This is a genomic window from Desulforhopalus glucosivorans (assembly GCF_054397165.1).
The window spans coordinates 1773700-1831370 of the sequence record NZ_AP044854.1; the positions used below are offsets into that span (position 1 = coordinate 1773700).

Annotated in this window: 49 protein-coding genes (1 of these 49 running past the window's edge); 19 read left to right on the top strand and 30 right to left on the bottom strand. The window is 41.5% G+C overall.

From position 1 onward, the window contains the following. The 7 genes from nadD to ACX6CI_RS07570 all read right to left on the bottom strand — a co-directional run. Window positions 1-458 carry the 5' portion of a nicotinate (nicotinamide) nucleotide adenylyltransferase gene (nadD, locus tag ACX6CI_RS07540; protein WP_458777552.1) on the bottom strand. Its footprint begins 184 nt before the window's first position, so 458 of the gene's 642 nt are visible here — the first part of the coding sequence; it begins with the start codon at window positions 456-458; its stop codon lies beyond the left edge, outside the window. Continuing rightward, window positions 455-1711: a glutamate-5-semialdehyde dehydrogenase gene (locus ACX6CI_RS07545; protein WP_458777553.1), complete on the bottom strand. Its 1257-nt coding sequence runs from the start codon at window positions 1709-1711 to the stop codon at window positions 455-457. The genes nadD and ACX6CI_RS07545 overlap by 4 nt, the downstream gene beginning before the upstream one ends. Window positions 1712-1755: 44 nt before the next feature. Continuing rightward, entirely contained in the window at window positions 1756-2901 is a 1146-nt protein-coding gene (proB, locus tag ACX6CI_RS07550) for a glutamate 5-kinase (RefSeq protein WP_458777554.1), read from the bottom strand. A 118-nt stretch (window positions 2902-3019) separates the two neighbouring features. Then, complete coding sequence (gene obgE, locus ACX6CI_RS07555) at window positions 3020-4009, bottom strand: GTPase ObgE (protein ID WP_458778448.1); 990 nt, start codon at window positions 4007-4009, stop codon at window positions 3020-3022. 128 nt (window positions 4010-4137) lie between these two features. Then, window positions 4138-4395 carry a 50S ribosomal protein L27 gene (rpmA, locus tag ACX6CI_RS07560; RefSeq protein ID WP_458777555.1) on the bottom strand — a complete coding sequence of 86 codons (258 nt, stop codon included), beginning with the start codon at window positions 4393-4395 and terminating at the stop codon, window positions 4138-4140. Window positions 4396-4476: 81 nt separating this feature from the next. Further along, the gene (rplU, locus tag ACX6CI_RS07565; RefSeq protein ID WP_458777556.1) at window positions 4477-4788 is read right to left on the bottom strand and encodes a 50S ribosomal protein L21; all 312 of its coding nucleotides are present in this window, start codon (window positions 4786-4788) and stop codon (window positions 4477-4479) included. A gap of 205 nt (window positions 4789-4993) precedes the next feature. After that, on the bottom strand, window positions 4994-5440 hold the full coding sequence (locus ACX6CI_RS07570) for an AP2 domain-containing protein (RefSeq protein WP_458777557.1): 447 nt from the start codon (window positions 5438-5440) through the stop codon (window positions 4994-4996). A gap of 398 nt (window positions 5441-5838) precedes the next feature. Between ACX6CI_RS07570 and ACX6CI_RS07575 the strand changes: the two genes are divergently transcribed. From ACX6CI_RS07575 to dusB, 9 genes are all read left to right on the top strand, one after another. Continuing rightward, complete coding sequence (locus ACX6CI_RS07575; RefSeq protein ID WP_458777558.1) at window positions 5839-6144, top strand: MazG nucleotide pyrophosphohydrolase domain-containing protein; 306 nt, start codon at window positions 5839-5841, stop codon at window positions 6142-6144. Between the two features lie 207 nt (window positions 6145-6351). Next, the gene (gene rpsF / locus ACX6CI_RS07580) at window positions 6352-6780 is read left to right on the top strand and encodes a 30S ribosomal protein S6 (RefSeq protein WP_458777559.1); all 429 of its coding nucleotides are present in this window, start codon (window positions 6352-6354) and stop codon (window positions 6778-6780) included. A 44-nt stretch (window positions 6781-6824) separates the two neighbouring features. Beyond that, on the top strand, window positions 6825-7070 hold the full coding sequence (gene rpsR / locus ACX6CI_RS07585) for a 30S ribosomal protein S18 (RefSeq protein WP_458777560.1): 246 nt from the start codon (window positions 6825-6827) through the stop codon (window positions 7068-7070). A 21-nt stretch (window positions 7071-7091) separates the two neighbouring features. Further along, the gene (locus ACX6CI_RS07590; protein ID WP_458777561.1) at window positions 7092-8069 is read left to right on the top strand and encodes a DUF2232 domain-containing protein; all 978 of its coding nucleotides are present in this window, start codon (window positions 7092-7094) and stop codon (window positions 8067-8069) included. Between the two features lie 56 nt (window positions 8070-8125). Beyond that, window positions 8126-8578, top strand: a complete 453-nt coding sequence (gene rplI / locus ACX6CI_RS07595) for a 50S ribosomal protein L9 (RefSeq protein ID WP_458777562.1) — start codon at window positions 8126-8128, stop codon at window positions 8576-8578. 190 nt (window positions 8579-8768) lie between these two features. After that, the gene (gene dnaB, locus ACX6CI_RS07600; protein WP_458777563.1) at window positions 8769-10154 is read left to right on the top strand and encodes a replicative DNA helicase; all 1386 of its coding nucleotides are present in this window, start codon (window positions 8769-8771) and stop codon (window positions 10152-10154) included. Window positions 10155-10240: 86 nt separating this feature from the next. Further along, on the top strand, window positions 10241-12733 hold the full coding sequence (leuS, locus tag ACX6CI_RS07605; protein WP_458777564.1) for a leucine--tRNA ligase: 2493 nt from the start codon (window positions 10241-10243) through the stop codon (window positions 12731-12733). Between the two features lie 162 nt (window positions 12734-12895). Continuing rightward, the gene (gene lptE / locus ACX6CI_RS07610; RefSeq protein WP_458777565.1) at window positions 12896-13417 is read left to right on the top strand and encodes an LPS assembly lipoprotein LptE; all 522 of its coding nucleotides are present in this window, start codon (window positions 12896-12898) and stop codon (window positions 13415-13417) included. 67 nt (window positions 13418-13484) lie between these two features. After that, complete coding sequence (gene dusB, locus ACX6CI_RS07615; protein ID WP_458777566.1) at window positions 13485-14432, top strand: tRNA dihydrouridine synthase DusB; 948 nt, start codon at window positions 13485-13487, stop codon at window positions 14430-14432. A 145-nt stretch (window positions 14433-14577) separates the two neighbouring features. Here the strand turns inward: dusB and ACX6CI_RS07620 are convergent, their stop codons facing one another. The 4 genes from ACX6CI_RS07620 to ACX6CI_RS07635 are packed head-to-tail and all read right to left on the bottom strand — an operon-like array spanning window position 14578 to window position 19412. Next, complete coding sequence (locus tag ACX6CI_RS07620; RefSeq protein ID WP_458777567.1) at window positions 14578-15987, bottom strand: M48 family metalloprotease; 1410 nt, start codon at window positions 15985-15987, stop codon at window positions 14578-14580. Next, complete coding sequence (locus tag ACX6CI_RS07625; RefSeq protein WP_458777568.1) at window positions 15977-16999, bottom strand: NAD-dependent epimerase/dehydratase family protein; 1023 nt, start codon at window positions 16997-16999, stop codon at window positions 15977-15979. The genes ACX6CI_RS07620 and ACX6CI_RS07625 overlap by 11 nt, the downstream gene beginning before the upstream one ends. Beyond that, entirely contained in the window at window positions 16972-18600 is a 1629-nt protein-coding gene (locus tag ACX6CI_RS07630) for a fatty acid CoA ligase family protein (protein ID WP_458777569.1), read from the bottom strand. Before ACX6CI_RS07630 ends, ACX6CI_RS07625 begins: the two co-directional genes overlap by 28 nt. Window positions 18601-18611: 11 nt before the next feature. Beyond that, window positions 18612-19412 (bottom strand): alpha/beta fold hydrolase, encoded by an 801-nt coding sequence (locus tag ACX6CI_RS07635; RefSeq protein WP_458777570.1) that lies wholly within the window; start codon window positions 19410-19412, stop codon window positions 18612-18614. A 480-nt stretch (window positions 19413-19892) separates the two neighbouring features. Between ACX6CI_RS07635 and ACX6CI_RS07640 the strand changes: the two genes are divergently transcribed. Continuing rightward, window positions 19893-20093, top strand: coding sequence for a cold-shock protein (locus ACX6CI_RS07640; protein WP_458777571.1), 201 nt, complete (start codon window positions 19893-19895; stop codon window positions 20091-20093). A 61-nt stretch (window positions 20094-20154) separates the two neighbouring features. Here ACX6CI_RS07640 and maeA read toward each other — a convergent pair whose 3' ends face one another. Further along, window positions 20155-21891, bottom strand: coding sequence for an oxaloacetate-decarboxylating malate dehydrogenase (gene maeA / locus ACX6CI_RS07645; RefSeq protein ID WP_458777572.1), 1737 nt, complete (start codon window positions 21889-21891; stop codon window positions 20155-20157). Window positions 21892-21969: 78 nt separating this feature from the next. Between maeA and ACX6CI_RS07650 the strand changes: the two genes are divergently transcribed. Further along, window positions 21970-23010: a KamA family radical SAM protein gene (locus ACX6CI_RS07650; protein ID WP_458777573.1), complete on the top strand. Its 1041-nt coding sequence runs from the start codon at window positions 21970-21972 to the stop codon at window positions 23008-23010. Between the two features lie 148 nt (window positions 23011-23158). Further along, window positions 23159-24709: a sensor domain-containing diguanylate cyclase gene (locus ACX6CI_RS07655; RefSeq protein WP_458777574.1), complete on the top strand. Its 1551-nt coding sequence runs from the start codon at window positions 23159-23161 to the stop codon at window positions 24707-24709. Between the two features lie 47 nt (window positions 24710-24756). Here the strand turns inward: ACX6CI_RS07655 and priA are convergent, their stop codons facing one another. Both priA and galU read right to left on the bottom strand, forming a co-directional pair. Continuing rightward, the gene (gene priA / locus ACX6CI_RS07660; protein WP_458777575.1) at window positions 24757-27297 is read right to left on the bottom strand and encodes a replication restart helicase PriA; all 2541 of its coding nucleotides are present in this window, start codon (window positions 27295-27297) and stop codon (window positions 24757-24759) included. After that, window positions 27294-28166, bottom strand: a complete 873-nt coding sequence (gene galU, locus ACX6CI_RS07665) for a UTP--glucose-1-phosphate uridylyltransferase GalU (RefSeq protein WP_458777576.1) — start codon at window positions 28164-28166, stop codon at window positions 27294-27296. The genes priA and galU overlap by 4 nt, the downstream gene beginning before the upstream one ends. Window positions 28167-28410: 244 nt before the next feature. On the opposite strand from galU, the gene hrpA reads away from it, so the two are divergent. Both hrpA and ACX6CI_RS07675 read left to right on the top strand, forming a co-directional pair. Further along, a complete protein-coding gene (hrpA, locus tag ACX6CI_RS07670; protein WP_458777577.1) occupies window positions 28411-32166 on the top strand; it encodes an ATP-dependent RNA helicase HrpA in 3756 nt (1251 codons plus the stop codon). Window positions 32167-32174: 8 nt separating this feature from the next. Continuing rightward, the gene (locus tag ACX6CI_RS07675) at window positions 32175-32315 is read left to right on the top strand and encodes a hypothetical protein (RefSeq protein WP_458777578.1); all 141 of its coding nucleotides are present in this window, start codon (window positions 32175-32177) and stop codon (window positions 32313-32315) included. Window positions 32316-32366: 51 nt separating this feature from the next. On the opposite strand, the gene ACX6CI_RS07680 is transcribed toward ACX6CI_RS07675, so the two are convergent. The 4 genes from ACX6CI_RS07680 to kdsB form a co-directional block, all read right to left on the bottom strand. After that, the gene (locus ACX6CI_RS07680; protein ID WP_458777579.1) at window positions 32367-34358 is read right to left on the bottom strand and encodes an ATP-binding response regulator; all 1992 of its coding nucleotides are present in this window, start codon (window positions 34356-34358) and stop codon (window positions 32367-32369) included. Between the two features lie 26 nt (window positions 34359-34384). After that, window positions 34385-34753 carry a response regulator gene (locus tag ACX6CI_RS07685; RefSeq protein WP_458777580.1) on the bottom strand — a complete coding sequence of 123 codons (369 nt, stop codon included), beginning with the start codon at window positions 34751-34753 and terminating at the stop codon, window positions 34385-34387. A 21-nt stretch (window positions 34754-34774) separates the two neighbouring features. Beyond that, window positions 34775-37078 carry a gluconeogenesis factor YvcK family protein gene (locus tag ACX6CI_RS07690; protein ID WP_458777581.1) on the bottom strand — a complete coding sequence of 768 codons (2304 nt, stop codon included), beginning with the start codon at window positions 37076-37078 and terminating at the stop codon, window positions 34775-34777. A gap of 66 nt (window positions 37079-37144) precedes the next feature. Beyond that, a complete protein-coding gene (gene kdsB / locus ACX6CI_RS07695; RefSeq protein WP_458777582.1) occupies window positions 37145-37903 on the bottom strand; it encodes a 3-deoxy-manno-octulosonate cytidylyltransferase in 759 nt (252 codons plus the stop codon). A gap of 83 nt (window positions 37904-37986) precedes the next feature. On the opposite strand from kdsB, the gene ACX6CI_RS07700 reads away from it, so the two are divergent. Then, a complete protein-coding gene (locus tag ACX6CI_RS07700) occupies window positions 37987-38763 on the top strand; it encodes a class I SAM-dependent methyltransferase (RefSeq protein WP_458777583.1) in 777 nt (258 codons plus the stop codon). 134 nt (window positions 38764-38897) lie between these two features. On the opposite strand, the gene ACX6CI_RS07705 is transcribed toward ACX6CI_RS07700, so the two are convergent. The 3 genes from ACX6CI_RS07705 to ACX6CI_RS07715 form a co-directional block, all read right to left on the bottom strand. Next, window positions 38898-39362: a 23S rRNA (pseudouridine(1915)-N(3))-methyltransferase RlmH gene (locus tag ACX6CI_RS07705; RefSeq protein ID WP_458777584.1), complete on the bottom strand. Its 465-nt coding sequence runs from the start codon at window positions 39360-39362 to the stop codon at window positions 38898-38900. A gap of 19 nt (window positions 39363-39381) precedes the next feature. Beyond that, window positions 39382-39780 (bottom strand): YkgJ family cysteine cluster protein, encoded by a 399-nt coding sequence (locus ACX6CI_RS07710; protein WP_458777585.1) that lies wholly within the window; start codon window positions 39778-39780, stop codon window positions 39382-39384. Between the two features lie 264 nt (window positions 39781-40044). Beyond that, complete coding sequence (locus ACX6CI_RS07715; RefSeq protein ID WP_458777586.1) at window positions 40045-40617, bottom strand: YqgE/AlgH family protein; 573 nt, start codon at window positions 40615-40617, stop codon at window positions 40045-40047. Window positions 40618-40847: 230 nt separating this feature from the next. On the opposite strand from ACX6CI_RS07715, the gene glgB reads away from it, so the two are divergent. Then, entirely contained in the window at window positions 40848-43046 is a 2199-nt protein-coding gene (gene glgB / locus ACX6CI_RS07720; protein ID WP_458777587.1) for a 1,4-alpha-glucan branching protein GlgB, read from the top strand. A 13-nt stretch (window positions 43047-43059) separates the two neighbouring features. Further along, on the top strand, window positions 43060-43239 hold the full coding sequence (locus ACX6CI_RS07725; RefSeq protein ID WP_458777588.1) for a hypothetical protein: 180 nt from the start codon (window positions 43060-43062) through the stop codon (window positions 43237-43239). Window positions 43240-43478: 239 nt separating this feature from the next. Here the strand turns inward: ACX6CI_RS07725 and ACX6CI_RS07730 are convergent, their stop codons facing one another. The 7 genes from ACX6CI_RS07730 to ACX6CI_RS07760 form a co-directional block, all read right to left on the bottom strand. Then, the gene (locus ACX6CI_RS07730; RefSeq protein ID WP_458777589.1) at window positions 43479-45776 is read right to left on the bottom strand and encodes a glycosyltransferase family 4 protein; all 2298 of its coding nucleotides are present in this window, start codon (window positions 45774-45776) and stop codon (window positions 43479-43481) included. Next, a complete protein-coding gene (locus tag ACX6CI_RS07735) occupies window positions 45758-46723 on the bottom strand; it encodes a mitochondrial fission ELM1 family protein (RefSeq protein WP_458777590.1) in 966 nt (321 codons plus the stop codon). The genes ACX6CI_RS07730 and ACX6CI_RS07735 overlap by 19 nt, the downstream gene beginning before the upstream one ends. A gap of 26 nt (window positions 46724-46749) precedes the next feature. Continuing rightward, a complete protein-coding gene (gene pilB, locus ACX6CI_RS07740; RefSeq protein WP_458777591.1) occupies window positions 46750-48996 on the bottom strand; it encodes a type IV-A pilus assembly ATPase PilB in 2247 nt (748 codons plus the stop codon). A gap of 213 nt (window positions 48997-49209) precedes the next feature. Further along, entirely contained in the window at window positions 49210-50391 is a 1182-nt protein-coding gene (gene nifS, locus ACX6CI_RS07745; protein WP_458777592.1) for a cysteine desulfurase NifS, read from the bottom strand. Continuing rightward, complete coding sequence (gene nifU, locus ACX6CI_RS07750; RefSeq protein ID WP_458777593.1) at window positions 50391-51227, bottom strand: Fe-S cluster assembly protein NifU; 837 nt, start codon at window positions 51225-51227, stop codon at window positions 50391-50393. The genes nifS and nifU overlap by 1 nt, the downstream gene beginning before the upstream one ends. A gap of 226 nt (window positions 51228-51453) precedes the next feature. After that, window positions 51454-53190, bottom strand: coding sequence for a phosphohexomutase domain-containing protein (locus ACX6CI_RS07755; RefSeq protein WP_458777594.1), 1737 nt, complete (start codon window positions 53188-53190; stop codon window positions 51454-51456). 18 nt (window positions 53191-53208) lie between these two features. Beyond that, window positions 53209-53382: a Trm112 family protein gene (locus tag ACX6CI_RS07760; RefSeq protein WP_458777595.1), complete on the bottom strand. Its 174-nt coding sequence runs from the start codon at window positions 53380-53382 to the stop codon at window positions 53209-53211. Between the two features lie 147 nt (window positions 53383-53529). Here ACX6CI_RS07760 and proC point away from each other — a divergent pair, with 147 nt between their 5' ends. Then, window positions 53530-54345: a pyrroline-5-carboxylate reductase gene (proC, locus tag ACX6CI_RS07765; RefSeq protein ID WP_458777596.1), complete on the top strand. Its 816-nt coding sequence runs from the start codon at window positions 53530-53532 to the stop codon at window positions 54343-54345. Continuing rightward, the gene (locus tag ACX6CI_RS07770) at window positions 54342-55208 is read left to right on the top strand and encodes an NAD(+)/NADH kinase (protein ID WP_458777597.1); all 867 of its coding nucleotides are present in this window, start codon (window positions 54342-54344) and stop codon (window positions 55206-55208) included. Before proC ends, ACX6CI_RS07770 begins: the two co-directional genes overlap by 4 nt. A 28-nt stretch (window positions 55209-55236) precedes the next feature. Here ACX6CI_RS07770 and ACX6CI_RS07775 read toward each other — a convergent pair whose 3' ends face one another. Together ACX6CI_RS07775 and ACX6CI_RS07780 are read right to left on the bottom strand one after the other, a co-directional pair. After that, a complete protein-coding gene (locus ACX6CI_RS07775) occupies window positions 55237-56625 on the bottom strand; it encodes a sigma-54-dependent transcriptional regulator (protein WP_458777598.1) in 1389 nt (462 codons plus the stop codon). 26 nt (window positions 56626-56651) lie between these two features. Beyond that, a complete protein-coding gene (locus tag ACX6CI_RS07780) occupies window positions 56652-57506 on the bottom strand; it encodes a PHP domain-containing protein (protein WP_458777599.1) in 855 nt (284 codons plus the stop codon). Window positions 57507-57671: the final 165 nt, after the last annotated feature.

Genomic DNA, 57671 nt, shown 5'->3' on the forward strand with positions numbered 1-57671 from the left:
GTGAAACCAAGTTGCTCTAGAAAGCTGTGGAGTCGATGTTCGGGATAACCATATCGGGGAACCACAGCCATTTCCACAAGAGATAAGACCTTCCGATACGACTTCCAGCTCATCAGCTCAAGAAATGCATCAAAACCTATGATGAACAGCATTGTCGTCTCTATGGGGTATTGCTGTTTCAACTGCAGGAGTGTATCGACTGTATAGGACGGTTTGGGGAGATGATTCTCAATATCGCTACACGATAGACGGGTATCTCTCTGGCAAACCAGTTCAAGCATGGCGATTCGGTGAACAACCGCAGTGATGTTGCTGTTTTTATGGGGAGGTTGTGCTGCTGGCACAAAAAGCAATTGGGATAGAGATAGTGCTTCTATAGCTTGATATGCCAGCTGAAGATGTCCAAGGTGTACGGGGTCGAAGGTTCCTCCGAACACACCAAGTCGTTTAGGTTTCAACTCCTTATCTGCCCCTCTCCATATACTACAAATTTTCTTGTAGTCAGTTCTTCAAGCCCCATAGGGCCATAGGAGTGCAGTTTCGTAGTACTGATACCAATCTCAGCCCCAAGACCCAGCTGACCGCCATCATTAAAACGGGTGGAGGCATTTACCATAACGGCAGATGCATCAATTTCAGTCACAAACCGCTGGGCAGTTGTATAATTTTCAGTGACAATTGACTCAGTATGCTGGGAACCAAATTTAAATATATACTCTTTTGCCTCGTCAAAATCTGCGACGATCTTTACACAGGCGATAAGATCCAGGAATTCTGTTCCCCAGTCGCTTTCAAGGGCAGCTGTAATATCGGCAGAAATTTCGCAACTTTTTGGGCAACCTTTTAGCTCAACATTTTTTTCTGTAAGCTCTTTAACAAGCGTTGGTAAAAAAGTGTCTGCGATCTCCTTATGAATTAAAATTCCCTCAAGAGCGTTACATACCCCTGTTCTGTGTGTCTTGGAATTTACGATAATGGGCAGCGCCTTATCAATATCCGCATCCTTATCAACAAAGACATGACAGACGCCCTTATAATGTTTAAGAACTGGGATTCTACTGTTTTCAACAACAAAACGAATTAACCCTTCCCCACCCCTTGGGATAACAAGATCAATTGCTTCTTCCTGTTCCAGTAAAAGAGTAATAGCGTCCCTATCGGTTACAGGTATCACCTGAACAACATCACTATTAATACCGTGGCTGGTTAAGCCCTTCTTAATAATTTTGGCAAGGATCAGATTTGAATGAATGGCCTCAGAACCTCCCCGCAGAATAACACCATTTCCAGTCTTGATACAAAGAGCCGCCGCATCAACTGTAACATTTGGCCTGGATTCATAGATCATTGCAATAACACCAAGGGGAACCCGCATACGTCCCACCTGGAGTCCGTTTGGCCGTTTGCTAAAATCCTCTATCTTACCGACGGGATCAGCAAGAACGATGAGTTCTCTCACTCCACTGACCATAGAACCAACGACATCATCTGACAGTGTTAACCTGTCTATCATCGCAGCAGAGAGGCCCTTGGCTCTTGCCGCTTCAAGATCCTTGAGATTTTCTTTTTGAATTATTTGTATATCAGCCTCAAGTAGGCTGGCGATGGTTTCAAGGACCTCATTTTTTGCCTGAGTAGACAGGGACATAAGGGAGGTTGAGGCAACTCTGGTATTTTGAGCGATATCTTGAATTGTTTTTCTCAGTGTCATGTTTTTTCCTTTATTCCCTGTAAAACTTAAAATACTTTTATTACTTATAAGACAACCATATTGTCTCTATGGATAATTTCTTCGTTTTCAATATAACCGAGGAGTTCAGTAATATCTTTTGTTCTTAAGCCCTTGATTTTTACTAATGTTTCCTGGTCAAAGTTAGACAAGCCAACAGCAATAGCATCTCCACTCTTATTGATACAACGTACAGAATCTCCCTTATTGAACTGACCTTTAACATCTACTACACCTGAAGGGAGAAGCGATCGTCCGTTTTTAACAATAGCATTACAAGCGCCTTGATCTAACGTGATTTCTCCCTGAGGTTTTAAGACATACGCAATCCATCGTTTCCGGCTTTGCATTTTTTCTTTTCTGGGAAGAAAAAAGGTGCCGATCATTTCTCCTGAAAATAAATGTTCAAGGATATTCTTTCTTTTACCGGGTCCTATAAAGGAACTCCCCCCACCTGCAGCGACCATTTGTGCAGCATTGATCTTACTTTGCATACCGCCCGTACCAAGAACCGACTTACTATGGCCTGCCATGGATTGAATGCGATCGTCCACTTCACTTACAGTATAAATTGCCTTCGCATCAGGATGAGTGACAGGATTGCTATCATAAAGAGCATCAACATCTGTGAGACAGATAAACATATCCGCCTCAATCATATTTGTAACCAATGCCCCAAGGGTGTCATTATCACTAAATTTTAATTCTTCAGTCGAAACTGTATCGTTTTCATTGATAATAGGTATAACACCGCATTTAAAAAGGGTAAGGATGGTGTTTCTCACATTGAGATACCTGGATCGATGGGCCAGATCTGAATGGGTCAATAAAATCTGAGCGATATTGTATCCGTGTTCATGAAATGCCTCATCATAGTCATGCATCAGCTGTGATTGCCCAATTGCTGCAAGCGCCTGCTTCTGCATGATAGAAACATCCTTATCGTCTTTAATATGAAGTTTCTTTTTCCCGGCAGCTACAGCTCCTGATGAAACCAGAATAACTTCTCGACCTGTATTACGTAAAAATGCTATTTCCTTAGCAAGATTATCCAGAACTTCTCTGTTAATCCCGTTTTCGGTGGTAAGAATGGCACTTCCTACCTTAACCACAACTCTTTTAGCCTTATTAAACAGAGTCTGTCTGTGGTACAGACCATCCTCTGGCGTCATTTCAATATCCATAGCGTATTAATTGGGACAACATATATTACCTTACCTGGAAACGTTCCCACGTACTCTGCTCAACTGAAGGTATTTATCAAATAAAACTAGTACATTAACATAGAACCTATTTATACTCAACAAGCTCCATTATCGCCTCTCGAAGTTCATCAAGACCGAGTTCTTCTTCAGCAGAAACTGCAAGGGTTGTAATATCTTTTTCCTTAAAGAAGTTCATCAACTCTTCAAGGGTCTCATCTTCAATGATGTCTATCTTATTTAAGACAACAATATGGGTTCTATCTGCGAGTTCTTTTTTATATAAAGCCAACTCATTTGAAATAATGGTATAATTTTCCATCATGGCATCATCGGAGCCGTCAATGACATGAATGAGTACACTGGTACGTTCCACATGCTTTAAAAACTTATGCCCAAGCCCAGTACCTTCATGTGCTCCCTCAACAAGACCAGGGATATCAGCTATAATACATGGATTGTAGTACTTATACTGCAATACACCAAGCTGTGGTTCAAGCGTTGTGAAAGGGTATGGAGCAATCTTCGGATTAGCTGCTGAAAGCTTTGAGAGCAGCGTAGATTTTCCAGCATTTGGAAGACCTACAAGCCCCACATCAGCAATCAGTTTAAGTTCAACCTTTAGCCAAAGCTCTTCGCCCTGCTGTCCATTGGTCGCAATTCGAGGTGTTCTATTGGTACCACTTGAAAAATGTGGATTTCCAAGGCCACCCTTACCACCTTGGGCAGCACAATACTGCTCACCGTCAGTAGAAAGATCTGCTAAGACCTCACCTGTTTCAATGTTTTTAATGATAGAACCGACAGGAACTTCAAGGTAGCAATGTTTACCTTTTCGCCCATGCATATCTTTTCCCTTACCGTGCTCTCCCCTTTCAGCTTTAAAATGGGAACGGTAACGAAAGTCGATTAAGGAATTGAGAGAAGCCTTTGCTATAATGACAACATTACCACCTCGACCACCATCGCCGCCATTTGGGCCACCTTTGGGAACATATTTTTCCCTGCGAAAACTTACACACCCGTTTCCGCCGTCCCCGGCTTTTACAAAAAATTTTGCTTCATCAATGAAGGCCATCTGAAGATCCTGTTGTAATTCAAATTTCAAAAAAAAACTCGACCGTCAATTATATAATTGAGGTCGAGTCTATACTCCTGCGCGAACTGCAAAGTGCAGTTCCAGGAAAAGGTGTCAGAGCTATTTATTTATGCTGCTGGATAAACACTGACGCGCTTTTTATTTTTACCAAAGTCCTCAAAGGTCACTACACCGTCAACCTTGGCAAAGAGAGTATAATCTCTTCCACAACCTACATTGGTTCCCGGGTGTATTTTAGTACCTAATTGTCTAACAATAATGCTACCAGCACTTACAGCCTCACCGCCGAATCGTTTAACTCCACGACGCTGACCAGCACTGTCGCGACCATTCCGTGAACTACCACCTGCTTTCTTATGAGCCATCTTCCACTCCTTTCCTGAACGAACTTACATCATCGTTCTAATATTTTATGCTTTAATTCCTTCAATTACAAGAATACGTAATTAAGCGGATATCTCTTCAATCTTCAGGGCTGTATAGGATTGTCTATGCCCCTTCTTCAAACGATACCCCTTACGACGCTTTCTTTTGAAGACGATTACCTTTTTGCCTCTACCCTGCTCAGCAATTTTCGCAGTAACCTTTGCATTCTCCAGCACAGGCTGGCCGATCTTCACATCGTCTCCATCGGAAACCATAAGAACATCTACTAAATCAATGCTGTCACCAACATTTCCATCAAGCTTTTCAACTCGAACCTGATCACCACAAGCAACCTGATATTGCTTACCACCTGTACGAACTATCGCATACATATATAAACCTCTCTGAGAATATCTGATCAATTTTCAATAAAACGACGAAAAATTATTGCAAGAACCAGACATTAAACACTTACAGAAGAACATTGTCAATGCTTTTCAATAAAACTAATGCATTTTTTACATGAAAGAAATAGACACAAGAAAGCCCCCATCACCACACAAATGAAGGGGGCTTTAAATATAGAGCAATCACGCACTAGCCAGCGTACTCTAGACGTGCCTTTTCTTTTTCAGAACGAATTTCACATGCCCGTGTAAACGCAGCTTTTTTTCCATGCTTTGCAATTGAAACTGAAGTTTTACCCTGTTTACCCTGATGTGTTACCCAACTTACTTCATAGCGATTCAATTTATCGTTGAGCCGGACACCCACAACACCAGTACCAGAATTGCTCACGGTTACCATATGCTTGTTGGTTCGTACCTTGCCTAGCTTCTTCTCTGTTTTATCGCGCCAACTGATAGCTGAGAGTAGGCTGGAATAACGACCTCCGCTCTTTCTATCTGAAAAGAACTTTGAGTGGGTTTTACCTAAAAAACGAACACGCACATACCAACCATGAGTTCTTTTTGATTCCTGATCAATTCGTGCAATGTCCTTGTGTTTTTCTAATAGAATTTTTTGTTTCTTGTCATCTTCCATGAAACTACCTCAGTAATATTGTATCTATGATTTCTCGCTACTCTTTACATCTATAACAGCGAACACCTAATAAATACCACACTGTAGTATTTATGTACAATCGTTTTTAATTAATCTCAAATTAACTATTTCAATGATCTCAATGCCCAGCGACTATAACCTGACAACAGAGTCCAGCAGAGGTAAATAGTTTGGAATTGGTTAACTGTCAATAAAAATTTGTTAGCCACACCACAATAAACAGTTGACATTTTGATGTCTTCAGGCGATTTGTCATTAATATCTAACAACTTATTCACCATTAAAAAAACTTTACAATGACCTTAACTAACCATAACTTACACCTGCTCTCTGAAACCATCTCCACTCTCAGAGGCATAAATGGGTGCCCCTGGGACATGAAACAAACCCCATCCTCCCTGATCAAATACCTTGAATCTGAAACCGCAGAGCTGGTAGCTGCAATAAACAATGATGATGACAACAACACCTGTGAGGAACTAGGTGATGTTCTCTATATCCTGCTTATGATCACAAGCTATCAAAGTGAACAAGGCAAATTTGATTTCACAGATGTCATAACGACGGTCAATGAAAAGCTGATACGGCGTCACCCCCATGTGTTTGCAGGAAAAACCTATGAAAACCAGGAAGATCTCGACAGACAATGGCGTGAAATCAAAGCACAGGAAAAACAAAAATAAACTATTTGACACGTTCACTTCATGTTAGTATTATATACAGTTTTTATGCGTAAGCAAGGATGGGTTTGTTAGGACTTGTTCTTTATGCATTTATTGAAGGTGACATTGTGTCGCCTTACCCCTTCTCGCTCTCTGCCATATGCAAAGTGCGAGGGCCGAAGACGGTACTATTATCCGTCTAATCCATGAGTCCACGAGGAGGAAATCATGAGAAGGTATGAAACGATCGTTATTCTTCGCCCTAATGCCGGTGAAGAAGAGATCAAACGAGTAATCGAGACCACCACACAGATCATCACTGATGAGAAAGGTTCCATCATTGAAGAAAACAAATGGGGTATGAAAAAGCTGGCTTACCTTATTAAAAAGGAAAGCCTTGGTTACTACATTTACATTGACTACGCAGGCACTCCTGCGGCGGTTTCTGAAATTGAAAGAAAGTATCGTATTGATGACGTGGTTCTAAAGTATATGACCATCAAAACTGCAGCTGCTATCACCGAGGAAGGTGTTGCAGAAGCTATTGCTGCTGTTAGCGCCCGTGAAACTGCCGCTGCAGAAGGCGAAGAAGCTGAAACAGAGGGTGAAGCTGCACCTGCAAAAGAAGCAGCGCCTGAGACCACTACAGAAGCATAAACTACTCTTACAATTTCCATATATCGCACCAGGAGGATATATCAATGGCACCAAGACCACAGAAAAAATTATTTTCACGTCGTAAAAGTTGCAGATTTTGTTCCGACAAAGAACTCACTATCAACTACAAAGACGTAAAGACTCTCAGAAACTTTGTTTCAGAGCGCGGTAAAATCATTCCACGACGTATTGTTGGCACCTGTGCGACACATCAGCGTCAGCTTTGTGAAGCAATCAAGCAAGCAAGACAGATCGCTTTTTTACCTTACTCTGGTTCGTCTCAGGGTTAACGAAAGATTTAGGTTGCCCAGTTGAGTACAACAGAACAGAACAAGCTTGAGTTTGGTAAAATAATCACTGCCATACTCGCCACTACGGCTATAATAATTTTGCCGGGTATCGCATGGGAAATCTTCGGATGGCTCCACCTGCTCTTACCGTTGCTTGCCTTTGGCGTACTCTGTAAGTTTGGAAACTATACAGGTAAGAAATTCATTGCAACTGCCGCAATATTTTCTCTTATCTGCTTTATCTTCCTTGGCAACATAGACCTCTTCGCATTTTCGGCAATCTTTCTACTCGCAGGTTACATACTATTTACCTCCTATGAACGAGGTGAGTCACCTGCTTTGAGCGGATTTAAAACAGCAGTAGTTGTTGGACTAGGTTGGAGTATAGTTCTAGCGTTTTTTACATGGGGCGCAGATATATCGCCCTACAAACAGCTTATTACTACACTTGATTTAGGCATTACAGAAGCGTTGACGTATTATCAGGACAATGAAACTGTAACTCCTGAAACCTTAGCAATGCTTGAGACAACACTCAGCCAGATGAAAATCATTGTTCCACTGGTAATGCCAGCCATACTTGGCTGTCTTATACTGTTGGTGACATGGCTGACCATGATTCTCGGCAACGCTTTAATTATACGACAAAACGGATCGAGTAGTTGGCGTAACTATAGCATGTGGCAATTACCAGATAAATTAATCTGGCTTGCAATAGGTATGGGATTATTAACATTTCTCCCTGCCACAGGTGCCAGAACTATAGCTTTGAATATTCTGATTCTGCTCAGCCTTATATATAGTTTTCAAGGCTTATCCGTTGCTGTATTTTACATGAATAAATGGAATGTACCGATTCTTATGCGCTCCTTTTTTTATGTAATGATGATTGTCCAGACCTTTGGCACAATCATACTGCTCGTAGTAGGAATTGCTGATGTCTGGCTTGATTTGAGAAAAATCAATACGGACGATGAATTAGAAGAGGAAATACAATAGATTTATAGGTCAGCTTACCCAAGAGACCTGTACTACACATACAAGAGGAGTTGAAAATGGAACTCATTTTAAAAGAAACAATCAGTACCCTCGGTTTTGAAGGGGATGTTGTAACTGTAAAAGACGGTTATGCCCGTAATTACCTTATGCCCCAGGGAAAAGCCGTAGTAGCCACCGAAGAGACTCTGGCAATTCTTGCAGAGAACAAGGCTGCTATTGAAGCCAGAAGAGCTGAAGACACGAAGAAAGCTGACGCTATCGCGAAGAAGATCACTGGAATTGAGGTTGTTATCGAACAACTTGCAGGTGAAGATGAGCGTCTTTTCGGTTCTGTCACCAGCTCGGACATAGTTGCGAAACTCGCTGAACTCGACGTTAAACTCGATAAGCGACAGATCCTTCTTAGTGACCCCATTAAAACCATCGGTGAAAACAAAATCACCGTTAAGGTTGGTTTTAACGTTACTGCAGAAATCACAGTTAATGTTGTACCTCTCAAAGCAAGCTAAGAAAGACTTTTTACAAGACTTCTTAACTACTGATATATCCAACTTTTCCAGGTGCTCATTAAACCTGTAATTGGGGATATGTAATATAGAGATAAAAACACACCTTGAGGGTTGACCTTCATGGTGTGTTTTTGTTTAATAACGTCTCTATTTATTATTTTTAATTCGATGTTTTTTACCCCGGCTTACTATGATTGATAACTCCATGCCTCCTGAGTACGGTGCCTCTCAGATTCCTTCCCGTATTCCGCCACAAAATACTGAGGCAGAGCAGGCGGTATTAGGCTCCATTCTTCTAAAAGCCGATCTTCTTGGGACAGTACTTGAACTTCTAAAGCCCCATGACTTTTACAAGGATGCCCACAAGATAATATTTGAGAGCATGGTTGATCTCTTTGAGAAAAATGAACCGCAGGATCTTCTCACGGTATCCAACCTGCTTTCAAACAGTAACCAGATTGATAAAATTGGCGGACCTGCCTATCTTGCAAGTCTTACATCCATTGTTCCTGTTACAGCTAACATTGTAAGCTATGCTAAAATCATTCGGGAAAAATCTATTCTCAGGCGACTGATTACAGTTAATAGTGATATAGCAGCACGATGTTATGAGGAACAGGGTGACATTGACATTTTAGTCGATGAAGCCGAACAAGCTATTTTTGATATAGCCGGGTCAAAGGGTGAGGGTCATTTCACCCATATTAAATCCATCGTCCCTGACGCCTTTGCCGCAGTAGAACAGCTCTACAAAAAGCAAGGCCTTACCACAGGTGTGCCCACCGGTTACAATAAAATTGATAAAATGACAGCGGGTCTTCAGCCCTCTGACCTTATCATTTTGGCAGCCAGACCATCCATGGGTAAGACATCTTTTGCGATGAATATTGCCCAGCACGCTGCACTTGTTGAAAAAATTGGAGTTGCCGTCTTTAGCCTGGAGATGTCAAAAGAACAACTCGTCATGCGACTATTGAGTTCTGCTGGACGGATCGATTCCCAGCGCATACGAACCGGTAAACTTCATAATGAAGATTGGCCAAAACTCACAAGAGCCGTAGGAATGCTTTCTGAAGCCCCCATCTTCATTGATGATACACCGGCAATATCAGTGCTTGAAATGAGAGCTAAAGTCAGACGACTGGCAGCGCAACATGAGATTGGGCTAATAGTGGTTGATTACCTCCAGCTGATGCGTGGTCGCAGCACTGAAAATCGGACCCAGGAAATCAGTGAAATTTCACGGTCCCTTAAAGGGCTTGCCAAAGAACACAAGGTTCCTGTTATCGCACTTTCCCAGCTCAATCGTAGCCTTGAAAACCGACCTGATAAACGCCCAATGATGTCCGATCTTCGTGAATCAGGCGCTATTGAGCAGGATGCCGATGTTATTACTTTTATTTATCGTGATGAAGTGTATAACAAGGCAGAAGACAACCCAGAACGTGGTAGTGCTGAAATCATTATCGGAAAGCAGAGAAACGGCCCTACAGGCATGGCCAAACTCACTTTCATTAAGGAATTTACCATGTTTGAAAACATGAGCGAATTTGATGACCCTGAAGAATTCGGGTAAACAGTGATATCCGTTCTCGTAATGAGCTGATTACAGCATTAAAAAGTACTGACATCTATATACTAAGAACTAACAAAGGCTGAATTATGACCGTAGAAAATGGCGTGAGTAATAAATATGATTTTCAATCCATTGAAAATAAATGGCAAGAAATCTGGGAAACCAACGAAACCTACAAGGTCGTAGAAGATGATTCCAAAGAAAAATACTACGTCCTTGAAATGTTCCCCTACCCCTCCGGTCGTATACATATGGGTCATGTCCGCAACTACTCCATTGGTGATGTTGTGGCCAGATACAAGAGAATGCAAGGTTTTAATGTGCTTCACCCCATGGGCTGGGATGCCTTTGGCCTCCCTGCTGAAAACGCCGCACAAAAAAACAATACCCACCCTGCTACCTGGACCTATTCCAATATTGACTACATGCGCAATCAGTTACGTCAATTAGGACTCTCCTATGACTGGAGCAGGGAAATTGCTACCTGTAACCCAAAATATTATCAATGGGAACAGCGCCTATTCATAGAGATGTACAACAAAGGCATCGTCTACGAAAAAGTTACCACTGTGAACTGGTGTGAAGACTGCCAGACTGTTCTTGCTAATGAGCAAGTCATTGATGGAGCCTGCTGGCGCTGTGATGAACTCGTCACTCCAAGAAAAATGAACGGCTGGTTTTTCAAAATTACAGATTATGCTGAAGAACTTTTAGCTGATCTGGACAAGCTTAAAGGCTGGCCAGAAAAAGTTATCACAATGCAGCGTAACTGGATCGGCAAATCAACCGGTCTTACCTGTGACTTTGCAGTTGACGAAAGTGATGATATTATTTCTATTTTCACCACCCGTCCTGATACCATTTTTGGTGTTTCTTTCATGTCTATTGCACCCGAACACCCACTTCTCGACAACCTCATAAAAGGCACTGAAAGAGAAACTGAGGTTCGTGAGTTTGTAAAAGAAATTATCCAGGAAAAACAACGCCAGTCCCTTGAGGAAGAGCCGGAGAAAAAAGGTATCTTCACCGGGAAATATTGTATCAACCCGTTTAACGGTGAAAAGATTCCTGTCTATGTGGCCAACTTTGTCCTAATGGAATATGGAACCGGTGCGGTGATGGCCGTTCCTGCCCATGATCAGAGGGATTTTGAATTTGCCAGAAAGTACGATCTCCCCATTACACCTGTCGTTATCCCAGAAGGTGTTGAGCTTATTGCAAGCGATATGACTGAGGCATCTACTGTACCAGGCCTTCTTGTTAATTCAGGCGATTTTACAGGATTGGAGTCGGTAGCATCGCAAAAGTCTATTATTGAATATGCAAATACAAAGGGCTTTGGATCAGATCTTATAACCTATAGACTTCGTGACTGGGGTATTTCCAGACAACGCTATTGGGGCGCCCCTATTCCGATGATTCACTGCGATACATGTGGTGTAGTGCCTGTTCCTGATGCGGATCTACCTGTTACCCTTCCTGAAGACGAAGGAACCGCAATCACATGTGCTCCCCTGCATCAAAGAGAAGACTTCATTAACACCAACTGTCCCACATGTGGAAGTCCTGCAAAGCGTGAAACTGACACCATGGACACCTTTATGGAGTCATCCTGGTATTTTGCAAGATTCACCACGCCACGATGTGAAGACGCGCCCCTTGAGCAAAGCGGATCTTCTTACTGGTTGCCTGTAGATCAGTATATCGGAGGTGTAGAGCATGCCATTCTCCACTTACTCTACTCACGTTTTTTCACAAAGGTATTACGTGATCTTGGCCACCTGAGTGTTGACGAGCCGTTTACCAACCTACTCACCCAGGGAATGGTCATTAAAGACGGTACCAAAATGTCTAAGTCAAAAGGCAATGTTGTTGACCCAAATGACCTCATTCAAGAGTTTGGAGCTGACACTGTTAGGCTTTTCAGCCTCTTTGCGGCACCACCCGAAAGAGATCTTGAGTGGAGCTCGGCCGGTGTTGAAGGATCTTCGAGATTCTTAAACCGTGTCTATAGACTCATTATAAGCTGTGAAGATATGCTTGCCGTGACAAGTGATATCCCTGAAACCTTAAGCGATGGCGGGCGCGTTCTGCATAGAAAAACCCACCAGACCATTAAACGAGTCACTGAAAATATTGAGCACAACTTCCACTTCAACACCGCTATCAGTGCAATGATGGAACTGTTCAATGTGCTCTCAGCTTCAGTTGCAGACAAGAAAAAGAATAATCTTGAAGCGGCTGTTGTTAAAGAGGCAGTTACCGTGCTCACCCTGCTTCTCGCACCAATGGTGCCCCATTTTGCTTCAGAAATGTGGAAAAAGATAGGCAACAGCAGCGAACTTGAAGATCAAAGCTGGCCAAGTTTTGATGCGGAAGCCGCCAAAGATGATTTGCTCACGATTGTTATTCAAATAAACGGTAAAGTGAGATCACGTCTGGAGGTTGCAGCAGACATAACCAACGATGAAATTGAAAAGTTGGCACTTTCCGATGAAAATGCCTTGAAATTCATTGATGGAAAACCTGTTAAAAAGACTATTGTTATACAAAAGAAACTTGTTAATATTGTTATTTGACACAATCCGCGGTAAAAACAAACCAGCTGTGGTTAATATCTCACTGAAATTCATTGATAAACGATAAATTGAATTTCTGCGGTAATAACCACATCAGCAGATATTGATTTTGTAATTACTCTAAATTACAAAATACCAGATCATTAAGAGAGGAGAAAAAACGTGAAGACAGTTTTGAGAAATGTAACCATCATGCTGTTCCTCATTCTTATAGCAAGTTGTGGCTATAGGAATCCCAACGTCTACAGTGGACCTTCGAAGGTGATTTATGCCACAGAATGGAAGAACAGAACCAGCGAACTAGGCCTTGACTCAAAAATTTACAGATCGCTGACCAAGTGGTTTCAAAAATCAGGGTCACTCAAAACAGTTCGTGACAAATCTGGTGCTGACCTTATCTTGGCCGGTGAAATCGTTTCAATATCACTGCCAAGCCTCTCCTATGACTCAAATAACATAGCATCAGAGGTTAAAGTTCATCTCAAGGTGCGCTATATCTTAAAAGAAATCGCCACCGACCGAGTGCTTCTTGAGGTGCCTTCTGAAACCTGGACAGAGGAATATCTTGTCACTAGCAGCTCTTCTACTAATTCCGATAATGAAAGTGAAGCCTTAGATGAAATCATAGAAAATCTCTCTAAGAAGATCTACCAGAGAACAGTAGCAACACTTCCCCAGATATAATTTTTCCTATTTCTACACCGTTTCACCTCGTGTTTTGTGAAACGGTGTTATCTCCCCATCGCTCATTATGCTTCAAATCGGTCCAGTCAAACTAGAAAATCCGTTTATACTCGCTCCACTTGCCGGATATACAGACCTTCCTTTTCGCCTCTTGTGCAAAGAATTTGGGGCAGGACTCACCGTCTCTGAGATGATTAGTTGCCACGGCCTTGTGTATCGACAGAGTAATACCCTTCGTATGCTCAAATCTGTTGATACTGAGAAGCCTGTATCCTTTCAACTTTTTGGCGCAGAGCCCGAAATAATGGCTGAGGCTGCAGAGATACTCGCCTCCTTTAACCCTGATATAATTGATATTAATATGGGGTGCCCTGTTCGTAAGGTTACGAAAAGAGGTGCTGGAGCGGCACTCATGACCACACCTGATCTGGCAGAAGACATAATCAGGCGTGTCACCTCAAAGGTGAACATCCCTGTCACTGTGAAGTTTAGAAGTGGAAAAGATAGTAAACATATTTCCGCCATTGAGTTCGCCAAGATGGCAGAGGGCGCCGGCGCAACCGCTCTTACTGTGCATGCAAGAACCTGGTCCCAGGGATTTTCAGGCCTTATAGATCCCACGGTTATTGGTGCTGTCTGTAAAAATGTCAACATCCCTGTAATTGGGAACGGGGATATCTCCTCTTTAGAAGATGGTCACCTAATGATGCAACAAACTGGATGTCAGGGGGTTATGATAGGTAGAGCAGCACTTGGAAACCCTTGGGTTTTTGCCCAAAAAGGCCGGCCTGATGACTACAAAGAGATAATGGATGGTGCCAGAAGGCATCTCACTCTAATGCAGGAACACTTGCCTGCAGACCGGGTTATGGGATACATAAAAAATCACATAAGCCGTTATTTCAAGGGCCTCAGAGGAGCGTCCAATTTTAGAAAGAAAATCTTTGATGCCTCTTCAAGCGAAGCTATTCAAAAACTACTTTTAAGCTATGATCTCGGTGAGCCTGAGGTTTAAACCAGCCCCGAAAAACGAGAAGCAAAGCCTAAACAAGTGCCTTGTTGGCAACAATCAGCTTAACGATTTTAACTATTGTTCTTGAGTTTCTCGGAGTCTATACTACCTGTTTTTTTAACAGAAGTTGAGGAGTAAGGCACTCATGCTATTCCTTCAAATCCTCAATTCGCTCCAGTAGCTTTTCAGCTTCTTCTCTTTTTGATTCATCAAGACTTTTACCCCTCATTGCCACCCTGAAATTTTGATGGGCCAACTTTATCTTACCCTCATATAAGTTATATTTACCAAGGTAAAATTGTGCGAGTGCGTCTTCTTTTATATTAGAATAAATCTGCCCTAGAGAAAAATATACATTTGCATACTGGGGTAATTCTTTTTCCAAAATTTCAAATTGTTTGATTGCAAGATCCAGACGGGCAGTCTTTTGATACAGTAACCCTAGATAGTATATTGCATACATATCTGATGTATTTACACCAAGAACTGTCTGCAATATCTTCTCAGCCTCTACAAAATTCCCAGCTTCATACTCAAGAACACCTACATCCGACAAAAGGTTGTTTTTTTTCGGGTACTTGAGCAATAAGTCATTCAATGTGTTTCGCGCTGAACTGTAATTATTTTCACTCCGCGCTATTTGTGCCATACCATAATTTGCCATATCCCTTTGCAATTCTGAGCTGGACTCATTTGCAAGAATACTCGCCAGATTTGCCCGCAATGACATGGAAGTAGTTGCTCGTGACAATACGCGATACTTGAAACGCAGGAAATTGAATTCATCCTTACTGCTCTCATCTGGCTCATAACTATCTTTATCCAACTCTATCAACGATTGAATAGTATCAAGTCTTGATTCGGGGTTAGGGTGGGTTAAAAGATATTGAGGTAGAGCATCACTTCTATAACGTGCAATACGTCGCATGGATTCCAGCATCCTCTCCTGACCTTCCGTATCGCGGTGCAGCTTTTTCATCCAACCATAGGCGAGCAAATCAGCCTCCTCTTCATTTTGCCTGGAAAAATGAAGGGTCATACTTTGACCTGTTGCCAAAGCACCTGTAAGAAGCGCAGGGGCCGCAGCACCACCAAAGGCAATAGCGGCAAGGGCAAGACCAAGGGTGGTCATGGATGTGTATTTACTCTTTTCAAGCCGTGCTGCAATGTGGCGCTTAACTATATGGCCAATCTCATGGGCAATAACCGAGACAAGCTCGTCCTCACTATTCATGGATTCAATAAGACCGGAGTAAAAAAAGATGAGTCCGGAAGGGGCTGCAAAAGCATTAAAATCCTTGCTGTCTATTACAAAAAAATGATAATCGAAATACTGAATACCTGCGACCGCTACAACGCTCTGCCCAACGTCTGTTATGTATGCAGTAATATCAGGGTCATCGATAAGATCGAAACTTGATCTAACACTATACAGAAGTTTCTCACCAACCTTTCGTTCTTCACCAATATTAAAAGCTACGGCAGGGCTAATAGATTGGACGGAAAAGAGGAGAACTGTTATTACCGCCGTAAGTGTTTTACCAATTTTAGTGACCATTATCTTTTAACCAACGTACTGTTTTAGCAAGCCCCTCTTCAGTTGAAACCAGTGGGGTAAAGCCAAGATCTTGAGAAGCCTTTTTACACGAAAAATAGTGTGATTTAGCCAGCTGTTCAGCCAGGAATCTGCTCATTCTAGGCTCCCCGGACTTACCTGTAAGTTTATACAACAGTTCTAAACCGGCCCCAACCTTATAGGCAGTTTTGTAGGGAACCCTTTGAGTAATTTTTTCAACACCCATTAATCCAAACAGATCATTAACCCAGTCCCATAAATTGACAGGTTTATCCTGGCTTATAAAATAGGCCTGACCAGCGGCTGTTTTTTCTCCCGTTAAATTCTGCGCTGCTAAAATATGGGCATGTGCAACATTGTCAATATAAGATATATCAACAAGATTGGTACCATCGCCCACAATTTTCAATTGTTTCTTCCTTCCAGCAGCAAGGAGTCGTGGTAAGAGATGAGGATCATTAGGCCCCCAAATAAGATGGGGTCTTAAGGCGCAGGATAAAACTGCATCATTTGTCAAAACAGCTTTTTCAGCTATGACCTTTGATTTTGCATAGGAACAGAGGAACTCAGATGGATAGGGTAAATTTTCATCACCATGTATGATATCTTTACGATCAAAAACAACAGAGGGTGTGGAGGTGTAAACCAGTGCCTGAGTACCATTTTCTTTGCACGCATTGATCACATGTTCAGTGCCAAGGACATTGGTCGTATAATAATTTTTCCAGGCCCCCCAGATACCGGCAAGCGCTGCCACATGAAAAACGACGTCCACTCCTTTGCACGCGGTCTTTACGTCTTCACTATTTGCAAGATCACCTTGAACACAGGTTACCCCTAAAGCTACAAGGTCTGGATAGTTATTTCTTCCTATAACCCTGACATCTACGCCATGCTGGAGCAGCTGTAATACCACAGCCTTTCCTACAAATCCCCCCCCACCTGTGACGAGGGCAGATCTAAAAGTTAAGGGTACATTTTTTCCTGGGCCCATATACTTAATTTTTCCCTAAATATTTTTGCATTATGCCTTATATCCACAGGAAAACTTCTATGAATATAAAAATTTTCTATGGTGTCAGTTATTTCACTTTTCTTTGCAAGAACCTTTGCCTCTGCAATCAACTGCTCCTCATTTCCACTAAAGTTTTCAATTGGCTCGAGGATAAGGACAGGTAAGCATTCTCCATTTTTGTTTTGTACAGGGACAAGAGCTGAACGATATACATCGGGATGCTCATTAACTATAGCTTCACAGGGTATTGAGAAATATGTTGTATCATGGGCCACCACTCTATGTGCCCTCCTCCCGCAAAACCACAATCGACCTTTCACATCTAAATAACCAACATCTCCCATCCTGTGCCAAAAACCCTCGTTATCCTTAATCTTGGCAAGACGGGTTTCTTCATCATTGTTCATATAGCTTTTAGTGACAACGCCACCAGAAACAATAATTTCACCTATTGTACCTGTCCCAACAAAGGTACACTGTTCGATAGTTTCTATTGCCTCATCTGACAGTTCAATGATTTTAATGTTTATACCAGGCAAACTATAACCAACACAGGTTCCCCGCCCTACTCTGCTCAGTTCCATTGTCTCGCCCAGTATTTCAATATTATCAATGGATGCAATAGGGAGGCTTTCAGTTGCCCCATATGGTGTCATCACACGACCATGGCCGGGAAGGATTTCAGTCATATTACGCAACAGATCATATGGGACAGGTGCTCCTGCCATCAATACCTTTTCAAGGGTTGGAAGCTTAATTTTATTATCAATGCAATACCTGCTCACAACCCGCCAAATTGCAGGAGAACCAAATGAATATGTAACTTTATTTTTAAGTATTGAAGATACGAATTTTGCCGGATCAACCTTGGCAGGTTTAGTCGGGTCCATATCAGGAATAATCGCACAGGCTCCAAGGGCAGTAGAAAAAAGTGCAAACAATGGAAAAGCCGGCTGGTCTGTATCCTTGTCTCCAATCTCGTAGAAACGTTTAATGAGTTGCAGTTGCGCGCTGAAAATCGAGTGTTCATATCGAACCCCCTTGGGAGGGCCTGTTGAACCTGTGGTAAATATAATTGCTGCCAGATCATCCTTACGGGGCTTATATACCTCATGTGAACTATCAGATACACGCCTCAATCTCTTGATATTAGGCCAAAAAAAACCTAAAGACCCACCACAACAAAATCTCTTCTTAATGGAGGTAAATGGCTTTGGGAAAACTCTTGAGAATAAAAGAGCTTTTGGTATCCCTATAAGATAATCCGGTTCAACTCTTTTAATACAACGTAATAAATTCTTAAAGCCCATGCCAGGATCGATAAGTACTACTGGTGTGCCAATCTTAAAAAGTGCCAGGGTAAGACAGATAAAATCAATGGAGGGCTTAACCATTAAAATTACTATCTCACCAGATTTAAGGCCTTGGGAGAGAAAATAATCCACATACTCATCAGAGCGACTATTAAGCTCTTTAAACGTAATGGAACTACCATCTCTTGCTTCAACGATTGCAGTCTTTTCTGCATTTGCCCTGGAAGCGTTGACAAACACCTCGGCAATGTTGTCACCAACTTGCATAAATCACATCCCTAATTACGAAAAAATGCAGCTATTCTTTTATTAACTTCATCTCTTTCATCTTCAAGCAGATAGTGACCGGCATCTTTGTAGTATGTAGTTTCAGCATATGGAAATCTTTCACACCACTCGGTATAGAAACTATCATTAAAGCAAAAATCCTTTCCACCCCAGACAATAAGCAGAGGAACCTTGTTTTCTTTAATCTGTTCCAGCCCGTTTTCAACGGAAACAAGGGTGTCATAGCTTGGGTGCTTTGAATCGAGGGGAATATCAACCACAAACCTATGGGTGGCAATACGATTTTTCCATGAGTTGTAAGGCGCAAGATAACCTGACTTCACTTCTGCAGACAGAGGTTTTGTTACAGCCATGAAGGTTGCAGGCCACGCAAAACCATTAAACAAGCGAACAATAACCTCGCCTAAAACTGGAATGCGACACAGGCTAATACGCAGTGGTATTTTTGTAGACCTGAATGCAGCTGTGTTCATTACCGTTATTTTATCGATTTTACCAGGAACCTTTCCAGCTAATCCCATACCAATAGCTCCACCCCAGTCATGAAGAACAAGGGAGAACCTATCAATACCGAGGGTATCAAGGAGATTACTTGCATTGGCAATATGCTGCTTCAATGTATAGGCGTAATCCTGTGGTTTGTCAGAAAGGCCACACCCAATATTATCTATTGCAATAACCCTGAAATTCTTTCTTAACGAGTGGATCAGATTTCTATAATAGTATGACCATGTTGGATTTCCATGGACCATCACAATGACTGGTCCTTTCCCCTCATCAATATAATGCATTTTCAAATCACCTAAACCGTGGAAACGTGAGGTGAATGGATAGTCTTGAAACAAGTGTATAATCCTTTAATAATAAGCTATATGAGACCCGAAGAGTCGTAATTTTGTGAGTAATCAGGTCGTTTTTTTGACTTGAATAGTAGAAAAAATATTCTAGTCCCCTCGCTGGGAGCATGTCAACTGTTTATCTACAGAAATCTGTTCTAAATGTTCGAAATAATACAAACTACTCCCTCTTCTCGTTAATAATAATTCCTAGTTGCCCGAATATATTGGAATATGTTCATTATTGTGTTGCATTAAAAATACCAATATGCTAAACGAATTACTGTTGTGCGCTAAACATTGTTATCAGGATATAACAGTGTAAATGCAAGGGGATAAGTACAAGGCATTCGCATAGCATCTGGTTATCTAGCTTAATAAGCTAGAGATTTATTAACGGTTTAGTTATAAACCGAGTATACAAGGAGCGGTACGATGGCAGAAGGAACAGTTAAGTGGTTTAATGATGCAAAAGGATTTGGTTTTATTGAGCAAGATGGTGGACAAGATGTATTTGTACACTACTCTGCAATCAAAACTGAAGGTTTTAAATCCCTTGAAGAAGGATCAAGAGTATCTTTTGAGATTGTAGATGGTCCTAAGGGTCCTGCTGCTGACAACGTACAAAAAATGTAGTATGCTTTAGCAATTACAATTCCAAGCCCCATAACACATCGTGTTATGGGGCTTTTTTTATTTACATAGGAGTGAGTGGTAAATAATCTGGCATCCACCTCATCCTGTCTATGAGCTTTGCCATTCTCGCAGCGTCCCCATTTGGTTGAAAATCTGAGTAGACACACGGCCTGCTCAAACCTTTTTCTACCGCACACATAGCAACCGCCAGTGCCACCACCTTTGCAACATCATACATAGCGTCAAGAGACGGCATAATTTTCCCCTCACTGAGTTGCTTTTCAGTAAGCATATCTGACACCGCCTCAGCTGCAACAATAAAGAAGTCCTGGGTTATTTCACTTGCCCCTGAAACGAGTGCCCCTAACGCTACTCCTGGAAAGATTAGAGCATTATTACATTGGCTAATATTACTGGACCGTTCAAGAGCGTCCATGGTAGCGCAGGGATTCCCCGTACCTATTAGCAAACCATCATCGCTCCATTTCGCTATGCTCTGACACAACTGAGCAGAGGTTGAAACATGTTGAAAAAGAGGTAGAATAACTGGTCGATTGGTATTTTTCTTAATCTCACTGATCGTCTCTTCATTAAAAAAGAATTCATGTCCGGTTGTACCAATTAGAACAGTAATACCAGCTTCACGAATTATGGTTGGAATATCGGTTGAATCAAGCTCTGTGAGCCATGGATGATCGACTGGATCTTTGGCAAATGGCTTTTTATAGAACTGGCAGTCCCGATCAGTGGAAACCAAGCCCTCTCTTTCCACCACAAAGATGTGCTCGCTAGCCTCCCTCTCAGAGAGCCCTTTACCCATAAGGATCTGTTTTATAGTTCGCGCAATTCCGACACCACCAGTACCGCTGCCATGGATAAGATAGTTCTGCTCCTCAATTTTTTCATTTTTAACTTTCATAGCAGAAAAAATTGCCGATGCAGCCACAGCACCCAGGCCCTGAATATCATCATTAAAGGAAATGATCTCATCCCTGAATGCATCATGGATTGAAAAGGCGGTCTTCGGTGAAAAGTCCTCCCACTGACAAAGAGCATTGGGGAAAACATTTCTAAAAGCCCTGACAAAACGACCAATAAAAGAAAGGTACTCCTCCCCTTCAAGCCTTGACTGCCTCCAGCCAAGGTAGTGTTTGTCAGCAAGTAGAACCTCATTATTCGTTCCAACATCAAGGGATATAGGCAGGCAGTGCCATGGAGCGATACCTGCCCCCTGGGTATAAATCATCAATTTACCATGACAGACTGCGATTCCACCGGCACCCTGATCACCAAGACCAAGAATTCCGTGGTTATCGGTCACCACAGCAACCCGGATATCGCGGTGTGCAAATCGTCTCAAGATATCTTCAGCATTATCGATATTGCCAGGATAGAAGTGCAATCCATTTGCATGGCGAAACATGGAAGAATATTGTTGAACAGCAAGCCCCACTGTGGGTGTATAAATAAGCTTTATATAAGTTTCTATATCACTCTTTACTAGGGCATGTGCAAGAGTAGAGTTCCTGTTAAACAGAGCCCGGATAAAGATATATTTTTCAATATCATTTACCTTCTCATTCACTTTTTTTTGCGAGCTTTGAACCTGGTCAAACAGACAACGCACTCCCGGCGGAAGCGTAGCATCTAAAGCTAACTTTTTTCTCTCATTTATACTAAAGGCAGTTCCCTTATTTATATATCTGCTGGAACGTGCAGAATCGCCACTGGCATAAACTATTATCTCTTTGGTATTGCCAAATTCGTCATACTTAAATCGGTACAGATCTGAAGACATAGCCAGCTCCCTCTAAAAAGCATATAAAAAGAAATGTCCAATTGACAAGCCGCACCGTTTCCTCCATAATGCCCAGCCATGGAACCATGGAAAGAAATATTACAAAAGAGCATCACTACTCCGGAACAACTTCAGCATCAACTGGGTCGTAATTTTGATGTATCTCAAGATGTAATAGCAAATTTTCCGATGAGGATAAACCCATATTTTTTCAATTTGATTGAATATCCGGGAGATCCCATCTGGAAGCAGTGCATTCCTGACCCTTTGGAGTTATGTGATACAGTCTGTATCCCTGACCCACTCGGTGAAGAAGACCTCAGCCCCATTCCTAACCTTGTCCACAAGTACCCAAACAGAGTATTGCTGCTGACCAGCAATCAATGTGCTATGTATTGCAGATTCTGTACAAGAAAAAGAAAGGTTGGATCTGCCCAAATGCACATTGATCAGTCAACTCTTGGGCAAGCCTACGACTATTTATATAAACACCCGGAAGTATGTGATGTCCTCATTTCTGGAGGTGATCCACTGCTACTCGACGATGAGTTTTTGGATGATATTCTCTCACATCTTCGCTTAATACCCTCTGTTACGATGATTCGGATCGGCACTCGGGTACCATGTGTTCTCCCCATGCGAATTACCGAACGTCTCACTAAATTACTTAAAAAACATCACCCCTTATATATCAACACCCACTTTAACCACCCAAAAGAATTAACACCCGAAGCGCGCGAGGCATGCACAAAATTAGCTGATGCAGGCATTCCGCTCGGTTGCCAAACAGTGCTGCTAAAAGGTGTTAATGATAATGTAGCAGTACTAAAGGATCTGTTTCAGAATCTACTTTTGATGAGGGTAAAACCATACTACCTTTTTCAAAGCGACCTAACTAAGGGAGTGAATCATTTTAGAACGTCAACAAGTGACGGTATTGCCATCCTGAAACAGCTCTATGGACACCTCTCTGGCATGGCGATCCCCACCTTTGTCTTAGACGCACCTGGAGGCAAGGGGAAGATACCACTTACTCCCCAATTTATTAAAGAGAGCACCCCCGCTAATCTCGTATTTGAGAATTATAAAGGAGAATTGTGCGAGTATCCTGAAGCCTAAAATCATACACTCCAGAATCTATCAAAGAAACTCTACATGCTCTCCATACTATTTTTTTATATGATAATCCCTTGATTATATAATTCGTTAAGCCGTATACTTCTATTTAACAAATGCCAACTGTGTCCTTTGCTAACAACGGAGTACTATGAATAAGGATGATGTACTAAAAACAATATTAAAATCAGATGAACTCCCTACTCTGCCCACCGTAGCCTCACAGCTTATTACATTAACCTCCCGTGAAGATACAACCATAGCAGACATTGGGAACCTGGTTGAACAAGATATCTCCATTTCCGCTAAAATCCTTAAGGTTTCGAACTCTGCTTTTTATAGTTTTCCACAACAAATTGGATCTATCAAGCAGGCCGTAAGTATTCTTGGAATGAATGCAGTGAGAAGCCTTGTCCTATCCTTTTCCTTTCTCACCATTAAGGGTGGGAAACAGGAAAGTCGATTTGATTTCAAACACTTTTGGGAACGCTCACTTGCATCTGCTGTGGCCGCCCGTCTAATACTTGAAAATGTTAAAGGAGCTGACACCGAACAGATCTTTATTTCAGGACTCCTGCAAAACCTTGGTGAGCTGATTCTTGCAAAGATCTTTCCTGAAAAATATGATGAGGTCCTTGCCGCAGTCGAAGATAACCAATACGATTTACTCGCTGCTGAAGAGGCAGTGTTTGGTATTAACCACGCACTGGTAGGAACAGAGGTGGCAAGAAACTGGGGTTTTCCGGACATCCTGATCGATCCAATTTTATACCACCACGATCCATCAAGCTACAAAGGGAAAAATCCTGACATTCAAACGACTGTAAACGCGGTATTTCTCTCAGATCTCCTCGTAAATATTCTTTTTTCTGAAAAACCTGAAAAATACCACCAGCAGTTCCGAAGCGAAGCAACCCAGTTGCTGAAGTTTACAGCAGAAGAAATAGAGACAATACTCAACCAGGTACATCTCAGATTTAAGGAAGCTGGAACATATTTTAACCTGAAAATAAAGGGTACTAGCTCGGTACAGGAAATACTTCAAGAGGCCAATATTAAGCTGAGCCTCATCAATTTAGATTATGACCAGATGAACAAGCAACTTATCCTGGCCAAAATCCATCTTGAAAATATGACAAAGGAACTTGAAGAAAAAAATACAATACTCGACAACCTTGCCAACCTTGACGGGTTAACCGGCGCCTATAATCATCGGTTCTTTCAAAACTCTCTTGATCAAGAAATTAGCCGGTGTATGAGAAACAGTTCAACTATCTCCATACTTCTCTTAGATATTGATCACTTTAAAAATTTCAATGACACCTATGGCCATCAGGTTGGTGATTTTGTACTCACAGAATTTGCAACTATCCTGAAAGACAATGTGAGAAAATATGATGTTGTTGCACGCTACGGTGGAGAAGAATTTGTTGTCATCCTCCCTGAAACTGATCTTGAGGAAGCAATGAAGGTTGCCGAAAAACTTCGCGCAGCAATAGAGTCCGCAGACTTTGATGATAACCGTGAGACCTACAGTGTTACCGCAAGTTTTGGAGTCAGTAGTGCTAAACCGGCAACTGAGGATGAATTCAAAAAAGACATCCTTATCAGTCAGGCTGATCAAGCTTTATACGAAGCAAAAGAAAAAGGTCGAAATAGGGTTATGAGCTATTCCCCTAAAAAGAAGTGGTATTCGTTCTAGGGTGATTTTGACCAATATACTTACACTTAAGTCGAACTTCTAATAATTCACATCATGTTTTCAGGGTCTACATCTACAACCAGATTACACTGCGCAACTAAGATGTCTTTTTGAACGGAACGTACAGCAGCGCAGAGATCATGTAATACAGTAGAAGAGACTCCTTTGAGTAGTATCTGCCATCTAAAATTATCTCTGACTTTATCTAGAGGAGAAGGGGCTGGGCCCAAAACCTCTAGATTAAGCTCATGTTTTTCAATCCCTTTCCTGCAAAATCTTGCAAGATTCATGGTGGACTGCTGAACATTCTTTTCAACCTTTCCCTGAACTCGTAAGAGTACTAAACGCACGTATGGCGGAAAGGCGGGGTGTTTACGTAACCTCATCTCATGTTCGTAGAAAGCCAGATACTGATGCTTTTTGGCAAACTGAATGGCATAATGTTCCGGTCGTAAGGTCTGAATGATTACCTCTCCAGGGAATTCGCCTCTGCCTGCCCTCCCCGTCACCTGGGTTATAAGTTGAAATGTTCGTTCCGAGGCCTTATAATCGGGCATACTCATTCCACCATCCGCCCAAACCACGCCCACCAATGTCACATGTGGGAAATGATGGCCTTTAGCGATCATTTGAGTGCCAATCAAAATATCTATTTCCCGGGCATGCATATCCGACAATACTTTTAAAAATTTTTTCCTGTCGGCTGCTGTATCGGAATCAATCCTTGTAATCCGTGCAGTAGGAAGTAACTCTTTTAGCTCCTCCTCTACCCGCTCAGTTCCAAATCCCGCAGGTGCGAGTTCAACGGACCTGCAATGAACACATACAGTCTGTGCTGTTGTGGTAAATCCACAATAATGACAGATAAGCTTGTTTTGCTGCTTATGCAGGGTGAGAGAGACATTGCAGTGGTTGCACTGAACAGGGTTACCACAATCCTTACACAGGAGGGCTGTTGAAAACCCGCGGCGATTAAGCAGAAGAATTGCTTGTTTTTCACTTGCAAGGTTAGCTTCAAGCTTGGCTAACAGCTGGTGCTGAATAATAGAAGATCTATTTTTTTTACGTGAATCCTTTTTACTTAAATCAACAAGTTTAACAGGTGGCAGAACAGAGTCACCTACCCTCTTATTCATTGTCAGAAGCTTATATTTGCCAGTGCAGCCATTTTCAAAACTTGTAATTGAAGGAGTTGCCGATCCGAGAAGTACGACACCTTTGTGATGCTTTGCCCTTAACACAGCTAGATCTCTAGCGTGATATCGGAAACTGTCATCCTGTTTGTAACTCGTATCATGCTCCTCATCAACGATGATCAGACCGGGATCCTGTAGAGGTGCAAATATTGCGGACCTTGCCCCTATGACTATCTTGGCCTTACCACTCAGAGCAAGGAAAAATTGATCGTATTTTTCGGCACTAGTAAGACCTGAATGAAGCAGAACAACCAAATCTTTAAAACGAGAGAGCAGGTGCGCCTCTAATTGCGTTGCAAGTGCAATTTCCGGAACTAAAATAATAACATCCCGCCCCTTGGCTATAGTCAGCTCAGCGGCTCTTAAATACACTTCAGTCTTACCGCACCCGGTAACTCCATGGAGCAGAAAAGGTGAGAATGCACGTTTATTAATAGCGGGCCTTAACTCAGATAGGACAAGTTCCTGTTCGGGGGTTAATGTGTCAGGCCGAGGGTAAAATTTGAGTTGCTCACCAAAAGGACTTCTATAAATTCTATGAAACTCTTTAGCTACAACACCAGACTCTTCAAGAGCCTGCAGTGCTTTGGCAGCGCCTGAGTAGATTTTTTTTATCTCTTTTAGAGCAGCATGAGGACCATTACTCCTAGAAGCCACAGCATAGATAGCCATTAAGGCCTTTGCCTCTGATAGCTTTATTTTTTTTCCTAGATACCTATTAACCCGATTACGGTACTGCTCTACAGTATCGAATATTTCAACTCCAACTTCAGGTACCGGAAACTGTTGATCAATCAATGTAAAACAGGCTTCCCGCTTTTCCTTGACACTATCTTTTACAATTTCGGTCTCTTCAGAAACACATTGTGCTAAAAAAAGTTGGGCAAGCTGTTTTTTATCCTCTGTTGCGAATTCTGATATCGCTTTTTTATAATCGATTCTGCCCTTATTAAGGAGCTCAGCAAGCCATGGAGGTATCTCTCCATGGAGATACTTCTCTGCAACAGCTTCTTTACTGGTTAGAACCAACATTTTTTTTGATTTAGGAGCCAGTCCACCAGGAAGAGCGGCCTTTATAACCAGGCCTATGGGATATTGGTAGTAATCAGCTACCCACTTAAAAAAGGTAGTAAGAGTGACATGAAATAGAGGATATTCATCGAGGAATTTTACAATAGGTCTTATTGTAAATTCTGGTTTTTCATCGCCTTCATCAGACAATTTGACGACATAACCTGTCACCATACGATTGCCAAGGGCGACGAGTACTCGTCGCCCTGTATATTGTGCGCTGACCGCATCACTCACATCGTCATGCAATTCAGTCTTAGGTAAGCAGTAGGTTAATGTTTGGAAAATTGGAACAGCAACCGCAACTTCAACATGAATCATAAAGAGGCTGCGACCTCTTTGATATGCTTTTTAAGTTGAGATCCCAGGTCTTGATGCCTCAATCCATAGGCAATTATAGCCTTTAAATACCCCATTTTATCACCTGCATCATAGCGTACACCATCAAACTCATAAGCATACATTCCGCGCTTTTTGGTCAAGGCAAGCAGAGCATCAGTCAATTGTATTTCGCCACCATGTCCAGGTGTCGTTTTATCAAGAATTGAAAAGATTTCAGGCATCAAAATATACCTTCCGATAATGGCCATATCCGATTCAGTTGTACCAGGTGCTGGTTTTTCAACCATTCGAGTTACCTTTACCGTATTTTTATGGCCATTTTCTTCACCTTCAACAATACCATATTGATGTGTTTCTGAATCTGGTACACGTTGAATCGCCACAATCGACTCACCAACCTCATCAAACAGATCTATCAACTGCCTTGCACAGGGTTTCTGACTGAGTACGAGATCATCACCTAAGAGGACCATAAAAGGTTCATTTCCAACTACATGACGGGCGGTCCAAATGGCATGGCCGAGACCTAACGGTTTTTTCTGACGAACGGAAACAATATCAATAAGGTTTGAAATATTATTAAGCTCTTCACCGAGGACAACCTTATTTTTCTCCTTTAGTACAGAATCGAGATGGAAATTAAAATCAAAATGGTTTTCAATGGCAGATTTTCCCTCACTGGTGACAAAGATAATCTGATCTATTCCTGACGCCACGACTTCTTCTACAATATATTGTATAGTAGGTCTGTCGACGATGGTGAGCATTTCTTTTGGAATTGCTTTTGTGGCGGGAAGAAATCTAGTTCCAAGTCCTGCTACAGGAATAACTGCCTTACGTACTTTCATTTGACCCTCAAGATTGTATTATAAGAATGAGCTACTAGTACCTTTACAATTCAATGATAATCTACACATAAGTACAATTCACGTTTATCTGAAGTCTACGTGTATCTACTATTTTAGATGATTCAATCTTGTAAAAGTACTTATCACAACTGACTTCCCTTTAACCGGGGTTAATTATTTATCCAGCTATTAACTTTGGATTTGATTTAACATACTTTTTTCCTGACATCTATTTTTTAATTACATGAACATTCACTACCCTGACAATTTACCAATATCACAAGAAAAAGATCATATCGTAGAAACAATTCAACAGCACCAGGTTGTTATTCTAGCAGGGGATACTGGATCAGGAAAAACGACTCAACTCCCCAAAATGTGTCTTGAAGCATTTCCTGAGAACAAGCTTGTCATCGGCTGTACCCAGCCCAGGCGTATTGCTGCTACCGCTGTATCAACAAGAGTTGCAGAGGAATTACAAGCGCCTGCAGAAACTGTTGCATACAAAATTCGTTTCCATGACAAGACCGGACCTGATACTAAAATCAAATTCATGACAGATGGGGTCCTGCTCGCAGAAACACGCAACGACCCTCTACTTAAGCAGTATGGTGTAATTATAGTCGATGAGGCCCATGAAAGGAGTCTCAATATTGACTTTATCCTCGGTTACCTCAAAAATCTTTTACCCAAGAGGCCTGATCTCAAGATAATCATAACCTCTGCAACCATAGATACCAAAGCCTTTTCGAAACATTTTAATAATGCTCCTATAATCACAGTCTCCGGGAGATCATATCCGGTTGAGGTTCAGTATCAACCAGCAGAGGAAACGACATCTGGGGCCAAAGAAAATGTTGTTGAATACTGCGCTGAAGTTGTCAGACAACTTGTCTCTCAGCAACCTGAAGGCGACATACTGGTCTTTTTAGCAACCGAAAAAGATATCCGCGAATGCTGCAAAATCCTTGAACAGAGCCTCCAAGGCGTAACCGTTCTTCAATTATTTGGACGCCTCGCCTCTGGAGACCAGAGAAAAATATTCCAATCGAGTGGCAGGCTTAAAATAATAGTTTCAACTAACGTTGCCGAAACCTCCCTTACTGTTCCTGGAATTCGCTATGTGATTGACTCAGGACTTGCCAGAATTTCCAGTTATAACGTCCGTGCAAAGACCACAAGTTTGCCTGTAAGCCGCATATCCAAGGCGAGTTGCGACCAGCGAAAAGGAAGGTGTGGCAGGGTAGGACCAGGGCTCTGCATTCGGCTATATTCAGAGGACGACTTCAATTCAAGAGACGAATATACTGTTCCTGAAATAAAAAGATCTAACCTTGCCGAAGTAATTCTGCAGATGATATCTTTACAGCTTGGGGATCCTACTAAATTTCCTTTTATAGACCCTCCATACAATAACGCAATCAAAGAAGGCTATAGATTGCTGACAGAACTCGGAGCAATTGACAACAGCAAACGCCTTACAGTAAATGGTAGAATCATGGCAGATCTACCAATAGACCCGTGTATTGCGCGAATTATAATTGAAGCTAAACAAAACAACTGTCTTAAGGAAATAATCGTTATTTCAGCAGCCCTTGCAATCCAGGACCCCAGGATGCGTCCAGCTGAAAAAGAAAAAGAGGCTGACCTGGCCCACAAGGAGTTTAACCATCTCCACTCCGACTTTTCTACCTTACTTAACATCTGGGATTCGTTCCACGATGGGGCTAAAGAAAAAAAATCGTGGTCCTTTCTTAAAAAATATTGCAAAACACACTTCCTCTCGTTTCAAAGAATGCGTGAATGGTTCGATTTACACGATCAACTCAAAAGAATCATTTCAAAACGAAAACAGTTCACAATCAACGATGAGATCGCAAGCTACGAACAAATTCACAAATCACTCCTGGCTGGATTCTTACGTAATTTAGCAAAAAAAAAGCAAGGGAAGAACTACTCCGGAACCCACAATAAAGAGTTCATGATATTCCCAGGTTCAGGCCAGTTCGAAAAATCAAGTGAGTGGATTATCAGCGGATCATATATAGACACGAATAGACTGTATGCGTTAAACGTTGCATCGATTTCCCCTGAATGGATAGAACCTGTTGCGGGTAACTTGTGCAAATACGCATGGTCAAACCCACACTGGCGACAAAAATCAGGAACAGTTGTCGCTGAAGAGTCAGTATCGCTTTTTGGTCTGCCTTTAAGTAGTGGTAGAATGGTAAATTTCCCGGCACGACATCATAAAAACAAAAAAGAAGCAAGAGACATTTTTATTCAGCATGCCCTTGTGCAGGGACATATTTCTGGACAATACAATTTCCTCAAAAAAAACGATCAACGCATCACAAAATGGCAGGAATCTGAAGACAAACTTCGCATACGAAATATAGTAACAGACGACTATAATTTTTTCCTTTTTTATGACCGTAATCTTCCGGATTATGTTTACGACCAGCCAACACTCAACAGGTTTTTAAAAAAACGAAGAGACAATTCCCTGCTCCTGATGGAGGATAGTGATATTATTCTTCGAAAACCTGACGAAAACGAACTCTTTGACTTTCCTCCTGTCTTTCACATTGGTGAAAGCACTATTCGATTAGAATACAATTTCAAGCCCGGTTCTGAAAAGGACGGCGTTACATTCCGCCTCCCCATCGGTGTTGCAACTTTGTATAACAGTGAACAATTCAACTGGCTTGTTCCTGGTTTATTGAGAGAAAAACTCACATTCCTCTTAAAGGCTCTTCCTAAAAGCCTGAGGAAACGTCTGGTGCCTGTAAATGATTCCGTCAATAGAATACTCGATGATATTGATTTCGGATCGGGGCCTCTCTTACCAACCCTTGAAAATTCAATTCAAAAACTTTTCGGGTTTCAGATTAATCGAACTGAATGGTCAAAAGAACTCCCTCCCCACCTCACGCCTCGTTTTGTTCTCATAGATGAGAAAGACAAAGAATTTTTATCCGGAAGGAATTTACAGGAGATCATTAATAAATCATCGAGAAAGAAAACCATAAAAGCCGTAACAACTATACGTTCTGAGAACAATCCGCACATCAAAAAATGGCAGAACAGTGAGCATACCACCTGGAATTTTGATGATCTTCCTAGTGAAATCACACTGCACAATAATAAGGGCGAAGTATCCCAAATTCTATTTCCTGCTCTTGTAGATCAACCAGAAAAAGGGTTTGTTAAAATTTCATTCGTCCCGGATTTCCGATTAGCCTGCGAAATGAACACCCTTGGGACCATCGGCCTTTATAGACTCCAGTTCAAAGAACCGTATAAGGCTTTGAAAAAGTTATGTAACACCACTTTGACTGGCCCCTCCGTTTTGCAACTTATGTCCATTGCAAAGAATAAAAAAGAATTGACCGAACTGTTTCTCCGCTATGTTTTGCTACGACTTTTTCCTGATCCCATAACCTCAATTATAGATAAAGAGTTGTTTGAACAAAGAGTAAGCGAAATGAAACAGGAAGGTTTTTTCAAAAAAGCTCAATTGATTATTCAGTCGACCATGAAAGCACTACGCATGAGAAAAGAGGTGCAACAACTCATTGAATCTACATTTTTAAAAAGTAAACAGAGAGGACATTTACTCCCACCAATGAAGGATTACTTCCACAAAACACTTGATGAGATTTTCCCCCTATCTTTTATAACTGAGCCAGCTGACTTTTCATTACAAGACACAGAGAGTCATCTTAAAGGACTGCAGATTCGCTTAGACAGATTTTATGTAGATCCTCGAAAAGACCAACAAAAAGAGGTACAATTAACCCCTTTTCTTAACAAACTGAATGAATTGAGTAAAAACACCAACACACTGTCATCTGAGGCTAAAAAAGAAATAAATCTCTTTAGAGAAATGATCAACAACTACAGACTGGTATTATTTGCACCTGAAATCCGTACGAGCTCATCCGTTTCTGTGAAGAAACTGGAAAAACAATGGCAACTGGTACGCTCACTATGTTGAGGAAAATCATGAACAAAGTTACTATTGGGGTACTGCTCTGCCTTTGTGGGCTTATTCTTCTCAACTGGCATCAACCATTTTTAGGAGTACCTGCTTTTGTATTTGGTATTCTTGTAATGAATGGTGGTCACTGGAGACGAAGAAAGTAGCTGAAAACATTACACATTCACTCAACCCGAAATTTTATCCCCGTACCAAGCTCAGGTGTACAACACACTGTTAACGACATGCCTCAAGCCATGCATGGTGTATGGTTTGGATAAACTGTTGGCAAAACCATATTCCTGGCATTTTTCCATTATGGGATCTAAAATAGTCCCACTCATAGCAATGACTTGAATATCAGGATCAATCTGCCGGAAAATTTGACAACAGTCTGATGGCGATTCCTTATTAATTCCTGAGACATCTAAAATAATTATTTTTGTTTTTTTACCATTATCACTTTTTGCTCGCTGCAACTCAAGGCTTGCCTCAGAACTGTTGGCCACCCCAATCACCTCAAAACCTAAATGACTGAGCATAATTGATCCAATCTCCCGCATCTGACTATCAGGATCCACAAGCAAAATTGACTTACGTACAGCATGACCATCTGAATTATTTTGTGTATCTCTGGCGGAAACAAAAACAGGCAAATAGATTGAAACAATAGTCCCCTTACCTTCCATTGAGTTAACCGCAACATATCCACCATGATTTCGTAACGTTGCATAGACAATAGTCAACCCTAACCCCATCCCTTTCACAACACCCCGCTCTTTTGTGGAGTAATAGGGGTCAAAGACCCGAAAGAGTTCTTCACTGTCGATTCCCACACCGAAATCCTCAATATCAACTCTCCCATAGCGACCAGCAGGTATATACTGCCCCGAGACTATATCTGGTGCAGTAAGAGTCACCTGCGAGACTGAGACAGAAACTTTTTTTTGGGCAGCAGCCTCCTGTGCATTTTGTAGAACATTAACAATGGCGTTGCCAATTTCATCAGAATCTATACTGACAACCACATCCTCATCATTGAAAATGAGTTCATATTGCCCACCATGCTTTTCAAAGTATGGCTCTACAGTATCCTTTACAGTGGTATGGAGACTATTTTCTTTTCGACTCACTATTCCAAAATTAGAAAAACAGGAAATTTGCCTTGTGAGATCGACAGCTATTAGAGCAGCCTTTTGAGCTTGTGCTATCAGCTTTGCAGATGCCTCCGGCTCGTGATTCTTATTTTGCAAAGAAATGATATCAAGGTTTCCACAAATAACGGTGAGGAGGTTATTAAAATCATGGGCCATTCCTCCAGCCATACAACTCATGGCATCCATCTTTCGTGCGAGTTTAATTGCATCATCGAGTTGTTTATTCTGTTGCTCTGCATTGTGTTGCCTGGAAATATCTCTGAAAATACACAAGCCAAAGATAGTACTGTTTTCTGTAACAGGTATAAATGAGGCCGTCACAACTCGGTTATCAATATAGAGTGGATAGTCTTCATAAATATGAAAAGATTCCATTCCCCCCAATTTGAGATCTTCCTCCACCCATCTGTTGATTGCAGAATCGAATTCGCCCCAATCTCTCACCTCCTGTAATTTCCTCCCAGTCATTTTTGCTTCACTGTTTTCGAGGATCTCACAAGCAGATTTGTTAATTGTTACTATTTTACCTTCCTGGGTCAGCTCTAGTATGCCCTCATAGAGATTGGATAGAATAGCTTGATTATGCTGTTTTTCCATCAACAATTCACTTGCGACTTCAGATGCTATCAGTCCTTTAGGTATCTGCGGGGTAGTAGAGATTTGAGCGGTATCATCGGCTCTAGACCTATAGGCATTTAATGCAAATTTGATCTGAGAACGAAGCTCTTTTAAGTTTCCTTTTGCAATACAAAGATCACAATCAACTTCTTCTAAAATTCTTTTTCTATCTTCTAAGACAATTGCAGACAAAACGACAATAAAGACATCTTTATATTTACTTGAACTCCGAACAACACGACAGAGCTGCTCCCCACTCACTCTTGGCATGATCAGATCAGTAAACAAAATATCTGGAATGGTGTGATCGAGTATCTCAAGGGCATCAAGACCGGTCTGAGCTTCACTGACAACACACCCTTCCTGCTCAAGAATACTACTTATAGCTCGAAGTAAAACGGGGTTATTATCCACAGCAAGTACTTTAATATTCATGCAATTGTTCCTTTCTGCAGTATACATTACTGAGATTCAAACCATTCTTTAATCGTATCTATCATAAGCCGCATATCTACCGGTTTAGTAAACACCCGCCATGCACCAAGATGTTCAGCAACACTGAGATAAGAATCTGGTCCAATTTTTCCTCCACCAGATATTGCAATAATGCCGACACCAGGAAATTCATTTTTGATTTGAGTTATGGTTTCAATACCTTCCTGAACCGGCATAATCAGATCACAGACGATAAGATCCATTAATATTTCCCGCTGGATTTTCATGCCGTCCAGACCATTTTCAGCCTCATAGACTTCGAACCCGTCCCTTTCAAGCCACATTCTGAACAGATTTCGTATATCATTGTCATCATCAATTATGAGAATTTTCATATTCTTATCGTTTATTCAAACTCATTTTGAGTGTGGTTTCGCAAAAACAACATCTCTAAAAAATTGTATCATATTTCGCCGTCTAGATGCCATCTTCAATTGCTCCGGAATAAGACCACTGCTATTAATTTTTAGAACTGACATTTTATATTCAATATTCGTTGCAAGACGATTATCAATGTACCAGGCATACATTAAGCCCATTAATAAACCAGGTGGGGTAAAACCTTCACCACTATTAATGAGTCGGGTATAGTGACTTGAATTTTTTGTAGGACACATCCTTGCAATTAAAAGAAATGTTTTCAACTGTTCCTCGGTAAAATAACATTTTCTATACTCTGAACTTGTAAGTCGCAGATGATAAACACGCCCAAGATTGAGTCCATCTGAAACAACATTATCCATCATTTTTGAGTGAGCATAATTACCTAAAAGAGATTCACCCAGTGCAATCATCAATGCAATTTCTAAGGTTTGCTTATCTTTAACCTGATCGGTTCTCATTTTAATACAACCATCTTCAGGGTCATAATATGAGAAAACCTTGTCCCATTTTTGATCACGCTCCCAATTATCTGCGCTCAAGCAATGGATGTTACGAAAATATTCCAGATGTGCTAGCGGTATAACAGGATGATCCCATAATATTTCAGCAATATGCTGCTTCAGTTGGTCAGAACTATTACCCAGGTCGGACCCTACAAATTCTATAGTAAGACGATCTATTCTTGCCTGAATAACGGTGTATTTGTCACAAGGATATATGGAAGATGAATAGCAAAGCTCCTTGTTACTGTGAGCTAAAGTGCTTCTATGATCAACGCCCTCAACAACTGTATCTTTTGAAAAACTATTATGCCCTCTGTAAAGTGCATTGACCGCAAGAGCCAAGCGAGCAGGATCGTGATGAATAACTCCACGCAGCTTAAGTGCTGATTTTGAAAATATATCACACTCAACAGGAATATAATTTCTTTGAATAAGATTCTCCTGATCTAGATAAATCGGGACCTTTCCCTCCACAGCGTACCGCTGGAGAATTGAAGCTGGGATATCCTTTAAAGATACACATAAGATTTCCCTGAACAATCCGTCCGTACCACCCGGGATATTCTTTTCATAGGCGTCCAGCATATCTGAAACATGAAACTTTCTTGCCGGATCAACATTAGAAAAATCTGTTTCCCCTTCCTGGACCCAGAGGTTTGAAACTAACACTTTCAGTGCATTTTTGTTGTTACGAACGGCCTGAGCAAGGCCAGGAACCTGCAAAACCGGAATAATCGAAGAATAGAGGCTTCCAGGAGCAAAAATTATTATATCTGCATCCTCAATATCCTGAACCGAGCCCTCATAAACCTTAGGTGTATCGCAATAGTCAACGGCTATGCTTTCAATAGGCACCCCACGCTTTACAGAACCGAGCTTATGCTCGCCGGTAATTTCGACACCATTTGAATAAAGAACCCTTAGTTGTGCAGGGGTGAACGAACAGGGAAGTACAGCATATTCTCCACAACCTAACACAAGCCCCAGAGCATTGAGCCCGGCAGCAATTGCACTATCCCTACTCTCTGTATCTGTTTTCAGAAAACCAGGTCCGGCCCCATCTGGAATTTCCCTATAAATTGCAGCTGCACAGAGCAGATTTCCAAAACATTGTGGACGTTTTCGAGTGTTATTAAAGCGGTGGTCCTCAAATAATGATTGTATGAGATAATGGAGATAATTTTCAAGCGGTGTGGGAAGATTTCTAATTTCTGCGACAGAGTTCTTAAATAAAATATCTTCTTTTTCAAGTGGACCGGAAAATCGCAAATTGAATAGATTGGCAACTATTGAAACAACCTTTTTGGCCTCTAAACTATCTAAACTATATTTTTTTTGCAGGTTACTGAGCTGAATAGATGAAAGTAAAACATGGCGTATATCACCAATGGCTATTAGTGGTAAGTCCTTAAGTAACTCCCCAGTTGATCCACCGTTATCAGTTATACAGACAATAGAGCGTATTTGAGGGAAAATTTTTTTTAATCCACTAAAAGGAGATTCAGCCCAGTCAGCTTGCCTGGAATCCCCGCCAAGGATATTAGATAGACCTGTACCTCCACCAAACACGACAACCTTGGCATCTTCTGGTTCTGAGCCCCCCACAAGCTGGTGTCGTAAGTTTTCTAGAACCATATGCGCATCAGCATGTACCCCAGCAGGCACTCCCTGAATTGCTAATTCAACAAGCTTTTCCCTCAGGTCTTTTTGCGGAAGAAGATCCAGGGGCGAGTAGCTCATCGTTTGTAATTCTAATATAAGATTCTTATCCAAGTAAACCTCATTTTACAGCAACAGATCTATGTAAAACATCAAGAGCATAACCACGTAACTTCAAAGCTATAGACGTACAGTTTGTTCCTCAACTCTTTTTAAATCCTCAGGCGTATCTACTTCAATGGAATCGTATTCAGTAATAGTAACCTTGATTTTATATCCGTATTCAAGGGCACGCAATTGCTCAAGCTTTTCAAACTTTTCCCACTCCCCTTCTCTGAGCGCCACAAAGGAGAGTAAAAATCCCTTCCGGTAGGCATAAAATCCGAGATGCTTATAATATGTAGGCTTTTCTCCTTCCTCGGGATTTCTCTGAAAAGGAATTGGAGACCGGGAAAAATAGAGTGCGTAATTATCCTTATCAAAAACAGTTTTCACGTGATTAGGATCATTAATTTCCTCAGGCCTGATAATTTTATAAATAAGAGTAGACATGGGAAGTGCAGGATCATCAAGTAATGGTTGCGCAACCTGATTGATAACTTCCTCCGGAAAAAGCGGCTGATCGCCTTGAATATTTACAACCACATCATGTTCTGAAATTTTTAACAGTTCAGCCGCTTCTGCTAATCGATCAGAGCCGGACACATGATTGGCTCTGGTCATAACGTATTCGCCACCAAAATCAGTAACGCACCTGGCAATTCTCTCATCATCGGTTGCGACAACTACTCTAGATAACAATTTTACAGCCTTTGCTCTTTCAACAACATGCTGTATCATCGGTTTTCCATGTATTTCAGCAAGAGGCTTACCAGGGAATCTATTGGAATCATACCTGGCAGGTATAATCGCTACTACTTTTGGTTTTTGTTTCTGCATGATCAGTTATATTGTTTTAAAGTAATAAACTTCTATTAAAAAAGACAGAGCAAGCAAGCTATGTCCAAAAGACGGAATCATCATTGAAGATATCTGTTTCATCTACAATAAAATCAGCAACATTTCTACAAAAAGCCGAAAATCTTGCAATAAAACTGGATCTTATTTTCTGTCAAGATCCTGTTGAGTGCATCACAGATATTCTACTCTGTTACACGCCAGAGGGCTTACAGCTGATGCGCGTTAATGCAACTAAAAACAAATTAACAAAACTGCTTTTTGTGGATTTTATCCATGGCAAAAATGGCTACAGAAGAAAAAATAACACAACTACAAAACAACCTCTGGCAAAAGCTGTAGGGATTAAACCAGGATATCGCCCTTCAGTATTTGATGCAACAGCTGGCCTTGGGGGAGACAGTTTTGTTTTAGCAACACTAGGCTGCAAAGTAACAATGTGTGAAAGAAACCCCATAATGGCAGAACTACTGAGTAATGGTCTGAAACGAGCCCTGAGATCGCAAGAGACAGAAGCTATTGTAAAAAACAACTTAACCCTTCTACAGGAAAACAGTCTCTCACTTACAAAAAATAGTATAGATACATTTGAAACAGTCTATCTTGACCCAATGTATCCCCACGAAACAAGCTCCGCCCTTAACAAAAAAGAAATGAGGGTTATCAGGATGATCGTAGGTGATGATTTAGACAGCTCAGACCTTCTAGAATGCGCCAGAAAATTTGCCACAAAACGAATTGTTGTCAAAAGACCCCGACTGGCCCCTCCTCTGAGTGAGGAAAAGATATCGTATCAGCTTAAAATGAAGAGTAGTCGTTATGATGTGTATATCCTCACCTAGGAAAAATAGTAGCAATTGGAGAAATGGTGTTGATACACGGCTCACCAAGGTCATTCGCATAAGAACATTAGAAAAAGAAGATTACAGCTAAAGGGAGACTGCAGCTAAGGGGAGATGGGTGCACTAATAAGATTCTATTTATGATATTTTTCACCGTGCTTAATGGTATAGGCGCGATAAATTTGTTCAACGAGTAACATCCGCACCATATCATGGGTAAAGGTCATTTTAGAAAAAGACAATACGAGTTGTGCCGCCCGAAGAATATCGTCAGAAATACCATCCGGGCCACCTATGAGATAACTAACCTGTCTAATCCCGGAATCTTCCAAATTGACAATCTTCTTTGAAAACTGCTCCGAGGTAAATTGCTGTCCCCTTGAATCCAGTGCCACTATCACAGATCCTTTCACAACAGAAGCCAACAGCAATTGCCCCTGGGATTTAATAGTCTCTGCTATAGATTTACTGCTGCTCTTATCTTTTAGAGTTGTTACCTTTAAAGAGGTGTAATGGGTCAGTCTTGAGCTGTATTCATCAATCCCTTTCTGGATAAAACTATCTTTTGTTTTTCCGAGAAAGACAATTTCGTGTTTCATAGTAGTATATAAGATGGGATCAACAGGAGACTGTCGCCTTTGCCATCAGTCCTTTAAGGATTCTACAGAATTCCTCGTACCCCACCTCAACCTTAATTCCGGGGCATGACTCAGCAATTGTATTAAAATTATTTTCGTCTGACAAAATAGAGGGATGAAGAGGCCACTGGGCACATCTCCATGGCCGGCCATTATGTACAGTGCATCCATCTTTATAAAAGATACAGTGCCCATCCTCAATCTTCATTTGAACAACATTGCCAGTTATGCGCCAATATTTTCTTTCAACTTCCTGCCTGGTTGCACTAAGGGCAGCAATCATATTCTTTTGATCATTATCGTCTAAGGAGACGGTTGTCTCTCCGTGACAGCAATATCCACATCTTGTACAAGAAAATATTTTTTCAACACTATCCATCACACACACCTGTTACGCCAAAGCATTAATATTAAGAATTTAAGTAAGAGGCAGAAGAATATACACTGCTAAAGGAAGCCTTGCACCAAAAACAAGTACAATTTTTGAGGAAAAAAGTAAGAGAATATGCCCTAAAGATCTCTCTTTGCCAGTCAGCTGGTTGTGATTATAAGGTTCTTCACTCGAACCAGTCACAAGGTTTTTTGTAACTTATGACCGTTTTTAGCAATAAGGTATTAAAGCGTAGGAGTAATTCTTAGAATTCTATGCATACCCTATTTCATCTTCATATAGAGAGATATCTATTCCCAGCTGCATAGCTGCAGCTTTCCACTTATTTTCATCATCAATTTGGAATATTATCTCATCACTTGCGGGAACCGCGAGCCACCCCCGATCAACAAGTTCATCTTCAAGCTGCCCTGGTCCCCATCCTGTATAACCAAGAATAAAGAGGTACTTATCTGGACCAATACCGTTTGCAATATCTTCTAAAACCTTTGTTTCTCTTGTAAGTGAAACCGTCTTACTCACTTCTATTTTATGTTCTGTAGGGTAGCTGGAAAAATAGAGAATGAAAGCGGATTCTAAATCAACAGGGCCACCAATATGAACCGGAGGTAAATCACTGTCAGGTATAGGTAACTGAATACCCTGTAATATCTCGGCAAAGGGTATTGAGAAATTGGGCTGATTAACAGCGACTCCCATTGCCCCATCAGCACTATGAGCACATATATAAATCACATGCTCAGCAAATCGCGGGTCAGGCATTTGTGAGGTTGAGATGAGGAACTTACCAGCGAGTGATGTGAAATTCTGATCTTGTTGCTCCATATGACCCTGTCCTTACATTTGATAAGATAAAAGTACGAAAAATCCAATTATCTCCAGATGATTAATTTTAACAAACTATTTACCTCAAGGTCAAGGCCACATACAAATGAACTATTTACATCAGAAGAACCAGGGAATTAAAAAATGACAATGACAAAGAGATTACTTTGTCCTACTATAAGTAATTATTGACAACTTTCAAAATTCTTCACTACTGAAAAAGTGATCCCATGAGCCACTCTAACAGAATACTCAATTGTAATCACCACGATCCTTTCCAATACCTAGGTGCCCACTTTAATGACATCGATGGTCCGAAGGTCACTCTCAGAACCTTTCAACCAAATGCACTTAAGGTTTTCTTTGTGGAAAGTGACCTCAGGGTTCAGATGGAGCGAATACATGATGAAGGTATCTTTGTTCTCACTCTGGCAGTGGATGAGTTAACTGACCCCGATTTAGATCCTTTTAGTTATCAATATGAGGTTCACTATCCTAACGGCTTGAGCCACCTTACAAATGATACCTACCGCTTTGGAGTACAACTGAGCGAAGAAGACAGGTTTCTTTTTAATAAGGGAACTAATTATAAAATTTATGACCACCTTGGATCACACCCGTTGGTTCTAAATAACGTCAAAGGTGTTATCTTCAGAGTATGGAGTCCGAACGCCCAGGCCATTTCAGTCATTGGCAATTTCAATTACTGGGATAAACGAGTCCATCAAATGCGTAGTCTTGGAGCTTCTGGCGTATGGGAGCTCTTTATCCCACACTTGCATGAGGGCGAAATTTATAAATATGCAATCTGTGGCAAATATGGAAGGTACAGAGAAAAATCAGATCCCTACCAGTTTTATGGGGAACTGCGACCACAAACCGGCTCAATAGTCCATGCCATTAATGACTTCAAGTGGAATGACAATGATTGGAGTAACAAGCGTAGTCATGCACGGCCACAGCAACAACCATTGTCAATATACGAGGTACACCCAGGGTCATGGCAACGTGATCCAGAAGATCCACAACGTTTTTTGACATACAGGGAGCTTGCTGACAAACTCATTCCCTATGTGCTTAAAATGGGTTTTACTCATATTGAACTTATGCCTGTCATGGAACATCCCCTAGATGAATCCTGGGGATATCAGGTAACCGCTCCGTATAGTATTACCAGCAGGTATGGAACGCCTGAAGAATTTATGGCTTTTGTTGACAGATGCCACCAAAGTGATATTGGCGTTATTCTTGACTGGGTCCCTGCACATTTCCCTAAAGATGACCATAGTCTGGGATTTTTTGATGGAACGCCACTCTATGAACACGAAGACCATCGTCTTGGATCACACCCTGAGTGGGGAACATACATTTACAATTATGGAAGAAACGAAGTAAGCAACTACCTCATTAGTAATGCTCTATTCTGGTTTGAAAAATACCATATTGATGGGCTTCGCGTCGATGCTGTCGCATCGATGCTCTACCTTGACTACGCAAGAAATGAGGGAGAATGGATTCCAAACAGTTATGGCGGTAGAGAGAACCTTGAAGCCATAGAATTTATTCGCCACTTAAACTCTATTGTTTCAAAAGAGTACCCTGACCGCCTCATGATTGCCGAGGAATCTACAAGCTTTTATGGTGTCTCCAAAAGTGCCGAAGAAGGAGGTCTTGGTTTTAATTTTAAATGGAACATGGGATGGATGAATGACATCCTTGAATACTTTGAAAAGGATCCAATATATAGAAAGTATCATCACAACAAACTTACTTTTTCCATAGTTTACGCCTTTTCAGAAAATTTTGTTTTACCGCTCTCCCATGATGAGATGGTCCATGGAAAGAACTCTCTGTTGAACAAAATGCCAGGTGATGAATGGCAAAAATTTGCAAATTTACGACTTTTACTGTCACTCATGTGGATGCATCCTGGGAAAAAACTTCTCTTTATGGGAGCAGAGTTTGGTCAGTGGTCTGAATGGTACTGTAAACAGAGCCTAGACTGGCACTTACTTGAAAACCCGTTGCATGCACAACTACAACAATGTCTGGCTGAGCTTAATACCATTTATAAGACAAATGGACCACTCTGGGAACTTGACAACAGCGGGGAGGGTTTTTCCTGGCTTGACATCGAGGACAGAGATAACTCCGTTATATCCTTTGCAAGATATAACACTAACAGAGAAAACCACTTGGTCTGTATCTTTAACTTCACACCACAACCACAGAAAGGTTACAAGATCGCTCTTCCAGCAAACGCTAACTACGATATCATCTACAACTCAGATGATATGAAATTTGGTGGCAGTTCTTCAGAAGTTTTCGGTAAAATTATCCCCGTACACGAACCTTACGCGCAGGGTGCATATCAGGCCACAATACATTTACCGCCACTTGCAGCCCTGATCCTTCAACCGAAATCTTAATCATAGAGACATCATGCCTAAAGACAGCATATACCCCCCGGGGGATAAAATTATTAAAGCCGTTAAAGAGTATTCTGAAGAGTTATCTCTGCAGGGGAAAGAAAAACAAAAAAACATACTAGAAAAAATCATGTTAAAATATGATCTTTCACCTAAGGAATGTGAGTTCCTGCACAAACATTTTAGAGACTGATAGCGTAGTTCCGAGAAACCCAGGAATTGAGTTTACAATCGAAAGTCTAGTCTTGCCACCAGGTAGTGAATGGCGTGAGACCTTCGATGCACTTATCCCGTTCATCGGAGTCAGGATATGAGCTGTTGCGATACCAGAGTTTGGCAAAAGAACCACAGGCGATCAAAATATTGTAGAAGGGCCTTCATAACCCAGCCAGCTCCAGCTGAAGACCCAATTTTCTGTGATAAATATAAAACTTACAAACCCTCAGATCGTTTTTTCTCAAGCAGCTCCTGATAGAACGATAAAGTCTGTTCACACATAGCACTTGCGGTAAATTTTTCCATGACTCTTCTCTGATTATTCAGCCCAATCTCTGCAAGTTTTTCGGGCGAACTCGCGAGTGCTTCATCAATGGCTCTGGCGAGTTCCGTAGTATCAGAAGGTGTAACTATCCAACCATTTTCTCCAGGAATAACGGTTTCAAGACTACCCCCATGGCCTGTAACAATAACAGGCCTCCCCATAGCCATTGCCTCAACTGTTGTGCGACCAAATGCTTCCGGCTCAAGGGAGGAGGTCGACAGAACAATATCTGCAACCATAAACGCAGCAGGCATATCACTACAGTGGCCGACTAGTTTTACGTAATCCTGCAAACCATTACTATTAATTATCTCCCTTAACTCTCCAGTATATCCGGGGTTATCTTCAGTGTCTCCTACCAGAACAGCCTGATAATTACTATTTTTAACTAAGATCAGGCTACGCAGAAACACCTCCTGCCCTTTGAGCCGAGTTAGCCTTCCCGGCAACATTATAACAGGTTTAATCGAGCTCACCCCCCAGCTACTCCTGAGCTTTTCAATCCTCTCGGCTGCAACTTTTTCAGGTGTAAAAGAGTCAATTTCTACGCCACGAAAAATCAAGCGAACATCATGTTCTCTTTGATAATTATCAGAGATATGTTTTTTTATACTCTCAGAAACAGCAATAACCCCGTCACCTTTTGTCATTATTGCGCTGTATGCATTAACTGAGTAGAAACCGTGAAAGGTAGTGATCAGAAGGGGCCGTTTGGCTTTCGGTAAGGATAACCATGCAATATAACCTACCCAGGCTGGCATCCTGGAGCGAAGATGTAATATATCAAGATTGTACTTTTTAAATAATCTTCGCATCGGCCAAATATGCGTTAAGGCAAGCGGGGTTTTTGAACCGATATGTTTTGTAATATGAAGACTTCCTTCAGCTTCCAGTTGTTCGACAAGCCTTCCACCTCCTGAAACTACAATTGAGTTATGTGATTTTTCAACCAGATGCCTACCCATCTCAAGAGTTCCGCGCTCCACCCCTCCACTATTAAGTTCTGGCAATAGCTGCATTACAGAAAGGGTTTTATCAGATGATTTCCCCCTATCAAGATCCAGCTTATAATAGAGCTCTACTGTCTTTTCACACATCCGTTTTGCAGTAAAATGCTCATTCACATGAATCCTTCCATTCTTACCAAATTGGAGACACTGCTCAGGTGAAGCAAGAGCATCTGTAATTGATTTTGCAAGAACAGCTGAATCTAGGGGAGGAACCAACCAACCAGTCTTTCCATCAATCACAGTCTCAAGGCTGCCGCCATGGGCGGTTGCTATCACCGGTTTCTCCATTGCCATAGCTTCAATGGCAACCTTACCAAAAGCTTCGGGCTGGGTCGAAGAGGCCGACACAACGATATCAGCAAGCATAAGTGCGGCAGGCATATCACTACAGTGACCAACGAGCAAGATGTTGTCTTCTAGACCATGTAACTTTATTCTATCCTTTAGTTTTTTGGTAAATGATACATTTTCCTCAGTATCACCAACCAACAAACAGATGAAGTTTTTATTACCAAGACGTGCTAAGGCATCAATGAGAATATCTTGTCCTTTCCAAAGAGTAAGACGACCAGGCAGAACAATTATAGGTTTGCCTTCTTTACCAGCCAACCATTTACTTCGAAGTGACTCCACACGATCTGAGTCAACCTTATCTGGGGAGAACTCTTCAGTATCAAAGCCACCATGAATGAGTTCAATTTTTCGATGATCAACCTTATAGTTTTGTATGATATGATCTCGTATTGTTTCAGAAACAGCTGCCACACGCTGTCCTTTAGTCATGATACATGAATACGAGTTAACGGAATAAAAACCGTGAAATGTGGAAAGTAAAGATGGGCGATGCTGCTCCGGTATTAACTTCCAGGCTAGATAGCCAATCCAGGCTGGTAATCTTGACCTGAGATGAAGTACATCAACTTTTTCAGCGAGAAGAAATTTTTTGAGTTTGGGTATGTATTGCAGACAGCGTAAGCTTTTTTCACCAATATGATTCCATTGGACATGAATACAACCAGCCTTTTCCAAAAGAGGTACCAGACGACCACCACCTGAGATAACTATCGACCTGTGGCCATTTCTAGCAAGATGGGTTGCAAGGTCTAACGTTTCACCTTCAACACCACCTTCTTCCAGTTCAGGAAGAAGCTGAACTACAGTTAATTTTTTGTCCAACATGTTTCCAATATATAATCAGCACATCGAAGTGCTTCGTTAAGTTGACCGGAATCGGCAAGTTCAGTTATTCCTTTCTCCCAATCAGAAAAAGGGATTACAAGCCTTTTGGCAATAAGTAAGTTTTCATTTGCTTTAAACTTACTCGTATCTTTCTTCCATGACATTGGGAATACATGTACACTACACCCCGAAGATAGGGCTTCATATAACATTGAAATCGAGTCTGTGGTTACCCAGACGCTTTTACACATGTCATACTGCTCTTCTACCCAGCCCTTAGGAGTGTCTTTAAAATCGAAAAATACACAGTTTGAAAATTGTAGAATTTTTTCTTTAATATGACGTACAGTAGCTTTTGGAGTACGAGGTGACGAGGATATCACCCAGTCAATATCCTTCTCTTTGTCCACAACTTGTAGAATATTTTCAATAATTTTATCTGACTCCCACACATGGCTTTTGTCATCTTCCCCACCTACTAAAATTAACCCCTTATGAGAAGAGTGAATCCCTTTATCAGTATTCGTGTTGGGAGCACCGTACGTGGAAAAATAGTTATACCGGCGTTCAACCCCATCATGCTGAGGTACAAAACATATATCAAATAGATTCCTTAAATGTACTCCTGGAGTCATACAAGTAACTGCGGGAATTTGAAAATATCTTTTCAGTAATAAAACGGTGGTATGGGTTCTGGTACCCGTACCAATTACAAGGTCAGGCTGATTGGGAAGTCCGGTTGTATCAAGAGTTTTCCAGCCAGACAAAAGTTTAATATAACTTAGTAACTGAGAAAAAAATCCTCTCTTAGAGACATCTACGGTTGTTGTATTAACAACCACTCTCTGCTCAAGAGCCTGAACTATACCTAATGACTGTTTTTCATGGCCTGGTCTACCATCAAGTACCACAATAACATGCACGTCGTCTTTATCACGAATATTCATCAATATCAAATAATAGTACGAGTGATTTATGGCCGTTTTTTTGGTGGTATCTTAGGAGCGCCCTGCCCCTTAAGTCGAGCCGCAAGCTTCACATTTATAGCATTAGACGACTGTAGTCTTGTGGTGATTGTCTTGAAAATATGATTAGAAACATCATGATATTTTTCTATAATTTCATCTATTTTATCGCCTGGATAACGTTTTACACTGGACCGGCCCTGTGAAATGATTGAAGCGCTACGCTCCTCACCGGTAATTGAAGCCATTTCTCCAAAATATTCTCCTGGCTCTGTTAGTTCAGCTATCTTTTTTCCACCCTTGACCACAGTGAGAGAGCCTCGTATAAGTTTGAAAAAATCGATATCGTTATTGCCCTCCCGGACAATCATATCCCCATCTTCATACTTTTCAACGTCAGGGTTCACCATATAAGCTGGTAGGCTTTCTTTATGAGCAACGGTCCGTCTAAGTGCTTCTTCAATACTCGTGACTCCAGCTCGAACCTTCTGCAGGGCAGCTTCTCTAAGGGGTGTCATACCTTCCTGAATGGCAATTTTTCGAAGTTGGTCCTCAGGAACCTCAGCATTAATAGCCTTACCAACCTCCTCTGTGATTTCCATCAGTTCAAAAAAGCCAAGTCGACCTTTATAACCAAGACCATTGCACTCGCTGCAGCCATTAGGTCCATAAATTTCGAGATCATCCAGCTCATCTTCCCTAAAGCCAACCTTGAGCAACTCTTCTTTTGGATAAGTAACGATCTTTTTACATTTCTGACAAAGACGCCTGCCAAGACGCTGGGACAGGACCATAGTAACAGAAGAGGCAAGCATATAGGGAGGTATACCAATATCTATAAGTCTACCTATTGTTGCAGGACTGTCATTGGTATGAAGAGTCGAGAAAACAAGGTGACCTGTCATCGCAGCCTTAATTGCAATCTCGGCCGTTTCCATATCACGAATCTCACCCACCATGATGATGTCTGGATCCTGACGAAGAAAAGCCTTTAGAGCAGCGGCGAAGGTCATACCAACTTCCTGGTGAACATTGACCTGATTGATTCCCTTAAAGTTAAACTCCACCGGATCTTCCGCTGTAAGGATTTTTATATCCTCACTATTCATTGAGTTAAGAGCAGAATAGAGAGTAACCGTCTTACCAGAACCTGTTGGACCTGTTACAAGTAACAGACCCTGGGGTTTGGTCAGACATCTTTTCAACATGTCAAAGGTACTTTCTTCAAATCCTAATTTTGTAAGATCAACATTCAAGGAAGATTTATCAAGAATACGCAGAACAACAGATTCACCAAAAAGAGTAGGAAGTGAAGAAACACGGAAATCCACAGAACGATTTCGTCCCATACGCATTTTAATACGACCATCCTGAGGCACTCGACGTTCAGTAATATCTAGACCAGACAGAATCTTCATCCTGGCAACAAGGGCGTTTTTAATGGTAAGGGGTAAATTCATCGATTTGAAAAGCGACCCATCTTTACGATACCGGACCTGCATGGTCTTTTCATAGGGTTCTACATGAATATCTGAAACACCATCCTGAACTGCCTTAACCAAAATACCGTTCACAAGCTTAATGATAGGTGCATCAGAAGCTGCAAACTTATCGCCACCGTCATCAACGTCGTCGGATTCTATTTCAAAATCATCGGCTGCTTCCGCCACAATAGAACCAAAGTCATCTATTTCAGTAATATCAAGTTCTTCTTCCTTTTCCTCCTGGGTCCCGAGAAATGCTTCTGCGTCTTCATCGCTAATTTTATAATATTTCTTATACGCGTCTACTATTTCTTTTTCCGTGGAGACACAAACAGAGAGTTCCTTACCTGCCAAATCCTGTAATGCTTCAACCGCCATGTCATCAGAAGGTTCAGACATGGTAATTTGCAGAGTATTACCGGCAAGTCGAAGAGGAAAAGCCATATAGTCTTTAACTTTATCAAAAGAGAGCAGAGCAAGTGCATCTTTAGAAGGGGGTTCTTCACTAATTATAGCTGCAGGATAGTTGTGCTGTCTCGTTAGGAAATTAAAGATTGTATTTTCATCAATATATTCAAGCTGCCTCAAAATGGTTCCGAGCCTTCCACCACTTTTCTTTAACACCTTCTTTCCAGCTTCAAGCTGTGCAGGAGTAATATAACCAGCCTTACTGAGGAGCTCTCCGATTTTTAATTTACCGGCCCCGGACTGATCTTTAACTGTCCGCTTCATCGCTAATTTTCGTGGGGTAGTTGCACTGCGCGTTGCCATAAGTGATTCCGTTTAAAATAATATAAATAAGTTAAGACTTACAACGTCATGATATATTAGCACGTAAGAAGACATTAGCACAAGTAAACATCTTGAAAGACTTTATATAATTACCATTTTAGTATAGCAAAAAAAAGGCTGCCCCTTGCAATGAATTGCAAGGGGCAGCCTTAACGCAAACTGCATCAACCTTTTAAAATATTTGAAGCGAAATTACTCCTTCCAAAAAGGAGACATCTTCCTCAAAGATTCGATAATTGCAGGCATTTTTTCCAGGACAAAATCCACCTCATCTTCTGTATTATATACACTAAGGGAAAAGCGGATTGATCCATGTGCTGCTGTAAACGGTACGCCCATTGCTCTCAGTACATGGGAGGGCTCAAGTGAGCCTGAAGTACAGGCAGAGCCTGATGAAGCACATATATTAAATCTGTTCATATGAAGGAGAATCGCCTCTCCTTCAACATACTCAAAACTAATATTTGAAGTATTTGGCAGTCTTTTTTCTTTATGACCATTTAACATTGCCTTAGGGATAGAAGTAAGTAATCCCTCTTCAAGGCGATCGCGCATGGCCCGCACCCGGCCGTTTTCCTCCTCCATTTTCTCAGCTGCAAGCTCACAAGCCTTACCAAGCCCAACAATAGAGGCAACGTTTTCTGTACCACCACGCCGTCCATGTTCCTGATGCCCACCTGTTAAAAACGGCACAAAACGTGTTCCTTTTTTAATATACAAGACACCAACACCCTTAGGGGCATGCAACTTATGACCAGAAAGGGAGAGAAAGTCTATGTCTAGATCTTGCAGGTTGATAGGTATCTTACCAACTGCCTGAACAGCATCTGTATGAAAAAGTGCTCCACACTCTTTTGCCTTGCGTGCCATTTCTTCAACTGGATAGATAACCCCTGTTTCGTTGTTGGCCCACATAACACTTACAATTGCAGTATCGTCAGTCAGTGCTGCCTCATACTCAGCCATATCAAGCATACCTTCAGCATCAACTTTAAGCCGAGTAACTCGGTACTTGCTGCCTGTAGCTATCTCGAGATTGTCACACAAACTCTTTACTGCTGGATGCTCAACCCTTGTGGTTATGACATGCCTTTTATCAGGGTGGGTTCTAAGTGCTGACAAAATAGCAGTGGAATCACTTTCTGTTCCACAACTGGTAAAGGTAATCTCTTCCGGACTACAGCCAAGAAGATCCGCCACTTGCCCCCTGGCCCTTGATACAGCGCCACCGACAACACCACCAAAGGTGTACATACTGGAGGGATTTCCGTAGGACGTAGAGAAATACTCCATCATAATATCTACAACTTCCGTTGCTACCTGAGAGGTTGCATTATTATCCATATAAACAACTTTTTGATTTTCAGAAGACATTAATTTTCTTCCTCCACAATCAAAGTATCAAGAACAAGTTCACGGAGCTTCTTCTCCACATAATCCTTAATGGTGGTTTGAGATTTGTTGCAGCTTTTACATGCACCCAGTAGTGAAACGATGACAAAATCTCCATCAACGTCCACAAGCTCAATATCACCACCATCCTTTGCAAGACCTGGCCGGACCTCTCTTTCGAGGACCTCCTCAATTTTTTTAATCTTCTGCAAAGCGGTCATTCGTTTGGGTTTAATTCCAACGAGGGGCACCTCCGCTTTACCACTGACGGTTTCCTGTAAAATCTGACGTAGTTTGTCTTCACATTTTCCACAACCACCGCCAGCTTTAGTGAAATTGGTGATTTCATCAACAGACCTGAGGCCAGATTCGTTAATGGCCCGGATAACATCAAGATCAGTCACACCGAAACATTCACAGACAATCTCGCCTTCTGCCATTGGAAGAATTTGTCCTTTATAATCGGCGATTGCTGCTTCAAGGGCCTCTCTTCCCATTACTGAACAGTGCATTTTTTCTTTGGGGAGCCCACCAAGTGCATCAGCAATATCTTCATTAGTCACCTTTGCGGCATCATCCACGGTCATTCCTTTAACCATTTCAGTTAAGACTGATGAAGAAGCGATTGCACTTGCACAACCAAATGTTTTAAACTTTGCGTCAGTAATTATATCTTTATCATCTATTTTGAGGGTCAGCTTCAGTGCATCGCCACAGGCTAAAGAACCTACATCTCCTGTTCCGCTGGCCTTTTCAATTTCTCCAACATTCTGAGGGTCAAGAAAATGTTGTTGAACTTTATCAGTATATTCCCACATACAGCTCTCCTGCTTTAATTATAATAATAATGATTTTTCCTTGCTAAATGCTGACAATAAGACCTCGTCACTAAAATGCAACTGCCGATAAAGGTTCATCAAGATAAGTGCACTCTGAATATCAAACCAATGCAGTGTATAAATTCATTTAAAGGCCCACTTATACATTTTTAAATCTGATTACCATCAAAGTACCTGTCCTGCCTTGTTGCGACATTTATACAAGCTAAGAACTCAGCACTCCTATCTCCTGCAACATCTCCCTTGCGGTCTCCACGAGCCCGGCCGTCCCCTGCCTGGTTCTCGATTCAACATAAAACCTCACCTTAGGCTCAGTTCCCGATGGACGAATCATAAGCCAGGAACCATCTTCTAGAATCATCTTACGCCCATCAATTGAAATCACTTCAATGATCTTTTTCTCTTCACCACCTACCTTAACAACAGAACCTGCCGTATATTTTTCTAACTGGGAAAGCATTGACAGCAGCTCCTCACCCTTCACAGATACCTCTACACCATCTCTATCCGGATAATAAGCACCAAAAGTTTCTTCAATTTTCTTTAAATAAGAGCCAAGATTTATGCCGGTGGTAAGAATCATATCAAGAGCCAGTAACAGCCCAATATAGGCATCTTTTTCCGGGGTATGCCCCAAGATCGAAATGCCATCAGATTCTTCAAAAAAAACTACAGCTTTGCCTATTACTGGTTTAAAGTTTTTAAAACCAACACTGGGCTCAAATATATCTTCACCTAAATTATTTGCAATACTGTTGGCAAGATTTGAAGTAGCAACGGTTTTGGCAACAATTCCATTTTTATTTTTATATTCATGGAGATAGTGATATGCCATTGCCCCAAACTGATTCATACTGATTTCAGTTGTCCCGTCAGTAAAACGAATTCTGTCACCATCAGGATCTATAATTGCTCCAAGCTTCAGCTTTTTATCAGATTGTGCAAGAGTCTCAACAACACGTTCCATATTCTTAGTAGACGGCTCAGGAGCCACTCCACCAAACGTCACATCCGCATTATCCCGAAGTAATTCAAGGGGGGCTCCATCACTTGCATCCAGCAGTCGCTTAATATGAAGCCGACTCGCGCCATGAACACAATCGACCACTACTTTTAAATCTTTTTCAGACTGAAATGATGCAAGTATAGTATCAAGATGCACCCCATGCACATCTGCGTTTTTCGTCACCAACTCCTGCCAGTTTGAGAGGGCATCTATTTCCTGAATACCAACAAGGCTGCTAATAGGTTGGAGTTTCGGAGTACAAAGACTCTTGACACCACTTTCGTTTGCAACAATTCGTCTGGCGTTTTCTGTAATCTTCCCCGTGACCTCACCTGCTGCTGGACCTCCATCTGCTGCATTAAATTTATACCCACCATATTCCAGTGGATTATGGGATGGAGTAAGGTTAATTGAGAATGCACTTTTATTAATAAGAACAGCGGCTGATAGAGCTCCTGTTGTCGACTCTCCAGCATAGAAGACCTTAAATCCCGCGCCCGTCAGAACACTCGCAACGACACCAGCAAGAACTTCACCAGCAAAGCGATTATCAAACCCAAGAACACAACCTCTTGTTCGAGCCTCGTCCAGACTATCAACTCCCAACAGAGCACTTAGGCCTGAGTCCACCGAAAGACCTTCATACATCTCGACAATTGCCTGTGTAACCTGGGCCACAGACCTCACATAAATATCTTTACCTAGAATCCCTCGCCAGCCTGAGGTACCAAACGAAATGGTCTGACCAGGATCATTGGTATTGGTTGTTATCTCATCGAGTAACATTCCATAGAGGGTTTCCAGGGTTTCGTCATCTGCAGTTGAATGAGGCATTTTTTTTTCAGCGATTCTCTTAATCGGCGTGAAATAATCACTCTTTGAATGATCTCCTTCAACAATATACTCATGGTAACTTGTTTCATGCGTAGACGTCATCAAATGCCCCTCCCCATTTTACTTATCTGATTCGATTTTGGTCGCCTTATCCACAAGCATCACCGGGATACCGTCCTGTATTTCATAGAGCAGCATGCATTTTTCACAAACAATACCACTCTCATCTTTTAACTTAACAGCACCCTTACAATTAGGGCATGCCAAAATATTGAGTAAATCTTTATCAATCATAAAATCCTCATCTGTAAAATGTATTTTCAATGGGGAAGCTCCCACATCAAGAGTTGTATTAAAGGCGTTAATTTGATATTTACCTGATACTCATTAAGTTTGCATAACTAATTTTTCAAGACAAATATATTTCCAAGCAGGTAGATTATGAGCCAAAAAATAGGATTCATTGGCGGCGGACAAATGGCCGAAGCGCTGATCAAGGGTATTATTGCATCAGGACTCTATAAGAGTGAAGACATTCTTATAGCAGAACCAAACGACAGCCGCAGAGAACACCTTGAAACACAATACTCAGTAACAACCCACCACAGTAATATACCTATTTTTGAAAACTGTCTCATCATCATGCTCGCTGTTAAACCTCAAACAATGGCTTCACTCCTGGAAGACTGCCGTGAACGTGTGCAAACTCAGCATATTATCATAAGCATCGCAGCTGGACTTCCCATCTCATTTTATATTGATACAATTGGTAAACCTGATACTAAAATGATCAGAGTTATGCCAAACACCCCGGCACTTGTTCTTGAAGGGGCTTCAGCACTATCAAGAAATGAGAATGTTACTGATACTGAACTAAGAGCTGCTGAAGAAGTATTTTTGGCAGTTGGAGAGGTTGTAATTCTCGATGAAGTTCACCTCGATGCCGTTACTGGTTTAAGCGGCTCTGGTCCTGCCTATGTCTTCTCCTTTGTTGAAGCATTAATTGATGCTGGAGTAAAGTCTGGTCTTACCCGTGCAGTCTCTGCAAAACTTGCAATGCAGACTGTTTCCGGCTCGGTAAAGCTTTTAAAAGAGAGCGGGGAGCATCCAGCGTCATTACGTGGCAAGGTGACCTCCCCTGGAGGAACTGCAATTACCGCAGTTCATGTTCTTGAGAAAGTCGGTTTTCATGGTATCGTTATGGATGTCGTCGAATCTGCGGTCAACAAATCAAAGGAACTTGGCAAAGTAAAATGAGCGAAAACGACCCAAGGTTTCGCAGCGTTGTTAATTTAGATATTCAACAGATTTCAATTGTCACTAAAAAGGATGATCTGAAAGCGCAGAAATATGCCCTCACCTTATCAAACTGGCTTCAGGACAAAGACATCAACACCCGGATGGAAGACATCCATTCCGACCTTGATATGATCATTGTCCTTGGTGGTGACGGTACCCTGCTGCATATTGCGGAACTCGCTGCCCGCCATGCCATACCAGTCCTTGGTATCAACTTAGGCAACCTTGGGTTTCTCACCGAGTTCAGAGAAGATGAAACTTTTTCTGCACTTGATAAAATATTGAGCAACAAGGTGAGACTTGAAAACCGCCTAATGCTCAAAACACGAATACTTTCAGGAGAGCATACTAGTGAGTCACGGTATGCACTCAATGATGTCGTTATATCAAAAAATGTAAGTGATCGTTTGCTCAGTCTTTCCACTTGGGCAGGTAAAGAATTTATCACAACATATAGAGCAGATGGTCTGATATTTTCATCTCCAACAGGCTCAACCGCCTATAATCTTTCAGCCGGAGGGCCACTTGTCTACCCCGGGCTCGAAACCATAACTGTAACTCCAATCTGCCCTTTCATGCTCTCAAGCCGGCCAATTATTTTACCCGCACATAAAGAACTGGTCACGATCTATAACTCCGAAGAGCAGGCTGAAAGAGCCCAAGTCATTATTGATGGTCAACCTTTTTTAGAAATGAAGCCCGGGGACGAACTTGAAATCTCAGTGGCAAAGCATCCTTTACAGCTTGTAGCCTCAGAAAACCGAGACTACTTTTCAATCCTTCGCAACAAACTGCACTGGGGAATTTCCAGCTCCAGATAAAAGTGTACGACCATGCAAAAGAGATAGACTATTTCTTCTTTTTAATCCGATATTTTTTCATTTTATACTGCAACAAACTCTTGGTAATTCCTAATTTATCTGCGGCCCTCGACTGAACATATTCTGTATCAGCAAGCGCTTGAATAAGCATCTTTTTTTCAATTATATACAGCACATCATTGAGCGGAGCGTTCTCTGGTATAAGTTGTCCAATATCAATATCTTGGCCAAAAGCTGTTTTCTCATCTCCATACATGGTGTCCGGCTGAACATCTTCCGCCTCAATTGAATCATCACTACAGAGAATGGCAGCACGCTCAATTGTGTTCTCAAGTTCTCGAATATTACCTTCCCAGGGAAGTTTCATTAAAAGTTTCATTGCGTCTGATGAAATCGACAACTTCTCACGACCCAGTTCTTTCCTATATTTTTCGATAAAAAAGTCAGCGAGAAGACGCATATCATCCATGCGTTCTCTAAGTGATGGGAGATTAACGGGGATAACATTAAGACGATAAAAAAGATCTTCCCTAAACCGCCCTTTCGTCACCTCTTCACGCAGATCTTTATTTGAAGCACTGATAATCCGAACATCCACCTCAAGGGTCTTTCCGCCTCCAACTCTCTCAAATGTTTTTTCCTGGAGAACCCGTAGCAATTTAGCCTGTAAGGCCAGGGGGATTTCCCCAACTTCATCGAGGAAGATCGTACCATTGTCAGCAAGTTCAAAACGACCCTTTCGCATGGCAACGGCCCCGGTAAAAGCTCCTTTTTCATGACCAAACAGTTCACTTTCAAGTAAATTTTCAGATAAAGCAGCACAGTTGACCGCAATAAAAGGCTGTGATTCCCTCGGGCTATTACTATGGATTGCCTTTGCAACAAGCTCCTTACCGGTTCCGCTTTCCCCGGTAATAAGCACCGAAGCATGGGTGGGAGCAACCTTTTCTATCAACTGATATACCTGTAGCATTTTTGGGTTTTTTCCAACCATGCCACTAAAACCAACCTGGCCTTTTATCTCTTTGCGCAACCTGCTATTTTCACGAACAAGTTGGTGCAAGGATGCTGCTTTATTTATAGTAATGATCAACTCATCATTGGAAAATGGCTTTGCAAGATAGTTAAATGCTCCATTTTGCATGGCCTCCACAGCCTTATCAATCTCAGCAAAGGCCGTAATAACAATAACAGGTAAGTCACTTATTCGGGTCTTTACCTCTTTTAAAAATTCGAGTCCATTCATTCCTGGCATCTGCATATCCGTTATTACAACATCCAGATCGACACCTTCGATGATCTTAAGTCCTTCTTCTCCTGATGAAGCAGTAAAAACCTCAAGACCTTCATCTTTGAGTAACTCTGATAATACAACGAGGTAATTCGGTTCATCATCAACAACCAATATCGAATACATTGCCACTCATCTATCCCTATAAAGAATTAAACTTCACCATATTTCAAATTCAAAACCCGACGCATTTCATCAATAACCTCTATGGGGACAGACACTCCTTTACCTCCGGCAAGTGTCGTTCCACGTCTAATTGAGCCATGATAATCACTGCCACCTGTGACGAACAACCCATGACTCTGTGCAAGCTTTACCAACTGTTTTCTATACTTTCGAGAATGTGTCGGATAATATGACTCGACACCATCAAGACCAAGCTCTTTGAGAGTTTTTAGAATAGATCCCGAATCCATATCATTTTTAAGTAGATTCAATGGGTGCGCTACAACTGCAAGGCCTCCTGCCCCATGAATTAAGTCAATTCCACGCTTAATGTCATAAACAAACCGTGTCACATATGCACTTCCATTTCGACCAAGGTATTTGTCAAACGCCTCATCCATAGATCGCACTACACCTCGTTGCAAAAGTATCTTTGCAATATGAGGCCGCCCTGTTTCACCGGTTGTTGATATCCTACGCAGTTCATACTCATCGATTGTAATTCCAAGCTCAGAAAGATTCCTGAGTATCTCACTATTCCTTTTGTCCCTTGCTCCATGTAACTCAAAGAGTCCTTCCAGTAACTCACTATTATCACAATCAACAAAGTAGCCGAGTAAATGTAAATGGTCACCTGCAAAAACAACACTGAGTTCAACCCCTGAAATCACATCTAAACCAACGTCCTCACCGTGGGCGCGGGCTTCCTTGTAACCGGCAATAGTATCATGGTCGGTAAGTGCTATACATGACAATCCTTTTCTTACCGCCAAATCAACAATTTCTGTTGGCGACAGCGTTCCATCGGACATTGTTGAATGTATATGTAAATCAATACTCATAATAATTTTATTTTGATAAATTCGACACTTAAGTCAACACCCCTGAAGAGGGCTGGGAGATTACTCTTGTGTTTAATTATAGCGTTACGACTTTTTTTAGTATTGAGCATAGCACAGATATCTCCCCCCGGTAAATGAGAAAGCAAGGCCTGGATCAGTACCTTG

Coding starts and splice junctions, on each gene's coding strand:
- glgB (WP_458777587.1), top strand. CDS start 40,848: ATGAGCCACTCTAACAGAATACTCAATTGTAATCACCACGATCCTTTC.
- ACX6CI_RS07705 (WP_458777584.1), bottom strand. CDS start 39,362: ATGAAACACGAAATTGTCTTTCTCGGAAAAACAAAAGATAGTTTTATC.
- leuS (WP_458777564.1), top strand. CDS start 10,241: ATGACCGTAGAAAATGGCGTGAGTAATAAATATGATTTTCAATCCATT.
- ACX6CI_RS07770 (WP_458777597.1), top strand. CDS start 54,342: ATGAGCGAAAACGACCCAAGGTTTCGCAGCGTTGTTAATTTAGATATT.
- ACX6CI_RS07775 (WP_458777598.1), bottom strand. CDS start 56,625: ATGTATTCGATATTGGTTGTTGATGATGAACCGAATTACCTCGTTGTA.
- priA (WP_458777575.1), bottom strand. CDS start 27,297: ATGATTCATGTTGAAGTTGCGGTTGCTGTTCCAATTTTCCAAACATTA.
- ACX6CI_RS07635 (WP_458777570.1), bottom strand. CDS start 19,412: ATGCATTATATTGATGAGGGGAAAGGACCAGTCATTGTGATGGTCCAT.
- rplU (WP_458777556.1), bottom strand. CDS start 4,788: ATGTATGCGATAGTTCGTACAGGTGGTAAGCAATATCAGGTTGCTTGT.
- ACX6CI_RS07725 (WP_458777588.1), top strand. CDS start 43,060: ATGCCTAAAGACAGCATATACCCCCCGGGGGATAAAATTATTAAAGCC.
- nifU (WP_458777593.1), bottom strand. CDS start 51,227: ATGTGGGAATATACTGATAAAGTTCAACAACATTTTCTTGACCCTCAG.
- ACX6CI_RS07760 (WP_458777595.1), bottom strand. CDS start 53,382: ATGATTGATAAAGATTTACTCAATATTTTGGCATGCCCTAATTGTAAG.
- rpsF (WP_458777559.1), top strand. CDS start 6,352: ATGAGAAGGTATGAAACGATCGTTATTCTTCGCCCTAATGCCGGTGAA.
- galU (WP_458777576.1), bottom strand. CDS start 28,166: ATGAAAGTACGTAAGGCAGTTATTCCTGTAGCAGGACTTGGAACTAGA.
- ACX6CI_RS07650 (WP_458777573.1), top strand. CDS start 21,970: ATGGAACCATGGAAAGAAATATTACAAAAGAGCATCACTACTCCGGAA.
- ACX6CI_RS07570 (WP_458777557.1), bottom strand. CDS start 5,440: ATGGAAGATGACAAGAAACAAAAAATTCTATTAGAAAAACACAAGGAC.
- ACX6CI_RS07685 (WP_458777580.1), bottom strand. CDS start 34,753: ATGAAAATTCTCATAATTGATGATGACAATGATATACGAAATCTGTTC.
- ACX6CI_RS07545 (WP_458777553.1), bottom strand. CDS start 1,711: ATGACACTGAGAAAAACAATTCAAGATATCGCTCAAAATACCAGAGTT.
- rplI (WP_458777562.1), top strand. CDS start 8,126: ATGGAACTCATTTTAAAAGAAACAATCAGTACCCTCGGTTTTGAAGGG.
- dnaB (WP_458777563.1), top strand. CDS start 8,769: ATGATTGATAACTCCATGCCTCCTGAGTACGGTGCCTCTCAGATTCCT.
- ACX6CI_RS07680 (WP_458777579.1), bottom strand. CDS start 34,358: ATGAATATTAAAGTACTTGCTGTGGATAATAACCCCGTTTTACTTCGA.
- ACX6CI_RS07675 (WP_458777578.1), top strand. CDS start 32,175: ATGAACAAAGTTACTATTGGGGTACTGCTCTGCCTTTGTGGGCTTATT.
- nifS (WP_458777592.1), bottom strand. CDS start 50,391: ATGTCTTCTGAAAATCAAAAAGTTGTTTATATGGATAATAATGCAACC.
- maeA (WP_458777572.1), bottom strand. CDS start 21,891: ATGTCTTCAGATCTGTACCGATTTAAGTATGACGAATTTGGCAATACC.
- ACX6CI_RS07620 (WP_458777567.1), bottom strand. CDS start 15,987: ATGGTCACTAAAATTGGTAAAACACTTACGGCGGTAATAACAGTTCTC.
- ACX6CI_RS07575 (WP_458777558.1), top strand. CDS start 5,839: ATGAAACAAACCCCATCCTCCCTGATCAAATACCTTGAATCTGAAACC.
- kdsB (WP_458777582.1), bottom strand. CDS start 37,903: ATGCAGAAACAAAAACCAAAAGTAGTAGCGATTATACCTGCCAGGTAT.
- proB (WP_458777554.1), bottom strand. CDS start 2,901: ATGACGCCAGAGGATGGTCTGTACCACAGACAGACTCTGTTTAATAAG.
- ACX6CI_RS07755 (WP_458777594.1), bottom strand. CDS start 53,190: ATGACGTCTACGCATGAAACAAGTTACCATGAGTATATTGTTGAAGGA.
- ACX6CI_RS07780 (WP_458777599.1), bottom strand. CDS start 57,506: ATGAGTATTGATTTACATATACATTCAACAATGTCCGATGGAACGCTG.
- ACX6CI_RS07655 (WP_458777574.1), top strand. CDS start 23,159: ATGAATAAGGATGATGTACTAAAAACAATATTAAAATCAGATGAACTC.
- ACX6CI_RS07625 (WP_458777568.1), bottom strand. CDS start 16,999: ATGGGCCCAGGAAAAAATGTACCCTTAACTTTTAGATCTGCCCTCGTC.
- ACX6CI_RS07715 (WP_458777586.1), bottom strand. CDS start 40,617: ATGGAGCAACAAGATCAGAATTTCACATCACTCGCTGGTAAGTTCCTC.
- proC (WP_458777596.1), top strand. CDS start 53,530: ATGAGCCAAAAAATAGGATTCATTGGCGGCGGACAAATGGCCGAAGCG.
- ACX6CI_RS07640 (WP_458777571.1), top strand. CDS start 19,893: ATGGCAGAAGGAACAGTTAAGTGGTTTAATGATGCAAAAGGATTTGGT.
- pilB (WP_458777591.1), bottom strand. CDS start 48,996: ATGGCAACGCGCAGTGCAACTACCCCACGAAAATTAGCGATGAAGCGG.
- hrpA (WP_458777577.1), top strand. CDS start 28,411: ATGAACATTCACTACCCTGACAATTTACCAATATCACAAGAAAAAGAT.
- ACX6CI_RS07630 (WP_458777569.1), bottom strand. CDS start 18,600: ATGCAAGTTGGTGACAACATTGCCGAGGTGTTTGTCAACGCTTCCAGG.
- ACX6CI_RS07735 (WP_458777590.1), bottom strand. CDS start 46,723: ATGAATATTCGTGATAAAGACGACGTGCATGTTATTGTGGTACTTGAT.
- dusB (WP_458777566.1), top strand. CDS start 13,485: ATGCTTCAAATCGGTCCAGTCAAACTAGAAAATCCGTTTATACTCGCT.
- rpmA (WP_458777555.1), bottom strand. CDS start 4,395: ATGGCTCATAAGAAAGCAGGTGGTAGTTCACGGAATGGTCGCGACAGT.
- rpsR (WP_458777560.1), top strand. CDS start 6,825: ATGGCACCAAGACCACAGAAAAAATTATTTTCACGTCGTAAAAGTTGC.
- obgE (WP_458778448.1), bottom strand. CDS start 4,009: ATGGCCTTCATTGATGAAGCAAAATTTTTTGTAAAAGCCGGGGACGGC.
- ACX6CI_RS07710 (WP_458777585.1), bottom strand. CDS start 39,780: ATGGATAGTGTTGAAAAAATATTTTCTTGTACAAGATGTGGATATTGC.
- ACX6CI_RS07730 (WP_458777589.1), bottom strand. CDS start 45,776: ATGTTGGACAAAAAATTAACTGTAGTTCAGCTTCTTCCTGAACTGGAA.